This is a genomic window from Pseudomonas sp. Irchel s3f7 (assembly GCF_900187615.1).
Classification (GTDB): domain Bacteria; phylum Pseudomonadota; class Gammaproteobacteria; order Pseudomonadales; family Pseudomonadaceae; genus Aquipseudomonas.
In genome coordinates this window covers 288,357-343,463 of the sequence record NZ_FYDO01000001.1, presented here as the reverse complement: position 1 = coordinate 343,463, position 55,107 = coordinate 288,357, and the positions used below count along the sequence as shown (strand labels likewise).

The window sequence follows — 55,107 nt, the reverse complement described above, 5'->3', positions numbered from 1 at the left end:
GGTGCTCGCGGCGGCTAAAAGCTCAGAAATAAGCGGATGATCTGATCGTTTTGGTCGATTCGCCGTTTTCAAAATCAGCGGAGGCTGAAGTCAGCCAGAAAAGCGTGACTACTTCAGACCATCCCTAGTAAAAGCTGGCTCAACGATTGAAAAGTTTTAATGGTGGTATTCATAAGGCAGAGGTTGGCTTGTGGATACCACCATTTTTTTCGCCTGATCATGCATTTATCAACTAGCTAACTTTCTGGTGAGCGTCGATACGTCACCGATTATCCGATCAAGCATCATCATTACGTTCCTAGGGATTCCAATCCCGCTCTCCGCAACCAGAGGTAATAAGCAAGATGGCCAAGGCCGCTGACGTAGTTGTGCAATGTCTAGAAAACGAAGGTGTGGAATTCGTCTTTGGTATTCCCGGTGAGGAAAACCTTGACCTGCTAGAGTCCCTTCGCAAGTCGCAGATCAAGTTGGTGCTGACGCGCCATGAACAATCTGCCGGCTTCATGGCCGCTACTTATGGTCGTCTCACGGGCAAAACCGGTGTCAGTCTGTCGACTCTTGGGCCAGGTGCAACGAATTTGGTGACTGCCAGCGCGTACGCCTATCTGGGCGGCATGCCAATGCTGATGATTACTGGCCAAAAGCCGATCAAAAAGTCCAAGCAAGGCCGTTTTCAGATCATCGACGTCTGCGGCATGATGGCTCCTATCACCAAGTACACGCACCAATTCGCCTCGGCAGACAATATCCCTGCACGGATGCGTGAAGCGTTTCGTCTAGCGGAAGAAGAGAAACCCGGAGCCGTCCATTTGGAACTTCCGGAGGATATCGCCGCTGAGCAAACCGATAGCATGCCGATCCCTCCGAGTTTGCATCGTCGTCCATTGGCGGAGCACAAAGCTGTCGAGGCAGCTGTCGAGAAGCTGCAGAAAGCGCGCAGCCCAATCCTGGTCATTGGCGCTGGTGCCAACCGCAAGATGACTGCAAAGGTTTTGAAGCAACTGATCGACAATACCGGCATCCCATTTATCACCACCCAGATGGGCAAAGGCGTGGTTGATGAACGCCACCCTCGTTTCCTCGGCAACGCCGCATTGTCGTCGGGAGACTTTGTTCACCGCGCCATCGAGGCTGCCGATCTCATCGTCAATATCGGCCACGATGTGATCGAGAAGCCGCCTTTCTTCATGGTTCGTGGCGGCACCGAAGTCATCCACATCAACTTCCGCTCCGCTGAAGTTGATGCCGTGTACTTCCCACAGATTGAAGTGATTGGTGACATCGCCAATGCCGTCTGGCAGATCGGAGAAGCCCTGAACGACACCAGCCATTGGGATTTCACTCGCTTGATGGCCATTCGAGAAGCAAACGAAGCCCAGATCATTGAAGGTGCAGACGACGACCGATTCCCGGTCTATCCCCAGCGTTTGGTAGCGGACATTCGACGCGTGTTGCCGTCCGAAGGCATCGTTGCTTTGGATAATGGCATCTACAAAATCTGGTTTGCCCGCAATTACAAGGCTCATAAGCCCAATACCGTCCTCTTGGATAATGCATTGGCGACTATGGGGGCGGGATTACCATCGGCTATGGCCGCACACTTGGTGTATCCAGATCGCCCGGTGATTTCGGTATGCGGGGACGGTGGATTCATGATGAACAGCCAGGAGTTGGAGACAGCAGTTCGCCTGAATATGAACTTGATTGTTGTAATCCTGCGCGACGATGGCTACGGCATGATCCGCTGGAAACAGGCCAACATGGGCTTCACCGACTTCGGCCTGGACTATGGCAACCCGGACTTCGTTAAGTACGCAGAGGCTTATGGCGCCAAGGGCCATCGCGTTGAGAGTGCGGAAGGCTTCCTACCGCTGCTGGAGCACTGCATTAAAACGCCGGGCGTACACGTGATTGATTGCCCGGTCGATTACAGCGAAAACGACCGCATCCTGAACACGGAGTTGCGCGAGCGTAGCGCTGCCATTTGATGAATGGCGGGCAACCCAATGCCCGCCGTACTTTTATGAGTGAGTACAGGAGCTGCTCCATGCAATTCAATGATTCGAACCTTTTCCGCCAGCAAGCCTTCATCGATGGTGCTTGGGTTGATGCGGACAATGGTCAGACGATCAAGGTCAATAACCCGGCAACGGGCGAAACTCTGGGCACCGTGCCGAAAATGGGCGCTGCCGAAACCCGCCGTGCCATCGAAGCCGCTGACAAAGCGCTGCCGGCCTGGCGTGCACTGACTGCCAAAGAACGTGCGAACAAGCTGCGTCTTTGGTACGAGCTGATGATCGAGCACCAGGACGACCTCGCTCGCCTGATGACCCTGGAGCAGGGCAAGCCATTGGCCGAAGCCAAGGGCGAAATCGTTTACGCGGCTTCCTTCATCGAGTGGTTCGCCGAAGAAGCCAAGCGCATCTACGGTGACGTAATTCCGGGCCACCAGCCAGACAAGCGCCTGATCGTGATCAAGCAGCCAATCGGCGTGACCGCTGCAATCACGCCGTGGAACTTCCCGGCTGCCATGATCACCCGTAAAGCCGGCCCGGCCCTGGCCGCCGGTTGCACCATGGTGCTCAAGCCTGCATCGCAGACTCCGTTCTCGGCTTTCGCCCTGGCTGAACTGGCCCAGCGTGCCGGCATCCCGGCTGGCGTGTTCAGCGTGGTCACCGGCAGCGCTGGCGACATCGGCACCGAGCTGACCAGCAACCCGATCGTGCGCAAGCTGTCCTTCACCGGTTCGACCGAAATCGGTCGTCAACTGATGTCGGAATGCGCCAAGGACATCAAGAAAGTGTCCCTGGAACTGGGCGGCAACGCGCCGTTTATCGTGTTTGACGACGCCGACCTGGATAAGGCCGTCGAAGGCGCGATCATTTCCAAGTACCGCAACAACGGCCAGACCTGCGTTTGCGCCAACCGTCTGTACATCCAGGATTCGGTCTACGACGCGTTCGCCGAGAAGCTGAAAGTGGCTGTGGCCAAGCTGAAGATCGGCAACGGTCTGGAGGAGGGCACCACCACTGGCCCGCTGATCGACGAAAAAGCTGTGGCCAAGGTGCAAGAACACATTGCCGACGCCGTTGCCAAAGGCGCCACCGTACTGTCCGGCGGCAAATCGATGGAAGGCAACTTCTTCGAGCCGACCATCCTGACCAACGTGCCGAACAACGCGGCCGTGGCCAAGGAAGAAACCTTCGGCCCACTGGCTCCACTGTTCCGCTTCAAAGACGAAGCTGACGTGATCGCGATGTCCAACGACACCGAGTTCGGTCTGGCCTCGTACTTCTATGCTCGTGACCTGGGTCGTGTGTTCCGAGTGGCTGAAGCCCTGGAATACGGTATGGTCGGCGTCAACACCGGGCTGATCTCCAACGAAGTCGCTCCGTTCGGTGGCATCAAGAGCTCGGGCCTGGGCCGTGAAGGTTCCAAGTACGGCATCGAAGATTATCTGGAAATCAAATATCTCTGCTTGGGGATCTAGCTGCGTCCTAGGGTTAACAAATCTGGACTCTTCTAGCGCTTGCATCCGAATGTGTGACGTTGAATATCCCCGTTCTTCAGCCACACCTGTGGGGTGGTAGCACTTCGCTTTTACCCCGCATTCCGCTACCAGATGCTTTGAGAGTTCATATCCCTTTTGTTTATAGGCATCTAGGTAGCGACTTGGACAATGCATCGCTCCTCTTCGTCTACCGGTCTCAGCAATTCGAGAGATTATCGGGGCACGGATGGATGCGCGCTCAATGTTCGTGAAGAGGATACTCGTGGCAGAAATCCATTGGTCGAGATTTGTGACGACCCCGCTTATAGGGATCATTGGAGGGGTTCTTGCGAGTTACGTGCACTGGCCCTTGCCATGGATGGTGGGCTCGCTTGTCGCTGTGATACTGGTTAAGTGCTGTGCCCCTTGGCAGATCGCCCCTCTACCTGGTGGGCGTAAGGCTGGCCAGTGGGTGGTGGGGTTGGGTATCGGGCTGCATTTCAATGCGGCAGTCATCGAGCAAATCCTAAACTATTCCATCCCTATAGTTGCCGGCGCACTAATTACCACCATGGTGAGTGTCATTGCTGTTTGGTTAATGCGTTCCAGTGGGCACGACAGAGCGACCGCATTCTTTTCTTCCATGCCCGGAGGGGCTGCGGAGATGGTGAATCTGGGGCAGCGCAACGGTGCGCTGCTAAGCCAAGTGGCGGCAGCTCAAAGCTTGCGTGTAGTGATCGTCGTATTGACCGTTCCCGCTGCTTTCAAATTCTTCATGGGCGAAGGGGTGGCCGTGGCTTCCCATTCGGAAGTTAGCTATTACTGGTTATTGGTGTTGTTTCCCTTGAGCGGGGTCGCAGGTTGGCTGCTGCAATATATGCGACAGCCAAATCCATGGATGTTCGGCTCTATATTTGTAAGCGCTTGCGCGAGCGTCTGGTTTGATTTGCATTTGGCTTTACCGACGGGAGCCAGTCAGTTTGGACAGTTGATGATCGGGAGCAGTCTTGGATGCTTCTTCGAGAGATCTTTCTTTAGAGATGCGCCAGGTTTTTTAGCGCGCAGCTTTTTATCTACCTGCTTGATGATAATCATAGCGGGAGCCGCCGCCGCAGGACTTGGATGGCTTACGTGGCTCGATTTTCGTTCCTTGACGTTGGGCATGATGCCTGGAGGCATCGCGGAGATGAGCTTGACGGCGGAAACTTTGCAGCTGTCCGTACCGCTGGTGACGGCGATGCAAACCCTTCGGTTGGTACTGGTGTTGTTCTTGGCCGAACCTCTTTTTCGCTACTGGCAACGAAAGGACAAGGCGAAAACACAGTGAAGGTGTCGCCGTTCTGGGGCGAACAGTTCATTTAGCCATTGATGGTAAAACGCGCCACTAATAGCGAGTTCAGTCGCTATTAGTGGTTCGCGCATCACGGATTTTAGGACGCCGAAACTATGTCCGAAGGAACCAGTACATGCCCGATCATCAGCCGGCGAGCAGATCGACTCATCACGGCTTTCGATACCGTCCAAACACCGTCTTGCTCTATAGCTTCGGCGCCAACAGCAAGACTTCCTGATGGGTGGCCAAAATGAATCTGTCTGCCAATCGAATCTGGATTCAGTCGATTCAACACGGTTCCTGGAATGATAGAGGCGACCGCGATCGCCACTGCTCCAGTGCCTGTCATGGCATGATGCAGCTTGCCCATGGAGAAGATCCGCGCGTTCAGATCTAAAGTAGATGGATCAATTTGTTTGCCGTTCACCGCTGTATAGGCAGATGGTTCCGCGACAAAGGAAAGCTTTGGTGTATGCGGGCGTTTCAGGGTCGCTTCTGCAGCAGTCGCAGCAAGCCCCATTCGGACTGCTGCATGAGCTCGAATTGCTTCGGCCTTTGCCAGCAATTCAGGGTCACCGTTTACATCTTTCTGCAGCTCGTTTCCGTGCAATCCCAACACACTCGCCCGAATGAAAATCGCAGGGTTACCTGCGTTGATCATGGTCATTTCTACATCGCCGACTCCCGGAACTGAGAGGGTATCGATAGGGTTGCCCGTTGGGAACATGCGGCCTCCCTCTTCGTCTTCGCCCGCGCCTGGATCAAGGAATTCGATTTTGATTTCTGCAGAAGGGAACGTTACGCCGTCCAGCTCGAAGTCACCTTCCTCAACGACCTGCCCATCTCTCATTGGCACGTGGGCAATGATTTTTGAGTTGATGTTGGCCTGCCAAATTTTAACTACAGCTATGCCGTCGGTAGGTGCATCCACCAAGCCTTCCGCAATCGCAAATAAGCCGACGGCGGAAGTGAGGTTTCCGCAGTTGCCCGACCAATCGATGACAGGCTGATCAATCGCAACTTGGCCAAATCGGTAATCGACATCGCAATCCTCCCGGTCGGAGCGATTGATCAGCACCACTTTGCTCGTGCTCGAGGTAGCGCCACCCATGCCATCAATTTGTTGACCATAAGGATCTGGACTGCCAATGACCCTTAACAGGATGCGGTCGCGCTCGATGACATCAGAGGGCAGCCAATCAGTTCGAAAGAAAACGCCTTTACTGGTGCCGCCTCGCATAAATACGGCTGGATAGGCTACTTGTGGCATAGGGAAGCTCCGGTTGGGTCGTGAAATCCTATATTGCGTTTTTATGTTATAAAACACAATAATTCCGCCATCTCGATTGTCGGATGAATTTGCGCTTTTCACCACAGCGCTGGCTCACCGTGTATATTTGCTACTCCCAATGCCTTTAGATCAGCCAAGCCAACAGACATGACTCAGGATTTGACCAACAGTCAGCGCAAGGCGCTGCGGGAAATCATCAATTACGTCCGTAGAGAGCGGTTGCCCGTAGGTACCCACTTGCCGGAATGGACGCTTGCTAAGCTAATTGGTACCTCGCGCTCACCGATCAAGGTGGCTCTCGAGTGCCTGGTGACAGCCGGTTTGATGCGGTATGACAAAAATCGGGGCTTCCACATCCACGGCGACGTCGACAGCCTGACTCCGGAGGTTCTATCTCATTTAACTGAGACAGATGATCCGCTTTATTTGAAACTCGCCAATGCGAGATTCCACGGTACTGTGCCGGAGTCGGTCACCGAGGCAGATTTAACCCGTGAATTGGGTGCTTCACGGAGTGAAATCGGTAAAGTTCTCGCACGCGCGCAGAGCGAAGGATGGGTGGAGAAAGAGGTTGGTTATGGGTGGCGCTTTTTGCCGATGATTGATTCTTTGGAAGCGTATGAAGACATGTACTCGCTACGTCTGGCCATTGAACCGGCGGGTATTCTGAGCGCTAAATTCAAGCCTGACATGGATCAATTGTATGCCCTGCGAAAGGAGCAGCAGGCGATCCTGGAAGGTGGTTATTTGACCATGAGCGCCATCGAGCGTTTTGAATCCAATGCAAAATTTCATGAAACGATTGCCGAATGGTCTGGCAACCGATTCGCTTTGCAAACGTTGCGACGTCTTGATCAGGTTCGTCGATTGGCTGAGTATCGGCAGACCAAACATGACCTTCCGCGCCAGGCGCTAGCACAGGAACATTTATCGATTCTTGAAGCTATCGAGAAGGGCGACAATCTGGGGGCTGCGAGCTTCATGCGCCAGCACATTGAAGGCGCTTGGCGTAAAAAAGCTGTCTCGGCCGTCTTCGATCGAGAGCCAACCTAAAACCTACTGAAGTTGAGCTCAGCACCATCTCATCAAAGCTCAGAGGCCGCCTTTCGCGGCCTTTTTTGCGCCTTTCGTCCTTAATTGCGTTTCTGCGTTGACAAAATCAATATATCAGCTCTACTCTAATTGTGTTTCTTAATAAAAATAAACAATTAGAGCCTGAGAGAAGCCTGATGACCGACTCAACCTTTCCTGCGATTATGCGTCTGCAAACCTTTGAGACGTCCGATGGGCGAGAGCACCGTTACCATTCTCTGGCTGCTCTACAGGCAGAAGGGTATCCGCAGTTGGTTCGATTACCTGTAGTGATACGAATACTGTTGGAGTCTGTGCTGCGCAATTGCGACGGCACCAAGGTTTTGGCTTCCCATGTTGACGACCTGGCCTCATGGCAGCCGCAGGAAAGCCGTGAGCGTGAGATTCCGTTTGTGGTGGGTCGTGTATTACTTCAAGACTTCACCGGCATTCCTTTACTGACCGACCTGGCTGCTATGCGCAGTCAGGCGAAAAAACGTGGCGCGAATCCCAAGGCTATTGAGCCATTGGTACCTGTTCATTTGGTGGTGGATCACTCGGTGCAAACCGAGTTTTCCAACGTTCCCAATGCGCTACGGCAGAACATGGAGGTTGAATTCAAGCGCAACAGAGAGCGCTATGAGCTGATGAAGTGGGGCATGCAGGCATTTGAGACTTTCAAAGTTATTCCGCCGGGCATAGGTATTTGCCATCAAATCAACCTTGAATATTTGGCTCAGGGCGTAATCGAAAAAAATGGCGTGGTCTATCCGGACACCCTTGTAGGAACAGACAGCCATACCACCATGATTAATGGTATAGGCGTGCTCGGTTGGGGCGTTGGTGGCATCGAGGCTGAAGCGGGCATGCTCGGTCAGCCGGTATACATGCTGATGCCCGATGTGATCGGTGTCGAACTCAAAGGCGCGCTGCGTGCAGGCGTTACCGCAACCGACGCAGTTCTGCAGATCACTCAAACGCTGCGTGCGGCGAAAGTGGTCGGTAAATTAGTCGAATTTTTTGGTGAGGGTGCTAGCTCCCTCAGCGCTACTGACCGCGCAACCATAGCAAACATGGCGCCAGAATATGGTGCCACCAGCGGTTTCTTTCCGGTTGACGAACAAACTCTCGATTACTACACGCAGACGGGACGTAGTGCTCAGCAGGTAGAGCTGATCCGTAAATACTTCGAGGTACAAGAACTGTTTGGTTCACCTGCGCCGGGCAGTATTGACTACTCATCGGTCATTACTGTTGATCTTGATCGCATAGTTCCCAGTGTTTCGGGCCCAAAGCGTCCACAGGATCGTGTCGATCTGGTGGCTTTGGGACGTCGATTTGATGAGGTGATGCTGCAGGATGCCAAAAGTGGCGGCTACGCCAAATCGCCAGCGCAACTGGAAGAACACTACACCGTTCACGCGTTGCCTGCGGGTGCCCCTGGCCCTGCTCAAGACTATGAGGTCGGGCATGGCCATGTCTTGGTTGCTGCGATTACATCTTGCACTAATACCTCGAACCCTGAGTTGCTAATTGCAGCTGGCCTCTTGGCCCAGAAGGCTGTTCAGAAAGGACTCGTTGCCAAGCCATGGGTCAAGACGCTGTTCACACCAGGCTCCCGCGTAGTAACGGCGTACCTGCAAGATGCAGGTCTGATCGAGCCACTGAGTCAGCTGGGATTCGATATTGCAGCCTATGGCTGTGGTGCGTGTGTCGGCAACATTGGCCCACTTGATTCTGCGCTGGAAAAAGTCGTCGTAGGCCAGGATTTGGTATGCAGCGCTGTGTTGTCTGGCAATCGCAATTTCGAAGCTCGGATTCACGGGAATTTGCGTGCAAACTTTCTCGCCAGTCCACCACTCGTTGTCGCGTTTGCCTTGGCAGGAACCACACGTTGTGATTTGACCACTGAGCCTCTAGGCCACGACGCTAATGGACAGCCGATCCTGCTTGCCGATATCTGGCCTACCAACGACGAAATCAAAGCGTTGAGCGTCAAAGCGGCCAATGCAGAGCTCTACAAGAGTCTCTATGCAGACCTGACGCGTGACCACGATCTATGGAATGCCATCAAGACCACGGAGGGTGAGGTGTACGATTGGCCAGAGTCCACCTACGCAGCGGAACCTGATTTTTTCGACACTGAGCAAGCCGCTCGCCCGATCATTGCCGCCCGCGCGTTAGCAATTTTGGGTGACTCCATCACCACTGATCACATCAGCCCAGCAGGTTCTATTGCTGCTGATTCTAGTGCTGGTCAATGGCTTACCGAGCATGGCGTAGATCCGAAGGACTTCAACACTTACGGTGCTCGTCGTGGGCATTTCGAAGTGATGGTGCGCGGAACATTTGCCAACGTCCGATTGAAGAATCTGATGCTACCGACACGTGCTGACGGATCCGCTGATGAAGGCCCCTATACCGTGTTGCAACCGACGGGGGAAAGAGCGTCGTTGTTTGATGCCTCCCGGACATATTTGGCAAACGCAACTCCTGTCCTCATTTTCGCCGGTGAAGAATACGGTACGGGTTCGAGTCGTGATTGGGCTGCGAAAGGCACGCGACTTCTAGGTGTACGAGCTGTAATTGCGAAAAGCTTCGAGCGTATACACCGCAGTAATTTGGCAGGCTTAGGTGTTTTGCCTTTGCAATTCAAAAATGGAGAGGATGCGGCTTCGCTCAGACTAAATGGCACAGAGTTTTTCGACATATTGGGCGTGGAGTCTGGCGTCCAGCCAACCCAGGACGTGACCCTGCGAATCCATCGAAAGGATGGCAGTCAGCAGGATGTCACTCTGTTAGCGCGCATCGATACGGCTATCGAAGCTACCTACTTCGCTAATGGCGGCATTCTCCCTTACGTATTGTCGAGCCTGCTGGAGCCTTCCTCTAACGATCAAGAGCGCGAGAGTTGCGCGATCAACGCTTGAGTAAATGAAGCAGGTGGGATTCATCTTCACCCGTCACCACTAGGCGTGAAAAAGCATTGGGCCAAGTTCACTTTGGCGATCCTAGAAAACTCAACCGTTGAATCAAGGAGAATGTCTTGATTGAGCTTTTGAATACACCTGGTATCTGGGTATCGATTCTACAAATCATCGCGATAGATATTCTACTGGGCGGTGACAACGCAGTAGTCATCGCGTTGGCATGTCGGAAATTGCCGGAGGCACAGCGCAATCGAGCCATTTTGGGCGGCGCAATGGGTGCGATTTTGCTGCGGATTGCGATGATATTTTTCGCCTTGCAGCTTCTCGAATTGCCCTACCTTAAACTTGTTGGCGCAGCTCTATTGTTGTGGGTCGGCGTCAAATTGCTCATTCCAGAACAAGAGGATGCCCACGACAATTTGACCGCAAGCCCTCAGCTTTTCGGCGCGATCAAAACAATCATTGTCGCCGATGCGGTGATGAGTTTGGACAACGTCGTTGCCGTGGCAGGTGCCTCTGGTGGCAGCCTTGAGTTGGTTATTTTCGGCATCGTAATAAGCATCCCAATCATTATTTGGGGCAGCAAACTTGTGTTGCATTTCATGGATCGGTTCCCTGTAGTGATAACGCTAGGTGCAGCTTTGCTCGGATGGATTGCGGGCAGCATGGCTGTCACTGATATCAGCCTACCCGCACTTCCAGAATGGTCGCGCTATGTTGCCGGCTTGGCTGGCGCGCTGATGATTTTGCTTGTTGGGAAAATCATCGCGCGTGTTCGAGAGGCTACGCCCCAGCAAATACCAAATTGCGAGAGGAACGAATGAATATGTCTTTCGATATGTCGGATGTTAAAAACACCCTGGCGCCCTTGGGCCATCTCCGCGTAGCAATAAACCTGGGCAATCCAGTGCTGGCACAGAGAGATGGCGATGGTGAGTTGAAAGGCGTCTCCGTCGATTTAGCCAGAGCGTTCGCATCGGAGTTGGACGTGCCCGCAAAGCTTCATGCATATGATGCAGCGGGTAAGGTGTTTGAAGCACTTGAGGTGGGTGAATGGGATCTTGCTTTCCTTGCCATCGAACCTGTAAGGGCCGAAAAAATTGCCTTTTCAAAACCCTACGTCATCATCGAAGGAACCTATTTAGTCAAAACCGACAGTGGGTTTCAGGAAGTAGCTGATCTAGATAAATCTGGCGTCACTATTGGCGTTGGAAAAGGTGCTGCTTACGACCTTTATCTGTCCCGCACCTTGAGCAATGCCACACTCGTTCGCGCTCCTACCTCTGCAGGCGCCGTTGATATTTTTCTTGCCGAACGTCTTGATGCAGCTGCCGGTGTGAGGCAACCACTTGAGCAATTCGCCCTTCAGAATGATGAAGTGCGAGTGCTGCCCGATAGCTTCACGCAAATCCGGCAAGCCATGGCAATCCCTATTGAAAGAACGCATGCAGCGGCATATGTGCAGGATTTTATTCAGCGCCACATAGGGAGTGGATTTGTTGCGGAGTCGTTATCGAAAAGCGGCCAAGGAGAAGTGCACGTACCACCTCATTGATAGCTTTTGGCCAAGTAAAATATCCTCAAGTAAACGATTGTAAAAAAGCTTTCTGTTGTTAAAGCAGGGGTCACTCCCTGGACGAAATTCAACCGGCACCAACAAAAACAATAGTATCGGGAGAAACAGCATGTGCAATCCAATCCGTCGTTACAGTCGCTCTATGACGCTTCTTGCAGCCATTGCTGCTGCAACGCTCACAACCTCCGCTATGGCCTTGGATACCGTGAAATTCATGGCTCCAGGTTCAGTTGGAGGCGGGTACGACCAGACAGGTCGGATCTTGGGTAAAGCCTTAATAGAATCCAGCGCGGCGAAGTCCATCTCCTTCGAAAATAAGGGTGGGGCCGGGGGCACTTTGGGGCTTGCGCAATTTGCCAACAGCACCAAAGGTGATCCAAATGCACTGCTCGTGGTTGGAGCGATCATGGTCACTGCGGAAGAGCAGAACAAGCCTCAGATCACCATGAAAGATGTGACCCCCATCGCCCGTCTGTTCACGGAGTACAACGTCTTCGCAGTTCGTGCGGAGTCGCCTTACAAAACTCTCGAAGACTTGCTGAAGGACTTCAAAGCCAATCCATCCAACATTAAATGGGGTGGTGGTTCCAAGGGGTCGATTGACCACATAGGCATCGCTGAGTTGGCAGGCAAAATGGACATTCCGATCAACAAAGTGAATTACGTTGCCTACGCAGGTGGCGGCGAAGTCGTTGCCGCGACGTTAGGTGGTCACATCACGGTGATTACTGGCGGCTACGCGGAGCTCGCCAAATACGTTCAGTCCAAGCAGTTCCGTCTGCTCGCCGTTGGTGCTCCAGAGCGCGTTGCCGGTATCGATGCTCCAACGTTAAAAGAAAAAGGCTACGACGTGATCATCGGTAACTGGCGTGGAGTATATGGCGCGGCGAACCTGAGTCCAGAGCAGCGTAAAGAAGTAACCGACGCGGTTTTAACCTCGGTTGATAGCAGCGTCTGGCAAGACAATGTCAAAGCGAATGCATGGACACCTAGCGTCCTGACTGGCGATGAGTTCGGCAAGTTTGTCGATGATGAACATACTCGTCTTCGTGCCATGTTGGTTACTGTTGGGCTGCTTTGATATGGCCTGGTCAAGACAAGTATCGCCGGCTCAGCTGGCAATCGGAGCAGGTCTAATTGCAATCTGTTTGATATTGGCCGTCGGTGCCTTTCGATTTCCTCCTGAGCGAGGCTTTGTGATCCTGAGCGCTTATGTCTACCCCTATGCCGTTTCGTTGTTTCTTGGAAGCGTTGGATTACTGCTTTGTCGCCAGGCGGCTTTTGGTGGCTTTCAAGAGCTGCCCGGCGGTAGCGATAAAACAAGACAAGCGCTGTCAGGCGGCAAAGCTGGTGCGGCTTGGGTGACCGGAGGATTGGTGTCGATCGCCTTGCTCATCAACATCATCGGATTTGTATTGGCTGCTGCTCTTCTTTTCGTTTGTTCTGCTCGGGGATTTGGTAGCGGACGTCCGGTTCGAGATCTCGCTATCGGAATCGCTCTAACGCTGCCGATTTATTGGCTTTTCAATGCTGGGCTAGGGGTTTCCCTTCCGCCCCTAATCAACGCCTGGATTTGACTTAGGCAGAAGGAGATTATGAGGTGGAAATTCTCTTAAGCTTGGCATCAGGCTTTGCATCCGCGTTTGATCCAATCAATTTGGTGTGGGGCTTTATTGGCTGCCTACTCGGTACTGCCATCGGAGTGCTGCCAGGTATCGGCCCTGCATTGACCGTGGCATTACTGCTGCCAATTACAGCGAAGGTCGACCCTACGGGTGCCTTAATCATGTTTGGGGGTATCTACTACGGCGCTCAATTCGGAGGATCTACTACTTCGATTCTGCTCAATACGCCGGGCGAGTCATCCTCCATGGTTACGGCGTTGGAAGGCAATCTCATGGCCCGCAATGGACGCGCGGGCCCTGCGTTGGCGACGGCGGCTATAGGGTCTTTTGTCGCTGGCACAATCGCAACGTTACTGCTGACCCTTTTTGCGCCAATAGTCGCGACACTGGCGCTGAAATTTGGCCCTGCCGAGTATTTTGCGATTCTGGTGTTGTCCTTCACTACTGTATCAGCGGTGCTAGGTGCCTCAATGCTGCGAGGATTCGCATCACTAGGTATTGGACTGACCATCGGGTTAATTGGGTTGGATTCCACTTCGGGGATTGCGCGATACACCATGAGTGTGCCGGAGATGGTCGATGGCATTGAAGTGGTGCTGGTGGCTGTTGGTTTGTTTGCTGTGGGAGAGGCGTTATACAGTCTTCTTTATCAAAAAGAGGAGGACGCTGGTCGGCATCGTATGACGTCGTTATGGATGACGCGTTCTGACTGGAAGCGATCTATTCCTGCCTGGATTCGAGGAACCATGATCGGCTTCCCTTTCGGTTCCATCCCTGCCGGCGGTGCTGAGATTCCAACTTTTCTCTCATACTCTGCAGAAAGGAAACTGAGCAAGTACCCCGAAGAATTTGCAGCCAGTAAAGGCAAGGGTGCAATCGAAGGGGTCGCAGGCCCTGAGGCTGCAAACAATGCGAGCGCTACTGGTTCCTTGGTTCCATTGCTGACGCTAGGCATTCCTACCTCGGCTACGGCGGCGATTTTGTTGGCAGCTTTTCAGAACTACAACTTACAGCCTGGCCCAATGCTATTTCAGACCTCGGGAGACCTGGTCTGGACGCTCATCGCCTCTCTGTATATTGGTAACCTGATACTGCTCGTTTTGAACCTTCCCCTGGTCGGCCTGTGGGTGAAATTGCTTCAGATCCCTCGTCCGTATTTGAACGCTGGGATCCTTGTCTTTGCCACCATCGGTGTGTATGGCATGCGCCACTCTTCATTCGATCTGATGCTGATGTTATTGATCGGCTGGATTGGGGTTTTGATGCGACGGTTCGATTTTCCTATAGCTCCTGTCATCGTAGGCATGCTGCTGGGCCCAATGGCGGAAAAACAACTTCGGAATGCACTGTCCATCAGTCAGGGGGATTGGACGATATTTATCACACAGCCGATTTCTGCAGCTGTTCTCGTGCTTACGCTATTTGTACTGCTCGTTCCTTACGTGCTTCATTCTCGAGGAATCAGGCTACAGGAAGACGATTAAGCACAAGTTTGGGGCTGCCGAAAGGCGGCCTGCTTTTACAGAACGTAGCCGACTATTTCTGGAAACTCCCTCATGCCATGAGGGTTGTTTATGAAGTTCTTGGCTGACCAAGTGATCTTGGCTTGAGTACAAAAGAGCTCGAGAGGGCCCTTTTTTGTGCGCCACTGTTTCTTCAACCGATGCATTTCAGGATTACTCGAACAGCGGTTTGCATAACCGAAGGTAACGTTCAGAAAATACAAATGCGAATACGTATCAAACGCTGGCGATGTGGTATACCATGCGCCGCGATTTGTTGGCACGTATGCCATTCCATTTGGCTATTTTCTCAAGGTTTCCTCGATGCGTCGTACTCTGGTTTCGATCTGTGTGCTTCAGGCGATTTCCGTTTCCTCCTGGGCGGAGCAAGCGGCAACCGATAAATCCAGTTTGGAGTTGCAAGCGACCGACATCGTCGGCACATCCGACTTTGAAACTGCCCTGGGGCCAGTGGACGGCTATCGCGCAACCCGTTCAGCCAGTGCGACCCGCACCGATACGTCGATCCATGAAACGCCGCAGTCAATCAGCGTGGTGAGCAAGGATGTCGTGGAGGACATCAGTGCCACTCGATTGCAGGATGCGCTCGATTATGCCGGCGGGGTGGGGCGAGCCAACAACTTCGGCGGTCAAGGCCTGACCACGTTCACGGTGCGAGGGTTTACCACAGGCGAGTTTTATCGCAACGGCTTCCCAATCAACCGTGGCTATCCGAACATGCCGGATGCGAACACCATCGAGCGGCTCGAAGTGCTGCGAGGGCCAGCGACCATGCTGTATGGCCGAGGCGATCCTGGAGGCACATTCAATGTCATCTCCAAACAACCTCTGGCCGTACCTACGGTCACGCTGGGCAGCCAACTCGACGACCAGGGTATGCAACGAGGCACCCTGGATGCTTCCGGCCCGCTTGATGAAGAAGGGCGCCTCGCCTATCGCCTGAACGTCGTTGGTGAGGGCGGTGATACTTTCCGCGATCATGTCGAAACCGAACGCTACGGAGTAACGCCGGTACTAGCCTGGCAGGTTAACGACGACACCAAGGTGATTTTCGAAGGCGACTTCATGCGCAACAATCACCCGCTCGATCGCGGCGTGACGCGCTATCCGAATCAGATCCGCACCGCGTCCCGCGATACCTTCTTCGGCGAAAAAGACGTTGGCAAATTGCACAACGACAACAACATGGCGCAGCTGCGGTTCGAGCATGTGCTGAGCGATAACTGGACGTTGGGCGGTGGTTTTCAATGGCTCGATGGCACCCTTAAAGGCAATGCCGTTGAGGCCAATGGTGTCGCGTCCGATGGACGCACCCTGGGCCGCAACTTCAATTACCGCAAGCTGGAGTGGACGGACAAGGACACCCAGCTCAACCTCACCGGACATTTCACCGCAGGCGGTTTCGATCACACGTTGTTGACCGGTGTCGAGTACGAGGATTACGACTACAAGTCGATCATTCAGCGTTCCAGTGGCGCGGTGAGTGCCTATCCGATTGACATCTTCGACCCGGTGTATGGTCAACCTCGGCCAGCTTTGACTCGAACTCCGACCAACGACAAAGAAAACCTCAAGACCTATGCCGCTTTCGTCCAGGATCAGGTGGCATTGACCGAGCGTTTGAAACTATTGGCCGGCGCGCGTTTCGAGCGCTTCGAGCAGGACTACGAAACCTTTGTGCCAGGCAGTAGAAGCTGGGAGGCCAGCGACAATGCCGTGACACCGCGTGTAGGGTTGACCTATAACCTGACCGACACCGTGGCGCTCTACGCCAATACGGCTCGCTCGTTCAAACCCAATACCGGTGCCAGTCGCCAGGGCGGAGGGTTTGACCCGGAAAAGGGCAAGTCGTATGAGCTCGGCGTCAAGTGGGATGCACTGGACAATCAGTTGAGTGTCGAGGCGGCGATCTACCAGATTGAAAAGCGCAATGTGCTCACCACCGATCCTGTGGACTCGACCTTCAGCGTGGCAGCAGGCGAGGTGCGCAGCCGAGGTTTCGACCTGAACATCGCCGGCAACCTGACCCCGCAATGGCGAGTGATTGGCGGCTACGCTTATGTCGATGCCGAAGTGACCAAGGATAACGTCATCCAGTCCGGCACTCGTCTAATGAACATCCCACAAAACAGCTTCAGCCTGCTCAACGTTTACGAGTTTCAGGATGGCGCACTCAAGGGATTGGGTCTAGGGACGGGCCTCAAGTACGTCGATGAGCGTGCGGGGCAGACGGCCAACACGGCGTTTTCGATGGGCAGCTACACCGTTGTCGATCTACTGAGCTACTACAAGGTCAACGACAAAATCAGGCTTAATCTAGATGTGAAAAATCTGACTGACGAAGACTATGAGGAAGGGGCATTTGGCAACGTTTACGCCTATCCAGGGGCGCCGAGAACCGTGCAGGTCGGTATTTCATATACGTTGTAATTCGCTTGTGTGGGGAGTATTTCATGTTGTGAAAGCTCAACGCGGCTCCGCAACTGTCGAGTCTTGGCTGATCAAGTAATGTTGTGTTGAGTACAAAGGGCCCTGTGGGGCCCTTTTGCCATCCGGGTTTTAATCGGAGCCAGCCTTTACTTGGTCAGTTATCAGTTGGGCCAGTATCCGCACAGGTTCGGTAAAGCTGTGCCGAGACCGATGTACTAGCCCTATGTCACGATGAAAGGTGTGCTGTCCGAGATCAAGCGCACGTACACCTGCGGGCCATTCCTCATGGGGGGCTGTCTGCGGCACTAGAGCTACACCGACACCATTCTCGACCAGCTTGATAATGGCCTCCAGTTCATCCAGCTCGCAAACCTCCCTTAGTGTGAAATGCATCTGCCGAAGGAAGCGATCCACCTGCCTACCCCCGAATGATGATCTGTCGTACCGAATGAACGGTTGGCTGGAAAGAAGTTTCGACCAATCTTCTCCGGGCATTTCACGCGGCACAATCAGTCGATAAGACTCAAGCGCCAAGGTCGTCCAACGTAGATCGCTTTGAAGTGAGAAGGGTGGTACTACCGCCATGTCGATCTCGCCCGCATCCACGAGGTTGACGTCGCATCCCAAACAATCCTTGATAATCGCCAAGGCCTTATCGACGAGCGTGACGGGTTTAATCAGGCCCGTAACCGATACGCCCCGCCGAGATGTTAGGAAAACCAGGGCGGTATCTCTCGTAGTTTGACGCGTCGGAACGCTGAATGGCGCTCAAACCGTTGAGTCCTGGCTGACCAAGTGATTTTGGTTTGAGTACAAAAAGAGCCCAATCGGGCTCTTTTTTGTAGTTATTCCTAGGGTAGCGACCAAGCGCGGACTCTCCAGGAGTCCCCTCGTAAATTGAGTGCGGATTTGGGGATTCGGGAGCCTCTCCAGCCAAAGATGATCCAACACGAGCACTGGCTGCGCAACCGCCCCCTGTCGTGAGCTGTTGTCCATACGGATTCACAACGCGTTTGTCCTGACGATTTGAACGTCGCATGGACACGCTTTCTGATGGCAGGCAGCGTATCCAGCGTCCAGGCTTCTGCACCAGGAGTCAAAAAGCTTCGGAACGCTGGATCAAGCAGTTCATGTGGTTTCAACGTCCCGCCCCTTTTTTCTCATGTAAGGAGGCGCCTCAAATCGACGCGCCTTTCACGAGGGACTACAACAAAATGGCGCTACAACCAGGCTTTGATTTGCGCACAAACGGCCGGTGTTGAGATGCCATACCGGTCATGCAGCGTCGGCAATGCGCCCGCATCCAGAAATGCGTCGGGCAAAGCGATTTGCCGGAAGGTAGGCGTCACTCCGTTACGCAGAAGTAACCCGGCAACAGCCTCGCCGAGTCCACCGATAATTGAGCTGTTTTCGGCGGTTACTACCAAGCGTCCGGACTTGCGGGCTTCGGCCAGAATGGTCTGTTCATCCAGCGGCTTGATGGTTGGCACGTGCAGCACTGCGACATCGATCCCGTCCGCCTGAAGCTGCTTTGCTGCTTCCAATGAACGCATGGTCATCAGCCCCGTAGAGATGATCAGGACATCATTACCGGTGCGCAGGGTCTTAGCTTTACCGATCTCGAACTTGTAGCCGTACTCATCCAACACCAACGGCACATTGCCCCGTAGCAAGCGCATATAGACCGGGCCTTGGTGAGCGGCGATTGCAGGCACGGCCTGCTCTATTTCCAGCGCGTCGCACGGATCGACGATCATGAGGTTTGGCATTGCGCGGAAGATCGCCAGGTCGTCCGTGGCCTGGTGGCTCGGGCCGTACCCGGTGGTTAGGCCGGGCAAGCCGCAGACAATCTTGACGTTGAGGTTTTCCTCGGCAATCGCCATGCAGATGAAGTCATAGGCGCGACGGGAGGCAAACACGGCATAGGTAGTAGCGAAGGGCACGAAACCTTCCCGGGCCATACCTGCAGCCGCGCTCATCAGCAACTGCTCGGCCATGCCCATTTGATAGAAGCGATCCGGATGAGCTTTGGCGAAGATGTGCAGGTCGGTGTACTTGGACAAGTCGGCGGACAGGCCGACGATATCCGGGCGTTGATCCGCCAGCGCAGCTAATGCATGCCCAAAAGGTGCCGACTTGGTGGCTTGGCCTTCGGAGGCAATGGAAGCGATCATCGCCGAGGTAGTCAGGCGCTTTTTGATCGGCTCGGCATTCGAAGTCGGCGTGTTAGCGGCGTTGCTCATTGGTCTTTTCCTTCTTCAAGGTTGCTCAGTGCCAGATCCCACTCGTGTTCTTCCACGCGAATGAAATGCGTCTTCTCGCGGGTTTCCAGGAAGGGGACGCCTTTGCCCATTTTGGTGTCGCAGATGATCACGCGGGGTTGGGCGCCGGGATGATTGCGTGCGGCATCGAAGGCGGTGACGAGTGCATCAAGGTCATTGCCATCGACGCGCTGAGTGAACCAACCAAATGCTTGCCAGCGATCGACGATGGGTTCGAACGACAGGATTTCACTGGAGTAACCATCGGCTTGTTGGTTGTTGACGTCGACGATGGCGATCAAGTTGTCGAGTTTCCAATGCGAGGCCGACATCACCGCTTCCCAGGTCGAGCCTTCATTCAACTCGCCGTCCGACAGCAGGTTGTAAACGAAGGAGGGCGAGCCCTTGCGCTTGAGGCCCAGGCAGGCACCGACCGCGATACCCAGGCCCTGGCCCAAGGAGCCACCGGTGATTTCCATGCCCGGGGTGTAGGCGGCCATGCCCGACATCGGCAGACGGCTGTCATCCGAACCGTAAGTTTCCAGCTCGTCGAGCGGGATGATTTCGGCTTCGATCAAGGCCGCGTACAGCGCAATGGCGTAGTGACCGATGGAGAGATAGAAGCGATCACGCTCTTCCCATTCAGGATCTGCAGGCCGATGGTTCATGGCATGGAAGTAGGAGACTGCCAGCAGGTCGGCAGCACCGAGGGCCTGGCCAACATAGCCCTGTCCCTGTACTTGGCCCATTCGCAGCGCATGGCGGCGAATGTTGTGCGCGCGTTCAACCAGGGTCGTAGATGAAGCGAGTGAAGGATTAGTAGTCATGGTGAAACTCCATTAACTCAACGATTGACCAAGGCGGCAGGGATGCGCAGTACCAGAGCGGCCCCCGCGAACAGCACACCAGTGATCAGGTACATGCCGATGGCGCTTGAGCCGGTGATTGTGGTGATCCAGCCGATCAGATAAGGCGAGCAGAACCCTGCGAGGTTGGCGAAGCTGTTGACCGCTGCGATGCCGGCGGCGGCAGAAACGCCCCCAAGCAGCGTGGTCGGTAACATCCAGAACAATGAGGTCGCAGACAAAATGCCGGATGCGGCCAGGCAAAGACTGAGGATCGACAGGGTTGGATTTCCCCCCATTAGCGCCGCTAGGCTAAGGCCGATAGCGCCAGCAATCATCGGTACGATGAGGTGCCAGCGGCGCTCGCGATGCTTGTCACCACTGCGTCCAACCAGCAGCATGGCGGCAATGGCGCAGAGGTAAGGCAGGCTGGTCAGAAAGCCGATGTGTAGTGGATCGGAAACGCCTGAATTGCGTACTAGAGTGGGCAGCCAGAAGGTGATTGCGTACTGTCCCATCACCACACAGAAGTAGATGGCAGCCAGCAACCACAGACGACGATCGCGAATGAATTCACCGACTGAGGCATGGGTGACTTTCTGCTGATCGTCTTCAGCCAACTCCCGAGTGATCAGGGCTTTTTCTTCGTCATTGAGCCAGGTGGCCTGATGCACGCCGTCTTTGAGGTAGCTCAGTACCAGAAGACCGACAACGACCGTGGGTACAGCCTCCAACACGAACATCCATTGCCAGCCTGCCCAGCCATGCATGCCGGCGAAGTGATTCATGATCCAGCCGGAGAGGGGGCCACCCACCATCCCCGACAGAGGAATGGCGATGAACCACAACACGGTCATGCGTGCGCGACGATAGGATGGAAACCAGTAGGTCAGGTAGAGCAACAGACCAGGCGCGAGACCGGCTTCGGCAATGCCTAAAAGAAAGCGAAGGGAGTAGAACTGCCAGGCGGTTTCGACGAAGGCGAACAGAGCGGAAACGATGCCCCAGGTGATCATGATGCGCGCGATCCAAACACGCGCGCCGACCTTGTGCAGGATCATGTTGCTGGGCACTTCGCACAGGAAGTAACCGATGAAGAACATGCCAGCGCCAAGCCCGTAGACCGTTTCGCTGAGCGCCAGATCGTTCATCATCTGCAGCTTGGCAAAGCCAACGTTGACGCGATCAAGGTAAGCGCACAGGTAGCACAGCATCAGGAAGGGCATCAAACGCCAGGCTGTTTTCCGGTAGGCGTTGGAACGCACGGTCGAAACCGCTTCGAGCGACAGGGTAGTCATGATGGTCTGATCTCTTGTTTTTATTGACTGCCAGGCCATGAGGCCCGGCTACGTCATCGATCCAGAACCGCACGAGCCGCACAGGCCCGCCCAGGTGTACTCAATGAATCAGCATGCCGCCGTTCACATCCAGAGTGATGCCTGTGAGGTAAGAGGATAGGTCGCTGGCCAGGAACAGGGCGGCGTTGGCGACATCCTGTGCTGCACCGAGTCGGCCCAACGGAATGCCGTCAATGATCGCGTGGCGGCGATCGTCCTGCATCAGGCCGCCGGTGATGTCGGTGTGAATCAAACCAGGGGCGATGGAGTTGACGCGAATGTTGTCCGGCCCCAGTTCACGTGCCATGGCTTTGCCCAGGCCCAGCACTCCGGCTTTGGCCGCACTGTAATGAGGGCCACCAAAGATGCCGCCGCCCCGCTGAGCAGAAACGGAAGACATGCACACAATGCTGCCGGAAGATTGTTGGCGCATGTGCGGAATCACGGCCTGCGACATCAGCAGGGTGCCGCGCAGACTGACGTCAAGCACCTTGTCGTAGTCAGAAGGGCGGATGTCCAGGGTCTTGAGTGGCTGAGTAATGCCGGCATTGTTGACGAGGACGTCAATGCGGCCGAAGTGCTCGATGATTTTGGCAACGGCCTGCTGAACCTGCGATTCGTCAGCAACGTTGGCCGCCAGACCGAGATGACCTTCGCCTAAGGAAGCAGCGGCATCACGGGCAGCGGACTCATCCAGGTCAAGGATCACGACGTGAGCGCCTTGTTGCGCGAAAGTGGTCGCTGTAGCGCGGCCAATGCCACGGGCAGATGCGGCACCGGTGATGATTGCGACTTTGCCTTGGAGAAGCATGGAGGAGCACCTCAAATTGTTTTTATTGGGTCGATCCGTCAAGAACCGATGACTCAGCTTGTTCTCCAGGGATGGTCTGAGCAATAACGCGAATGTCATTCGATGCTGAAAAAAATTCAGCACTCGTCAAGGCAGTTGTCAGGTGATTGAATGAAAGACAAATCCAATAATCGTAAAAAATGCAGTGGGGGTGCCATGCGCACAGATGCTGATACACCAATCATCCTGCCACCGCTGAGAGCAATTCAGGCCTTCGAGCAAACGGCGCGCTTCGGGAATGTTGCCAGGGCGGCGGAAGTATTGGATTTAACGCCATCAGCTGTGAGTCACCAACTGGCCAAGCTTGAGGGGATGATAGGCAGGCAATTATTCGTTCGAGCGGCCCGTGGTGTCTCACTCACTCCGGTGGGGGAGCAGTACCTGAAAGAAGTCTCCGGGATCCTACATAGCCTTGCAGTGGCAACCGAACGCGCGGCCAGCGATGTCAGTCTCGATTGTCTGCGGCTGCACTCATCGCCGAGCTTTGGCCTGCTCTGGTTAATGCCGCGATTGGAAGCGTTTCGTGCAAGTCACCCCGACATCCAGCTCAACTTGTCATGCTCGTACGAGTCACTCCACTTCAGCCGGGACAAGATTGATGTGGATATCCGCCATGGCATGCCCAACTGGCCAAGTTATGAGGTTCGCACAGTACAAAATGAAAAGTTCGCCGTACTCACCTCACCGAAATTGCTTGCGCAACGACCTATCCGAGTTGCGTCGGATCTACTCGACTGTGATTTGGTGTTGTCTGAAGCCACATTGCTAAAGTGGCCACAATGGTTCGCCCAACATGGTTTGGCTCGCCCGGAAAGACCCTACGCATTGAGCTTTGATCGATCCTATATGTCATTGGAAGCAGCCAGCCATGGACTCGGATTCGCATTGGAGAGCACGTTGCTCGCGCAGAAGTACTTGGCGTCCGGCACGTTGGTCGAAGTTGCGCCCGAATCACTCAGCGCCCCTGTGGCCGCTCACCATTTAGTGTTCCCAAAGGCGCATTCCGGCTTTCCGCGTGTACGGCGCTTTTTGGAGTGGATGGAAAGTGAGTTGGGACATGAGTTCGCGTACTGAGCGGTGCCGAGATGGAACGCTAGAGAGGGATACTTCTTCGTCTTGGAGTGAGCGTGGAAAGAGCATCAATTGTTGATCTCTCAGAGAGCCACACCATTCAGCAAAAGGTGTATTCAGCACTTTTCGCCTATGCGCGACCTGGCCTCACGTAGTGCCGCCTTCAGCTCGCCGACGAGGCATTCCCGCGCCTCTTCACGTATTGGCTGCTGCTTAGCCTGATTGCGTAGTTGAACCGCGATTAGCTAAACCATTAGCGCGGGGTGGGCTGAGTACCCTTGTCCTGTAATGTGGGACTGGTACTGCGAACTCCGGCCTTGATGTAAAAATCATCTCCCATATTATGATATTCCTCCTAAGAAACTATGAGGGGTTTCCGATGGACGCAGGCAAAGGCACCGCATCATTAGAAAAAGCCTTTGATCTACTCGAAGCTATCGGGCTAGCACCTGAGGGGCTCGATAGTCAGCTGCTTGCTGCCCGAGTAAATCTTCCGCGCTCAACGCTTTACAGATTACTTGGCCTACTGGTCGATCGCGGGATGGTTCGGCGCGATCCAACAAGTAAACGCTACCGTTTGGGTTTCCGTTATTTGGAGATGGTTCGGGGTGCTTGGTTGGAACCAGATTTGGTAGCCGCCGCTAGCTTCGAACTGAGATCGTTGCGAGACCTTACTGGCGAGACCGCATATCTTGCTATCCGAGAGGGAGATCAAGTTCTCTCCCTTGAACGTTGTGATGGTGCTCATACTCACCGCTCCGCCGCTGCCATGGGCCAGAGCAAGCCGATGTATTGCACAGGCCAGGGCAAGGCCATCCTGAGCGCCATGGGTGGCCGAACAAGCTGAAAATCTATTCAGTCGGGCGTCATAAGTACCGATAGTGTCATGTCGATGAATTCTTCGTTCCGGTTGATCGTCGTCAGGGCGCCGCGAACATTGTTTCCAACCTCACCTGCGCCACGCTGTTCGAGATACGTTCCTTCCCACCTATCTTCAAGCGCAAGGAAAGCGGCGCCGGGCGGTCTGTTACAAAATATATTTTGTGCCCCCCCCCTTGAAAATGAAAAAACGAAACGGAGTTATTATATTTGATACCAAAAAAAAGCAGGGATCTGCGCTCACACGGTTTTTTCAGATTTCCAGAGGCTTTGGGCCGCGTGGTGTGCGGTAGAAATCGTAGAACTCACGCTGGATGGGATGAGTATTCTCATCTAGCTGATGTACCGTACCGCTGGTGTAGAGAGTTTTACCGCCAGTGAATTCTACATCACGCTGCTGCGCTGCTTGCGCGATGATGTCCTTCCGTTGCTCAAGCGTCTGCGAATGCTTCAACCCATTACGATTGGCTGCGCCCATGTCATACATGCTGACTGTTGCGATGGCTTTCATGCGCGGGTCGATCTTGGCCGCGCTGATGACGAAGCTGCCGCTGCCACAGATGCCGATCGCGCCAATCCGCTCTTTGTCGATGAAAGGCTGTGCACCGAGAAAGTCTATTGCTGCACTGAAGTCCTCGACATAGATGTCCGGCGAAACTGCGTTTCGCCTTTGCCCCTCGCTTTCACCCCAGAATGAAAGATCCAGGGACAGTGTCACGAAGCCTTTCTCCGCCATTTTCGTGGCATAGAGGTTAGCGCTCTGCTCCTTGACCGCTCCCATCGGATGGCCAACCACAATCGCAGGGCTCTTCGTTTTACCGTCTAGGTTTTTCGGGATGAACAGATTCCCTGCCACATTCATTTGATATTGGTTTTTGAAGTTGACCTTCTGCACGGTCACTTTTTCGCTGGTATAAAAATTATCCGCGCCGTTGGACATATCGGCTCCTACTGCTGAGAGTGAACTGACAAGAAGCGTTAATAGAACAATGAGCTTTTTCATTGGAATCCTTGTTGATGCGGAGTCATCAGTCTTTAGAGAACAGCACTTGCACATCCCCGCGCCCTAGCGCCTGAGCCAGGTCAGCGGTGTCATCCACTCGCCCAAGGCGCGTGTAGGAGTACGTCGAGTCGAACGTTGAATAGAAGACGACCAAGGTGTCCCCGCCATACAACATCAAGTCGCCGTTGCGGATCGTTCCCGGTTTGCTTGCATCGGCAGGCAGGTTTTCTGGAAGACTGGCGTGTTTTTCATTGCGGTTCAGATCGCTCATGTCGAGCGTTAGCGGTAGTCGCTTGGCAAATGCACGAGCGGCGGCGTTGTCGACCAAGGTAATGGCGAAGCGTTGTTCCCCGATGGTCATCCACATGCGAAATTTCTCCGGTATCGACGACGCCGACGCGGCATCATTCACAGATACATAACTACCCAACACGAGCATTGCAGACAGCAAACCAAGCCAACGAAGTGTCCTCATGACCCGTCTCCCCTAAAGTTGCATAGCTCAAGCGGATTGAGGTGTTGTTGAACGGAATGTCAGCACCGTCACAAATGCGGCAAGCAGCAGCACGGCTGCGCTCACGACGAAAGTGCTCTGGTAGCCGCGACTATCGAACAGCAGTCCGCCAACGGTGGAGCCCAGGGCGATGGCCAGTTGAATCACCGCCACCATCAAGCCACCTCCGGCCTCGGCATTTTTTGGTAAGGCCTGTGCGATCCAGCTCCACCAGCCCACAGGGGCCGCAGTTGCCAGCAACCCCCAAAATCCAAGCAGTGCGCCAACGACAACGACGGAGGTTCCAAAAGGGATCAGTGCCAAAGCAATCAACGCCATCAGCACCGGTATGACTATCAATGTCCGGAATAGACCGCGTCTTATGAAAAGGCCGATGATCAAAGTCCCGATAAAGCCCGCTATACCGATCACCAGCAGGACTAGCGACAGCGTGGATACGTCGACGCGCGTCACCGTTTCGAGGAAAGGCCGCAGGTAGGTAAACAGGGCGAACTGCCCCATGAAGAAGGCGCCGCATCCGGCCATGCCGAGCGCAACGGAACGGTTCCTGAGCAACTTCAAGACGTTGCCGGTTCCCGGTGTGCGCGGCTCTACCTTCATGGTTGGCAGGCTGATCCACAGCCAGATGAACGCACCCGCCGCTATTGGCACGAGGCAAAAGAAAGCGCCGCGCCAACCGATGATCGAGCCCAGATAGCTGCCCAGCGGGGCGGCGATTACGGTAGCCAATGCATTGCCACCGTTGAAGATGGCCAAGGCCTTGGGCACCTGCGTGGCAGACACCAGCCGCATGGCCGTCGCAGCGGACATCGACCAAAAACCTCCGATGACCACACCGATAAGCGCACGACCGACCATGTACGTCAGATAATTGGGTGCCAGCCCGACAATCGCGCCGGAGACAGCCATCAGCCCAGCAAGTGCCAGCAAGAGTGTCTTGCGGTTGAGGGTTCCGGCTATCCAAGAGATCGACAGGCTGGTCAGCACAGCGAATGCCCCGGAGATCGCAATGCCTTGACCTGCCATCCCTTCGGTAACATGAAGATCAACGGCCATCGGCGTCAGCAGGCTGACAGGCATGAACTCCGAAGCGATCAGCGCGAATACACAAAGCGTCATTGCAAAGACGCCGCTCCAGCAAGCAGGAACATCGTTTGTTGAGGAAATAGTGCCCATCGGGGCCTCAGGTACATTCGTATTCATGCCGGCAATGGTGACGAATGAACACTCGGGCGACTAGCTAATGAATGCTTAACATGGTTATAAGTACAGCTAATCAATAGACTAAATAGACGGTTGCACAATGGCCAGAAGGAATCTCAACGATTTGCTGTCTTTCGTGACAGTAGCGCGAGAAGGCAGCTTTACGCGCGCAGCTGGAGTACTGGGCGTTACGCAGTCTGCAATAAGTCAGGCCATCACCGGTCTGGAAGCACGTCTGCAAATCAGATTATTGACGCGCACCACGCGTAGCGTTTCGCCGACAGTAGCGGGGGAGCGACTGCTGCAAGCGATCGGCCATCGCTTCGATGAAATCGAAGCGGAACTTGATGTCTTAACGGAAATGCGCGACAAGCCAGCCGGCACGGTACGCATTACCTGCGGTGATCACGTTCTGCGGACAACGTTGCTGCCCAAGCTCACCGCATTGCTACACGAATACCCGGATATCAAGGTCGAATTCGACGTCAATTACGGATTCAGAGACATCGTAGCGGATCGTTTTGATGCGGGTGTGCGCCTGGGTGACACCATCGACAAAGACATGATCGCAGTCCGAATTGGGCCGCCGTTACGTATGGCCGCTGTTGCCTCCCCAACATACTTTGCCGCTCATGCCATTCCCAAAAGTCCGCGTGACCTTATGAGCCATATCTGTATCAACCAGCGGATGCAGACATCGGGTGGACTCTATGTATGGGACTTTGAACGGCGCGGAAAACAATTGAACGTACGAGTAGATGGCCAGCTCATTTTCAACACGTCGACCCACATTGTGGATGCTGCACTGGCCGGGCTGGGCATTGCCTACCTTCCGGAAGAGGAGTTTGAACCTCATCTCCAGGAAGGCCGGCTGGTGCGGATGCTGGAAGATTGGTGCCCACCATTTTCTGGATACTATTTGTACTACCCTAACCGTCGGCAGCCCTCTCCGGCGTTTTCGCTAGTTGCCAACGCGCTGCGCGAAGCAATCTAGATAACGCGATTTACTGATTCAGATTATCTTTGCCACAAGCAAATTCGCGCCATCCCCTACGCTTCGTAGTAGATAGTAATCGGCAGAACATAGATCGCGATGTATGAAACGACTAGCATTTGAATCGCTAGACCCATATAGCTTGAACATAGCCTGTTATTCCTAAAATCTAGTACAAAGCAATTTTATAGTGCGTTTTAATCTATTCGGATTTTCTGAATTGATTGGAGCACTTGTCTTTGAAAACTACGGCGCTTTTACCTTTTGGCTTTGCGTTACTGGCTACATTCTCGACGGCTTTCGCGGGCGCCACGCTGGATCGCGTAACCAGCAGCGGGGAGCTGAGCGGCGTACTGATGGAAAGCTATCCGCCATTCTCCTTTCTCAATGAACAGAACCAACTGGACGGGTTTGATGTGGATGTCGCCAAGGCCGTTGCGCAACGGCTAGGGGTGAAGCTGAAGCTACAAACACCGTCCTGGGATGTCATCGCAGCCGGACACTGGAACGGACGATATGACATCTGCGTCTGCTCGATGACCCCGAGTAAGGCGCGGGCCGAAGTGTTCGACTTCCCGGTGGAGTATTACCAGTCACCGGCTGTGATCGTGATAAACGCCAAAGACAAGGGCATTGTCACTGGCAAGGATCTTTCAGGTAAAAAAGTCGGTGTGATCAGTGCGTCGACCTATGAAGCCTATTTGAACAAGGATCTGGTGATTGAGGGCGCCGAGGACAAGCCGTTGAGCTATCCATTCGAAAGCGTCCAGGTCGCGCCATACGACAACGAAACGGTGGCCTTCCAGGATCTGGCCTTGGGCACGGGCGTGCGCCTGGATGCCATGGTCACCAACCTCATCACTGCTCGTGAACGCATCGCACAGGATCCTCGCTTTAAAATTGCGGGCGACACGCTGTATGCAGAACCTAACGTGGTGGCGATTGAAAAGGGCGATCCGCAATGGAATGCCAAAGTCACTGAGGTCGTCACCCAGCTCAAGGCCGACGGCACATTAAGCAAGATTTCACAGAAGTGGATCGGTGCCGATATCAGCCAATGACAGCCCTCAATCCACACCCCGCCAAGGCGGCTGTCGCCTCCGAAACCGAGGAGCCTCGTTTAAGCCAGCTACTTGGTTTTCGCACTCGTTTGTATTTGACCTGGGCAGCGCTGTTCGGCTTGTGCGTTATGTTTTTCATGAGCTTCGACCTGAAGTTCTCGATCATTCTGCAGAAGTTGCCCAACCTGGTCGGCGTACATTTGGGGCCTGACGGTTTTTTGCAAGGCGCCGCGCTGACGCTGTTTTTGTGCTTCTGCTCGATCTGGCTTTCGTTGCTCCTTGGCTTCGTGACGGCGCTGGCTCGCCTGTCTCGCAGTGCGGTGGCTTTCGGTATTGCCAGTTTCTATGCGTCTTTTTTTCGCGGTACTCCGCTGCTGATCCAGATCCTGCTGATCTACCTGGGGTTGCCGCAGTTGGGTGTTGTTCCAGGCGCCATCAGCGCCGGGATCATTGCGCTCTCGCTCAATTATGGTGCCTACCTCAGCGAGATTTTTCGTGCCGGCATCATGGCTGTGGCACCTGGACAGCGCGAAGCGGCGATGGCCTTGGGGCTGAGACCGGCGGCAATGTTCCTGCACATCGTCCTGCCGCAAGCCATGCGCACGATTATTCCCCCGACAACCAGTCAGTTCATTTCAATGCTCAAGGACTCATCGTTGATATCGGTGATGGGCGTCTGGGAGGTGATGTTCCTGGCGCAGTCGTACGGTCGCTCGTCCTACCGCTACATCGAAATGCTCACCACCGCAGCCGTGATCTATTGGCTCCTGTCCATTGGACTGGAGTTGATACAGAACCGTCTTGAACGCCACTACGGCAAAGGTTTCAAGAATCAGCGGTGACCCGCCAAATTCAATGATTTGTACAGGTACCAAGATGTCCGATCCAAAACCCCTGTTGTTTGCGCTGTATGAACAAGCGAGCGTTGGCTGTGGCGGCGCGCCAAGTCTCTGGACGCACCCAGCTGATGAGCGACTGTCCATCAACTCTCTGGGCTACTGGTCTAACCTGGCACGTGTCGCCGACCAGGCTAATCTCGATATGTTGTTTTTTGGTGATGTGCTGGGCTTCTACGATGTGTTTGGCGGAAATGCCGACGCGGCCATGAAGTGGGCGGTGGAAGCACCTGCCAACGATCCGTTGATGATCATCCCGGCATTGGCCGCCGTGACGGAAAACCTGGCCTTCGGTGTCACTGTTACCACCAGTTATGAGCATCCTTTCACCCATGCCCGGCGCTTCAGCACGCTGGATCACCTGACCAATGGCCGGGTCGGTTGGAACATCGTCACCTCCTACCTGAACAGTGCCGCTCGCAACTTCGGCCTTGAGCAGATGATCAAGCACGATGATCGTTATGAACGCGCCGAGGAGTTTCTCGATGTCGTTTACAAACTTTGGGAAGGCAGTTGGGCAAACGATGCTGTGGTTGCCGACAAGTCTCGCCAGGTCTATGCCAAGGGCGATCGCGTGCGACCGATCGATCATGTTGGCGAACATTACAGGGTGGCCGGGCCGCATTTGACGTCGCCGTCACCGCAACGCACACCCTTGCTGATCCAGGCCGGCTGGTCAGGCCGTGGTCGTGAGTTTGCGGCGAAGCACGCCGAGCTGATTTTTATCGCCAAGTCCAACCCGCTGGAAATTCGCCAGGGATTGGAAGATATATGGACACAGGCCAGGGCACGGGGTCGTCACGCTGAGGATGTTAAATCACTGACAGTACTTCGGATCGTCACGGCTAAGACCGAGATCGAAGCCCAACGCAAATATGATGAACTGCAAAGCAACTATCACTTGCAGGCGCAACTGGTGAGTTATGCCGGCGATACCGGTATCGACATCAGCCGCTACGCGGACGGCGACGCGTTGTCGACTCACACCGAAGGCATGACCTCCTATGTGATGCGCCCCGATGGCAGTGGCACGCCTTTGACCGCCGGTGATGTCAAACAGCGCTTTGCCAACGTCACCCGTGGCAGCGATCTGATTCTGGTGGGTACGCCGCAGCAGGTGGCCGATCGCATCGAAGAGCATGCACGGATCTCCGGCACCAACGGCTACATGCTCAACCCGCTGATTAGCCCGGGTAGCCTGGAGGATTTCGTTGAACTGGTCATCCCTGAACTGCAAAAACGTGGCTTGTATCGTACCCAGCCACAGAGCGGTACTTTCCGTTCCCGGTTACGGATCGATGGCGCCAACCATTTACCGGATACAGCCTACGGAGCCTCGTTCCGCTTTGATGAAGGTTTCTAGGATAGATGCGCCTGTCCCGCTGAGTAGAGTCAACACATTATTCTTGAACTCGTTGGGAGTGAAATCATGAGTCAGGGAAATCAGACCGGTTTGGTTAGCGGCCAACAGAACTAGGGCATCGTCTTTGTTCAAAGCGGTTGTAGGTGGCGTTGCTCATGATGAAGTCCTTTTGAGGTCGGCGATGTTGTTGTTCAACATGGGCTCAGATTTAGGGGGGCGGTGAGGAGGAGAAAAGATGGAGGAAATGGGTTCACTGTCAACCATGGCGGAACAATTCAAGGTTTTTTTTACTTTCGAATTGATTGCGCCTGGTTTAAATCCAGACTGAACAATGTCTGTAGACACCGACGCCGAATTGACTGCTGAAGCAAGATTGACCCACCTATAAATCTGTAAAAATCTCGCGTAGGCAATTGGTTCGAGAGGAACAGACTGGGTCAGTGACATCTCGGCAATTGGCTCAATTCGACGTTGGCGCCAACATACTCGACCTTCACTGACATGATCATGTCTCCTAGGTGTGAGCCAAGGGTTAAAAGTGGATTTCAGCGGTTTTGAGGCCTAGGTCTCGAAGCTCGGCAATCAAGTCATCCAGATGCCCAAAAGACTCGACCTCCTCGTTGTCATCAACCAAGAAAAAACTCCTGCCAGCGTCCTTCTTGAAGAACACAATCCACTCCTTGGGGTTGGTCGGGTTCGCGATCACATGGGAGTCGAAGGTCACGCCTTCGGCATGTTTGGTTTTCACAGTTTTACGATTCATATCGTCACCACGCTACGCGCGCTCTCAAAATTATCTATTTTCAGTGTATGCCCGCCAGCTCCATCTGAGCTTTCACTTTAAACGTCTCCAGCCGCACGACGCAGTGGTTCAAAGGCTTTTCAATTATAACTGCATGTTAATACTATGCACATACACTCATTGAGGAGCGAGCCATGATTGCGATAGGTGAGGCATGGAAGGCGGGACTGTTGGGTCGAAAGCACTGGCTCAGCAATATGGTGTCTGGCGTGATAGTCGGGGTCGTGGCGCTCCCCCTGGCAATGGCTTTTGCCATTGCATCTGGCGTCAAGCCTGAGCAAGGCATCTACACCGCAATCATCGGCGGCCTGCTGGTTTCACTCTTTGGCGGAAGCCGCTTGCAGATTGCCGGCCCGACAGGTGCGTTCATTGTGATTCTGGCGGGAGTCACGGCCAAGCATGGCGTTGACGGTCTTCAAATCGCTACGATGATGGCGGGCGCCATGTTGTTCTTGCTGGGTTTTGCCCGGCTTGGGGCAATTATTAAGTTTATCCCCGATCCGGTGATCGTCGGATTCACCGCAGGAATCGGCGTGATCATCTGGGTTGGACAGTGGAAGGATTTTTTCGGTTTACCGACGATCAGTGGAGAACACTTCCATGTAAAGTTCTGGCATTTGCTCCAGGCCTTCCCTGATCTTCATATAGCCACCACCCTGCTGGCTGCACTCAGTCTTTTCCTGGTAATCACCACCTCCAAAATCCCCGGTCTCAAACGGGTGCCTGGCCCGCTAGTCGCAATGGCGGTTGCTACGGCAATACAGTCAGCTTTTCATTTCCAAGGGGTAGCCACGATTGGCAGCGCATTTGGTGGCATTCCTCAAGGTCTTCCAGCGTTAAGCCCGCCTGAAATCACGCTGTCTCGCGTCATCGATTTGATTGGCCCAGCGTTCACTATCGCCATGCTTGGAGCTATCGAATCGCTGCTGTCGGCAATGGTGGCCGATGGCATGGCGGGCACTAAGCATGATTCCAATCAAGAGCTGATCGGGCAGGGGGTGGCTAATCTGGTCACGCCATTGTTTGGTGGTTTCGCCGCTACCGGAGCCATTGCCCGTACTGCAACCAATATCCGTAACGGCGGCACAAGCCCGCTGGCCGGCATTACGCATGCGGTCACCTTGTTGCTGATTATTCTGTTTCTGGCACCTCTAGCCTCAAACATCCCACTGTGTGCCCTGGCCGCCATTCTTTTCGTGGTCGCCTACAACATGAGCGAGTTAAAACACTTCAAGCGCATGCTCCAGCGAGCCCCACGCGCAGACGTGTCTATCCTGCTCATCACCTTCAGCCTCACCGTGTTCAGTGACTTGGTGATCGCCGTGAATATCGGCGTCATTCTGGCGATGCTGCAGTTCATGCGCCGCATGGCCTCATCTGTCGAGGTGCAGCAGATAGTCGAGCACGAACTTGAAGAAGAGTTAAGAGCCAACGGCCATGTTCGCTTGCCGCCAGGGATACTGATTTATACGATAGAAGGGCCACTGTTCTTTGGTGCAGCTGAGACCTTCGAGCGTGTGTTAACACAGACCCACACAGACCCACGTCTGCTGATTATCCGTCTGAAGCGCGTACCGTTTATGGATATCACGGGCTTGCAAGTGTTGGAGGAGGTCATTCAGCAGCTACACCAGCGCAATATCGTGGTGAAACTCTGCGAAGCGAACACGAAGGTGCTCAACAAGCTCGATAGGGTGGGTATCCTGCAAGAAATCAGCCCGGAGCACTATCACGCCGACTTCAATACCGCGCTGGCTAAAGCTGTCAGTCACGTTGAGGGTACGTCGACCCTCTAGAGAACAACTGCCAGTGTTGGGTTATGACTTGGTACTGGCGGCATGCTTGCTCTTGGTCGAATAGCTGGCGCCGTGAGTATCCAGGTAGTCACGAATCAACTGGCGGACTACCTGCGAAGACGTCAGGTCTTGTGCTGCACAGAGTTCCTCGAAAGCTTTTTTCTTGATGGGGTCAATGAGCACGGTGAGGCGCGCAGTCTTGCTTTCCATGGGGTATTTAATCGCTCAAGTCGCTGGATGTTAATCAAATTGTAATTGCCTTGTTCTGTGCTGTCACTGCACAGGCGGATTGCCGCTCAGCACCCGTTGTTCTTGCTGATTGTGTCCAAAGCACCACGATCGTTGCCGGCGACCTCCGCTGACCCGCGCGGCTCGACCCAGAGTGTCAGCTCCATGATCGCGGCTTCGAGGGCGAGCTGGTTTTGATTGATCTTGAAGAGTAGGGAAGGGAGTAGGTCTGCGTTCGACATTGTGATTCCTCCGTGGAGTAGGTCAGCGTAGCAGGAGGGTGTTATTTCCGTTCAAGCAGCCTGGCGTCTGCGGTCACCGCTTCCATTATCGAAACCAGTTCTGCAGCGGTGGTTCACTACGTCATCCCATTTCCGACAGCTAGCTTTGCCATAAGCTGTCCGGCGGCGTGAGCCGTACGGATTTTCAGGGGCGGGCAAGCAGTAGCTTGAATCCAGCGGCTCCAAAGACTGTCGCGAGTGTACCCTCGATCCAGCGGCGAGCCTTCCGGTACCCCCGTACCATGGGGGCGGTAGAGAAGACGATGGCGTAACCACAGAAGATCGTGATGCTGAGCATGGCGCACCCCGAAAGAATGACTGCGACTGTCACGGGAGATGCCTCAGGCCCCAGGCCGAGGGTCATCGTAGCCACCCATCCCAGCAATGCTTTTGGGTTTGTGATATGCATCAGAAGACCCCGCTGATAGAGCTTGAAGCCCGTAACGCTAGGGACAGCCGCCACCTGCTGCGCAAGACGCTCGTCGGTAGTCAGTGCGGATCGACCTGCTTTTATGGCCAGGAAGAGGAGGTAGATGCCTCCTGCCACTTTGAGGACGACAAGTGCCTGCGCATACTGCGTTAGCACGGCAGAGACGCCGGTGGCCGCCAATATTCCCCAGAAGAACGACCCACTTATAACACCTGCCGCGAGCGACAACGCCGACCGCCGGCCTTGGTTCATGGCAACGCCCATGATCCGCATATTGCTAGGGCCAGGACTTGCCGCTCCGATGATGTACGCGGTAAAGACAATCAGCAGGTTGTGGACATCGATCACGTTCATGTTCTCCCTTATAAATCTGCGCGAGGTTTCAAACCCCAGAAGCCATGCGATAGCGCAGGATGTGGGCCGGGCGCTACTGAACCTCCTGCAAACCACTGAGTGTTAGAGTTCCCGTGTGGGACGGTGTAGCTCCGTTACCGACATGGTGAACACCAGTTTGGACTTCCCATTATTCGAATAGCTATGGGGTACATCTGTCTTGGCTACTGCTGCGCTGCCCTTTGTAATGATCAGTTCGGTTTCGCCTACCTCAAGATGAAGCGTCCCTGACTCCACATGGAATAGCTCAGTTGTGCCCTGAGGGTGTCCTGAGGAGGCAAACGTTTCACCGGGATACAGCTCCCATCGCCAAAGCTCCAGCATGTTTGGGCCGCTGGTTCCTGCAAGGAGGCGGGCGGATCCCCCGGATGGCCCTGTCCAGAGTGTAGGAATGTCTTGGCTCTTGATCAGGTGAGCCGATGGAGTGTCGGCCACATTCACCACGTCCGCTACTGACAGCCCAAGTGCAGCCGCGATTTTGCACAGGATGGCTATGCTCGGATTGGCGGTGCATTTCTCTATTTCAACCACCATCCCCTTGCTCACGCCGGAACGGCGAGATAGTTCGTCCAACGTGATTTTTTGCTTCTGCCGCTCTTGTTTGAGCCTGCGGGAAACAGCCTCACTGACCGTCTGAACGTCGGCACCTGGGTCGGTCGATATATTGACTTTATTGGTCATTGTTAGCTAGCATGATTTTCAATTTATGGACTTGGGGATTCTCTGATGCTGTCCGTACTGCCGTCAATCAGCGAAGACGTAGCCAATCTGGCTCCCGGCTTCAGAGCGTTGAGCATTGTGGTTGAAGCTGCGCCAATAACCAATCCTGACATCGCCTCAAAGGCGCTGGCGCAGGCATGTAAATCAGTCCAATCGGGCGATGTAGGCTGGGCAGAAGCTCACCTCACAGCTTGGGCAGACGTCTTCCGTAAATTCGGCGCTAAGCCGCAACGTACTCCATGCTCCGCCGAGGCACTGCGCAAGCGCGTATTACGCGACGGCAACTTAGCCAGCATTGATCCCGTAGTGGATCTCTACAACGCCATCAGTATCGAATATGCAATCCCTGTTGGAGGGGAGAATGCAGAGGCCTATGTGGGCTCTCCGCGTCTAGTAGCTGCTGACGGTACTGAAGTGTTCGACACCATGAAAGAAGGCGTGCCGGCACAGGAGTTTGCCGACCCTGGCGAAGTCGTTTGGCGGGATGATCAGGGCATCACTTGTCGTCGGTGGAATTGGCGTCAGGGTGTTCGTACCAGGCTCAATGCTGATGCAAAGCACATGTGGTTCATCCTGGAAAGCCTGCCGGCGATGCCATTAGAAGCCGTAACAGAAGCTGGAGATAAGCTGATAGAGGGACTGGAGCTGATGATGCCCGGCGCCCGAATTGAGAGCACCCTGATCGAGGCGACTCCCTCTTAAATCTTGGACAGAGAGATGAATAATGTTCGACGGACTTAGCGCATTCCCTTTAACCCCTATGAATGAATCAGGGGTAGACGAGCAAGCCTTCGCCCGTCTCGTAGAAAACCTCGTGGCAGCAGGTGTGTCTTCGATAGGCGCCCTAGGGTCGACAGGCAGTTATGCATACCTGTCCCGAACAGAACGTCAGCGTGTTGCTCAACTAGCAGTCGAGACTGCGGGCGATATCCCCGTCATGGTGAGCATTGGGGCCTTGCGAACGCGCGACGTGCTATTGCTGGCGGAGGATGCGCAGAAGTCAGGCGTTAAAGCATTATTGCTTCCGCCGGTTTCCTATCAAAAGCTGACGGACGACGACGTTTACTCGCTATATGAGGCCGTCAGCTCCAACATCTCTGTTCCTTTGTGCGTGTACGACAATCCAGGTACGACTCACTTTGAGTTCAACGACGAGCTTCATGGACGAATCGCCCATCTACCAAATGTCCGTTCTATAAAGATCCCTGGTGTCCCTCACGCTCCCGAGGAGGCTAAGGCTCGGGTTGACCGTCTTCGAGCAGTCATTCCAAGTCACGTGACCATTGGCGTGAGTGGGGATGCATTCGCCGCTACAGGCCTGAATGCAGGATGTGAGGTCTGGTATTCCGTCATAGCTGGCCTTTTTCCCATCACTGCAAAAGCTATCACTGACGCTGCCCTTGCTGGGGATGCCGCAGAAGCAACCCGCCTTTCTGAGCGGCTGCAACCTTTATGGTCGTTGTTCGGTGAATTCGGTGGCAGTTACCGAGTCATTGCGACAGCGGCTGAGCTCCGTCACTTCACCACCATGCCGAGCGTCCCCTTACCGCTGAGAACTATCAGCGGAGAAGGGCGGCAAAAAATTGCACGGGTAATTGACGAGCTTGAGTTGAGCTAAAAAATTGGCGTGTTGAGTCCCTCTGAGGGGAGGCCGACTCGGTAGGGGCGACGACCTCTTAGCGGTAGTGAAAATTTCGGCACTAGGAGCAACGTCAATGTACATCCCTCCCCAGTTTGAAGAGTCTCGCATCGAAGTGCTGCAAGAAGTGATCATGCGAAATCCATTTGGGTCGCTCGTCACTCACTCTGCCGACGGGATTGACGCAAATCATCTCCCCTTTGTACTCGAGCTTCGCAGCGGAACTCTCGGGATGCTGTATGCGCATGTAGCGCGCAATAATCCTCTGTGGCATGAAATCCCACAGGGCAGTGAAGTGTTGGTGATATTCCGAGCCCAGGATGCATACGTATCGCCGCAATGGTACCCCAGCAAACATGATTTCCATCAACAAGTCCCCACGTGGAACTATCGGGTCGTGCACGCGTTTGGTCGAGTTGCGTTTCGCGATGATGCTCGGTATGTGCGTGGTGTCGTCGCAAAGTTGACCCAGGCGAACGAAGCTTCTCAGCCCACACCTTGGAAGATGACCGATAGTTCCGAAGAATACATAAGTGCGATGCTTAAACAGATCGTCGGCGTTGAGATCGAGGTCACTCGGCTCGTGGGGAAATTTAAACTCGGCCAGGACGAGGAAGTTCGTGATATTCGCGGGGCAGGCGAAGCTCTAATTCAGCGAGATGGTAGGTGTATTGGGATGGCGATGCTTGAGTGCGCTAATGATAAGGATGCTGAGGGGATTTAGGGTCGCGAATGTGGCAAATGTTGCTAACCGGTTGAGCTAGAACCGGTTGCTGATCGTCTCGAAACAGCTTCATGGGTGGCAAGGTTTCGAAACTCCAGTATCCGTTACTTCCTAAATTCGGTGATGCGTTTGCCCGATCACTCGGGTGCCATCAGCACGGTGGTGTCCAAAGCACCGCGAACATGACCAGCAGCCTCCGCTGAACTGCGCCGCCCGACCCACAGCGTCAGTTCCATGATCGCGGCTTCGAGGGCAAGCTGGTGCTGTTTGATCTTGAAGGGCAGGGAACAGGCTCGCTCTCACATTAGGGGTAGGGGGTGGAAAACAGGGTTAGTCTGTGGAAAATACAAATGCCAGACAGCGCTAAGGGGAGCCGAGGCTCCCCTTTAATTTTGTCGTTGCGCGTGCTCTTTTTTTGTTATTGAGGGGCGGTCTGTTTTTGTTTTTGGAAACCGTGACCCTTTACCGCTGTTTTTGTCGATCCCCATCCGGGATCAAGAGCAAACGTATTTTTTTGAGCGCTGATCTACTTTTTCGCTGAGCGAGTCAACCAGTTCGGGAGCTACCTGAGGGTAGTTTTATTGTTCTCTGCCCGGTTGCGGGTTACTCCGAAAAGCACCCTGAAAAGCACATCTTCTCCAAAAAAATCTGTTCGCTGCGTCTCTGCCGTGTTGTTTTTGTTATGTCAGAGTCGTTACGTCTTGTTTTTATCAGGTTTGCCGCTTTTTTTGTTTTTGTTATGCAATAGACATAGCAGGCCCCGTGCCAACTTTTTGAAACCCTTTAAAATCAACGACTTGATATGTTGTCGGGTTTTCCAGTCGGGCAAAGCCTGACAATTTGTTTCCGTGTTACTCGCTTTTGCCCACGTTTTCGGCGATGCGGTAACACCCGCAGACCTCACTGTGCGCTGCGAGCCTTGGCCACGCGCGAACCGGTCGGACGCCCCAGTACCGTAGAAATCTGCTGACCCGCCAGAATCAATGCGTCCATTGATACTGACTTCACCGGCACGACATAGAACTAGCGTGATGTCTCGACTTTCAACACTTCGATTTGGATTGCGTCCACTGTCTGTCCGACCTGAAGGTTCATCATATGGGCCTGAATTTTAGGGTTGTTAACAGTAACGACTACCTCTTTCCCATCTGGACGCAGCAAGGTCACCTCGTTTTTTTTCATATCGATATCTGTGATCTTCGAAGTCACCTTGAGCGCGGAAAACACCTCACCACCCGGAAGGCTGTCAGGTGGGGCGCGGTTGATCCAAGAATCATTGCTAACACTCGGAGCACCGTCAACGCTGGTGTTGAGTACGTAATCGACAGATCGAGTGACGCGGATGTCGACTTTATCGCCAACTTTCAGGTTGCGCATGGCCTTGGCCTGGTCGGTGAGCGGAATGGACACCGGGCGTTTATCAAGGCCTTCAATGGTGACTCGGTAGTTGGCCGGATCGACGGCCAGTACCTGCGTTTCGTAGTGATCATTCGAAGCATCGCTGCTCAACGGTACTTCGTCCGCACGGGCTGAAAAGCTGACGGAGGTCACGAGTGAAGCAAGGGCTAGAGCTTGAAGTGATTTCATAGGCATGCTTCCCATAGGATGGCTGACTGAGCAGCCCGGAGCCCGCTACCCGTGTGCCAAAGCATAGTCACCGATTACAGTTTTGCCCTCAGAAAGACCACCCATTTCCGCAACTCCGGTCTTCATTCGCCGTAATCTTCATTGGATGTTTGGTGATGTACAGAGGGTTTAACACCATAGAAAGCTACCGCCTCGTCGCATTGGAAGCTGTCTTCGACGAAGCCCTTTCCCTGTTCGAAAATGATGCCGCCACTGCTACGTAATGTATGATCACGCCCGTTCGTGGCCTTGGTTCGAAGCGTCCTCTGGATATGATGGAAACGAAGGCAGTCTTCGATCTAATTGGCCGACTGGAGAGGGGAGTTCTCGTGTGAGATTCGATAGGCGACTTGTTGGGCTGCGCAACTAAAGATACTTTGGCTATCGATCCTTCGGGCTTAAGCCCGGCTCGACCCTAAGTCTTCATACATGCCCTATGCGAGTCACTCCACGGCCTGCCATGACTGATTGAAGTAAGCGCATTTCGGCTGCCTCATTTTTCCTCGGCGTTGCCCTGGCGTCCGCTATCCCAGGCTCCAGTGAGCTCGTCTATTCGATCGGCTATTTGAGGCGTCTTTGATAGGACAAGGCAGCGCGTGTTGCCGATAAATTCTTCTATCAGGTACACCGCGTCGCCGACATCCAGTTCGAGCTCCTGCAATGCCTCATCGGGAATTCGAATCGCACCGTCACCATCCCATTCTTCGATAATGATTTTCGTAGGTGGCTTTTTCACGTGTGGTCTCCGTTACTTTGAACCGGCAAGTCGCTCCTGCCTGGAGATTCTCAGTGGCAAGTTTTACAGATCCGGATAATCGTCAAGCCTAAGGCTAGGAGCGCACGCGTCTTGCGGCTTGCTCTGGGGCGTATGTATCACTCCAGCTTTAGCATCCGCGCGCATTTGCTCAAGCTCTTTGTGAAAGGCCTTGTCTTGAACTGTGGGTTTGCTGGTGTACGGTTTGCGCTCTGGTTCAGCTTTGGCTGCATAGGTCGTTACCGCGTCTGGGTCGTGCTGCAGTTTTTCTTGGACTTGCGATTCCAGCATTGCGCGGAGCGCGTCTTTGTCGGGACGGTTCAGCAATTTGTTACTCCTATTCGGAAGCCAGGCACTAACTATTCGATTGGTACATTGAGCAGTTGGTGAGGGCAGGGCCGTATATATTTGTGGTCACATTGCAGATTGGCAGTTGCCCGGATTGCAGGTTAAAAATCCTGGTAAGCCTACCAAGCCATGGCGGCAACCGCCTGTGATGAAAATGATGTCATAGCTACAGTCTTGGATGCAGCTTTCGAGATAACTGAAGTGACCAAACCCTCACCTGCCTTTTTTTTGCATGGAGGCTCAGAGGGCAGCGAGCAGCCGCTCAAGCTGATCTCGCTCCCAGGTGCTCAATAGCTCGACAGGATCAGCTCCGTCGCGCTGCCAGAGTTCAAGTGTACCGACTCGGCCATCAGGCGACCTGCAGTACTCGCAGTAGTCCAGGGTGTCGCAGTCATTGAAAAGCGTGAGCTGCCAGCCATCAATTTCCACAGGCATGAGGCTGTGATAAATCTCGCTCCAGGACTGTGTGGAACTTCGCGTCATGATGCGTTTGCCGAGTGCGACGTCCGTCAGCACTTGGCTGACCTCGAGGGCGGTGAGAGGGGAGGTTGTGTTCAAGTTGTTTTGCCTCCGAGCCATCGCTTGCCCACAGCTAAGCTGTGGCGTGATCTGACATCAATGATAAGGTCGCTTCTAAAGCCAATTAGACCCGGCTAAGCCTTTGGCTTTCGGGCGTCGACGAGGAATGGATATGGCTCTGGCAGTGACGCTATACAACGTTTTTATCGCATCGCCTAGTGATGTCACCTGGGCTCGGGCTCAGATTAGACAGATTGTGCATGCCTGGAATGAGATTCATGCGAAACATCGAAAAGCTGTTCTTTTGCCAGTTGGATGGGAGTCAAGCTCCGCACCTAACATGGGGAAGCCAGCGCAAGAGTTGATCAATGAAAAGCTTCTCATCGAAGCAGATTTGCTGGTGGGGGTTTTCTGGACGAAGTTAGGTACACCAACGGTTGAATATGACAGTGGGACGGTCGAAGAGATAGAGAAGCATATACAAGCCGGTAAACCTACACTTCTCTACTTTTCTGACGAGCCAGTGGCGCTGAGTTCGGTTAATCGGGACGAGTACGACAGGCTCGTAAAGTTTAAAGACGCCTGCAGGACTCGGGGGCAGTACCACACGTTCGACACTCCGGCCCAATTCTCAGATGATTTCAGCCGACATTTGGCAATGCACCTGAATGACCTGACGGGCCAGGGGCTAGTCGCCTCTGAAAGCATTCCGGCAACGCCTTCCATTCCTCAGCTCTCTAGCGAAGCAAAGACTCTTCTCAACGAGGCTGCGAAAGATGCACAAGGGACTGTATTGGTCGTGCGCCACATGGCTGTAAGCGTCCGAGCTACACCGCCTTGCGGCTCAAACTTTAATCCGTTTAAACCACTGGTTCACGCGCTCGCACTCAAATGCCGCTGGATCAAAAACATCTCCATGCCATTCAACCATCGCGTCATGCTCTGGATGATCGGGGTTGGCCATCGCCTCTAGAAAGTCCTCGTAACCAGGCCCGCCACCCACGTCTTCCGGGGGACACGCATTGGCGCCGTCTATGCAATACGGAACCTGAGGACAGGCAATAGCGGGGAGTGTTTTTTCGACCTTGATACGGTGATGCCAACTGTCACCAAAGTCATAGAGATAATTGAATGTCCGCTTTCCGCTAAGTGCCTTGATCAGCGTTTTACGGGCTTCCGGGTTTACCGTCGGGCCCCAACCTTCAGGGTCGGGCATGCCGTAATTCTCACCGGCAATTTCAAACTCATGCAGATGGCTATCACCCCAACCCATCACGACCTGGATGACATGGTGCAGTTTGCCCAAGGTAATGTTTTCAGGCACCGCGAACCGACGCCAGATCGTCGGAGTGATCCACTTCAGCTCAATGTGCAGCAGCAACAGATCGGTGGCGGGTTTGGGTAAACGGACAGTTTTAACCATGGATCAGGCGGCCTCGCAGTGTTCAGTGTGGTTCAAGGAAATGTTCCAGGGCAGCAACTCGCTCACCCGATTGATCGGGTGCTCGGCAATGTGCTCAAGCACGTAGGTCAGATACGCCTGTGGGTTCAATCCGTTTAGCTTGGCAGTACCCACCAGGCTGTAAATCGCAGCCGCTCGTTCTCCGCCGGCATCGGAACCGGCGAACAGGTAATTTTTGCGGCCCAATGCGACGGCGCGCAACGCGCGCTCGGCGGCATTGTTGTCGATTTCGATACGGCCATCATTGCTGTAGCGCGTCAGCGCCTGCCACCGATTGAGGGCATAGAGGATCGCACCGCCCAATGTCGATTTTTTCGACAATTGCGTCAGCGTCTGGTTGAGCCATACGTGTAGTTGCTCCAGCAACGGACTGGCCCGACTTTGTCGAACGGCTTTTCGTTGGTCGGGCGGTTGCCCTCGAATCTCGCTCTCGATGGCATAGAGAGCCGTAATCCGTTGTAGCGCCTCGCCGGCAAGTGGCGAAGCCTGGTCTTTGTAGACATCGTAAAACTTGCGGCGGGCGTGGGCCCAGCAGGCGGCTTCCTCAATAGTGCCCGTGGCATACAACTGAGCAAAACCGGCATAGCCGTCAGCCTGCAAGATCCCGCTGAATCGCTTGAGATGAGCGCGGGGATGTTGCCCCTTGCGATCCGGCGAGTAGGCAAACCATACAGCCGCCGGCGCCGTGTAACCGGCAGGTCGGTCGTCGCGCACGTAAGTCCATAGGCGAGCCGTTTTGGTCTTGCCGTTGCCCGGCGCGAGCACGCCAATCGGCGTGTCGTCGGCATGGACTTTGTGACCGCTCATGACGTGGTGCTCAAGGGCGTTGATCAGTGGTCGCAGCAACTGGCTGCTCTGGCCGACCCAGTCGGCCAGGGTTGAGCGCTCCAGATCCACGCCCTCACGGGCGTAGATCTCGGACTGCCGATACAACGGCAAATGATCGACAAACTTCGAGACCAGCACATGGGCCAGTAGACCAGCGCCGGCAAGGCCTCGGGCAATTGGGCGACTCGGTGCTGACACCTGGGCGATGTGCTCGCAGCATCGGCAAACCCACTTCGGACGGACATGGCGAATGACTTTAAAACGTGCTGGAACGTACTCCAGCACTTCGGACACATCCTCACCCAAATGGCGAAGCGCCTCACCGCAACCAGGGCATTGCGACTCGGGCTGATGCACATGGGGTTCTCGAGGCAGGTGTTCGGGCAGTGGTTTACGGCGCGAAACTGCGCGAGGTGCCGGCTCGACTGGAGGTGTAATTTCGGCTTGGCTGACTTGCAGCTCTTCAAGGCTCAACTGGAGCTGATCGATTATTGCGTCCAGTTGCTCGGAGCTGCGACCGAACTGCGTACGACGCAGCTTGGCGATCATCATTTTCAAGCGCTCAATCTCTGCCCGCTGGGCAGAGACCAGAGCCTTCAAGGCTTGAAGATCGTTAGGCAGGGAGTCGGTCGCGAGCGTCATGACCGAATGTTACTTGGAATTTTTTCAGCGCGGCAAGTCAGACCGCAAGGACGGGTGCTGTACGAATTGGCCTGCGCCAATCAATGCCCTCCAACAGCATCGATAGCTGCGCAGCGGTCAGAGACACGCTGCCGCTGGTTGCTTGTGGCCAGACGAAGCGTCCTTGTTCCAGCCGTTTGCAAAACAGGCACAAGCCGTCGCCATCCCACCACAACAATTTGATCCGGTCACCGCGTCGTCCGCGAAAGGCGAAGATTTGACCGGAGAAGGGATCGGCTTCCAGTTGATTCTGAACCAACGCCGCCAATCCATCGAAGCCACGGCGCATGTCCGTGACGCCGGCGGCGATCCAGATACGGGTTCCAGCAGGTGGGGCAATCATCGCAATAACTGCTGCAAGACGAGTTGCAGAGTCTGCGGATCTGGTGCACCCGTGATACGCAGCTTGGCTTTTCCTACCTCAACGGCGATCTCGGAATAACACTCTGCCGGTGGCTGGATGACTTGCGGCAGATCCATTGGTGCCTCGACCACCTGGACTGGCAAAAGTGTTGCACTCTGACTCACCGGGCCGAATAGCCCTTCTTGATATTGCTGTCGCCAGCGAAATACCAGATTGGCATTGACGTCGTGTTCGCGAGCGATCAACGACACGGAGGCGCCAGGCTGGAAGGTGGCTTCGACGACTTGGCGTTTAAAGCCCAGTGGAAAGTTGGGGCGACGACCGGCTCGACGGGCTGGGGCAACTGTATCCAAGATAGTGTCCACTAAAAAATGGTGTCCACTATCTTGGCCCGTTTGGAGAGCTGTCAGGAGAGGGTGCTGGCCGGACGGTTACCATGGCTGGTACGGACATTCAAACAAATGGTAAAAACCTGACTGAGTCGAGTGAGCGCCGAGAGATTGCGATCTGGGAGGATGCATTGAATCAGCTCGTCCGCTCACAGCTTCTAATCGGGCGTGGAGCAAAAGGTGAGGTGTTCGAGGTGACCGCTTTGGGCTATGAGACTGTGGACTCGTTTTGACGTGAGGAGCGTGGTGAGTGGTGAGGTTGTGTTCAAATCCATCTGCGCTCGATTCATTGCGTGCCCATAGCTAAGCTGCGGTATGATGTGGCGTCAATGGAGGGTCGCCTCTCCGGGCCAATGGGCCCGGCTCATCAATTAGCTAAGCATTTCCCTCACGATGGAAGCCAAGTTTCTCGCATCGTCTATCCCTCTGTGGTAGGTACCCCGCCAGGCCAATCTCATGGCCTCTACTGTTTGCTTCAGTCCCTTCAGCTGATTGTCGTAGAGCCCTTTATGCCATTTCCTGGCATTGAAATGGGGCAAGCCTTCGAGTAGGGAAGGGCACGCAGCAAACCCTGCGTCTCGCTCAAACTGCCTTGCATCCTAGTCACCCCAAGATGCCCAAGCAGCGTTTGGATATCTCGCAACGAACGCTCCTAGCTCTTGGCCAACCTCCGCATAGGTAGCCCTTATGCATCTCCATTACTCGTACTCCGTCTGCGCTCGATAACCTCGTAACGTAGATAGAAGTCTTAATTTTATGGGATTTTGGGCCCGACCACACTGCCACGGGAGAAACGCTATGTTGCAATCATATTTAACAAAATTCGTTCATTACGAAAAATCATTTCTCTTCAACGTTAAAGATTGACCCAAAACCATCCGATTTGATTTTAAGAATCTTAGTTTATGGCGGTGTTTGTGGGTAAAGATGAAAGGGCGTCACGAATATTTCAAGTGGCTCGCGATTTTACATGCTGGCGCGATCGTGAGTACAACGACCAATATCCATGACAGGTTTCCAGGCAGGACGAGAATACTGTCAATCTAAACCTAGATATTGTATCAATCGTGTTCGCCAGCGCCGTAGCTGAAGAGATAGCGCGCTGTCTTTACGATGCTGTCCTCATTACCGTAGGAAATCTGGCTGGGTTTATACCAACGCCAGCCGTACGGGACAGCCTGTTTGAGCGCAAATATCATAAAAGAGTATCCGGAGATTGGAGTTACACCGCCGACGGGAAATTCAGTTGTGACGGATCCGAAAGCACGGTTTATTTTGTCGCGCTCCCAACAGATACGAATGATACAACTGAACAAGTGGGCGTCTACACAGTTGATGACGGTGGAGTAGAGCTTGTATTCGAGTTCATGTGCTACTCGTTCAGCATGCTTGATGCAGTTTGGTTAGCTAACAGTTTGATGGAGGCCGCAGGACGTGAGCCTTTGGATGTTCTGGAAACTACTAGTGAGAGCAGCTCGAGCTGCGTGCCACTGGCGGTACTAAATCACCATGGATTAATTTTAAAGCTAGAACAACCTCTGCAATCCTAGTCAAGGCTATAAACCTTATCGCCCCTCCGGGCTATTGCCCGGCTTACCGTCAAGTTCATGCTAAATGAGAATCGGGAAGGATAACCTGGGCAAACCAGGCCGGTAAGCCTACCTCCAGCCTTTGGAGGTTAGATGGCGAGCTCACCACGATACCGAGGTTGAGCAGCCGATTGAGCTGGTCGCTCGCTGCTTCACGTGGAAGACCGGTAAAAGTTACGAGTTCGGTGCGAGGTAGTGAGCCTTGGATTAACAGCGCTAGGAGCGCCGGCATCGTGTCTGGGCTGACGCCTGTTTCCGCCAATCGCGAGTTTGTTCTGTACGCATGTGTAACGGACTCACGAAGCTGGTGACGACTCAGAGCGGTAGTCAGGATTCCGGAGCCCTATGTCGATAGCCTGGTTTGTTGCACGCCGAACGGTGCTGACGGAGGGTGGGAGATAAAACCCCCGATATTCGGCTCCGGTAGGTTGCAGACCATGTGAACCGGGCCGCACGCCAAGTTCCGGTGGTTGCTTCGGCCAGGAAGCGCTCATCAATTTCCGGTCGGCGTACACAGGATTCTGGTGCCCTATGTCGATAGCTTGGTCTGTTGCACGCCGAACGGTGCTGATGGAGGGTGGGAGATAAAACCCCCGATATTCGATTCGGGTCGGCTGCGGGCCACGTAAACCGGGCGGCACACGAAATTCCGGTGGTTGCTTCGGCCAGGAAGCGCTCAGCGAATTGCGGTCGGCGTACACAGGATTCCGGTGCCCGGGGTCGATTGCACACCGAACGGTGCCAGTGCTGCTGCTGATGGCGGGTGGGAGATAAAACCCCCGATATTCGATTCAGGCCGGCTGCGGGCCACGTAAACCGGGCCGCTCACCAAATTCTGGTGCCCTGTCTCGGTATATGTTGGTTCGTTGCACGTCGAACGGGCCAGGGATGCTGATGATGGACGGTGAGAGATAAAACCCCCGATATTCGTTTCCGGTCGGCTGCAGGCCATGTAAATCGGGCCGCTCACTAAGTTCCGGTGATTGCTTTGGCTAGGAAGCGCTGACCAAATTCCGGTCTGCGTACATAGAATTCCGGTGCCCTATGTCAATTGCCCGCCGAAAGGTTAGGATGATTTCGCTACCTATCGATTCCTCGTCATCTCGGGTCTGATTTACCTAAGCGTCGGGCGATTGGAGATGTCGCTGATTCGGGCCACTTGGCCCGGCTTGGTTGTAGGTTTTTCAGATGGAGGTGAAAGTGCTGTCATCGATCAAGGAATATCAACCAGGGCCCCAAATCCCACCAAGCATTTGGATGACCCTCAGGCTGCCTTCACGCGGTACTAGGCTTCATGACCTAGTTCGCGAAGGTCTGCCTTTCGAATTCCTTGAGCGGATAGCGCGCCTTCTGCAGGTGCAGCCAGGGGTTATTGCCAAGGCTATTTGCATGTCACCCACAACGATGGCCCGTAGGGCGAAAGCAGGGAGGTTCAATACCGTAGAAAGCGACCGCCTGGTTGCATTGGTAACTCTCTTTGACGAAGCCCTTTCCCTCTTCGAAAACAATAAGGCCGCAGCTATCAAATGGATTGCTTTGCCGGTTCGAGGGCTCGGGTCGAAGCTTCCAATCGAGATGCTGGGGACGAGGGTGGAAACGAAAGCCGTATTGGATTTTATCGGTCAACTGGAGGAGGGCGTTCTGGTTTGACGTCACCAAGCAGACTGTTACCGCCTCGAGTGAATTCCATGCCCTCTCCCCGACGTTTTGCTGACCGAACACGTTACCTATAGTTGTAGTGAAATACCTGACAGCCACTGGTATTGTGCACGCCACGTTCGCTGCCATTAAGGGATGGAGGCGAAAATAGAAGCCCTGGAGCCGCGAACCTCCGGGGCTTTGTTTTTGTGATGGCCGGCGACACTTATTGCAGAGCTGGGACTTGCTCAAAACTTGCCTGACTATCCTGTCTGCTGGTGCCGGAGACGCTCTTTAGGTTTGCCGAAATAGTCTGTCTCATCCGAACTTCACTGATTTTAGAAAATGCTCGAGCAGCGTGTGCTCAGAGTCAGTGGGTACCCACGGATGCGGCAGCACTTGGTCGATCTCGCTCGCAGCGTCGGAAGCCAATTGATGACGTCCACTTTCTGTCTGAGGCGGCAGTCCATCGTTCTGCAGTGCTTTGATTTAGTCAGGCCCGAATGGAAGTCTCCAGGTGATTGAGCAGAGTTTTAAAATTAGATTTTCAGAGATCGAAACCACAGTGCCACCGGCACCCGGTCTCTATGAGATCGTAACGGACGAAGGAAAGCTGCTGAAGGTAGGTATCAGTGGCAATCTGCGCAGGCGGCTTGTTCAGCACCGGCAGTCCAAGCAGTCTCGCCTCAAGCTCAAGGAAGGAGGAAATTGGAGCAACCCTAATGACGTCCAGAGCAAGCAGTCGATACTCGCGAAGCACTTGTTTTTTCATTCGCCAACACCTGGCTACGATTTGAAAACTGAATCTGGCAGGCAGTCCTTTTTGGAGCAACGGTGCCATGTGTTAGTAATCGTAACCTCGACCAGGGAAGAGGCTCGCGAGATGGAAAAGCTAAAGGAGCAAAGCGGTGCATACCAGTTCGTGGGCGTTACGCAGGCGCAGAGGCGAGGATGATTCGCGCCCCATCGGGATCACGTCTTCACGTGGCTGATAGACCTACGCAGAGGGCGATTGAGATGTCGCTGGTTCGGGCCCACTGGCCCGGCTTAGTCTTAGGTTTTTCAGATGGGGTGGCCTCGCAGTGTGGTCGAACAATGACAAATTGTTCAGATATGACGAAGCAGTTCCTCAAGCTGACGATGCTCGTCAGGGGATAGAAGCCCGACTGGATCGAAAGCTTTTGCACTGAAGTCATACTTTCTTCCGTCCGGGGAGAAGCAGCTGTCGCAGTAATCTAAGTCACCACAATCTATGAAGAATGTGATCATCCAGCCATCAACATCTATGGTCATCAACCCGCAGTAGATCTCATCCCAATTCGCCTTGGTGATTCTCTGCATTGGGCGTGACGCCATAGAGGCATCGCGCAGTATTTGGTAGACCTCTTGAGCTGTGAGCATTTGTTCAGCCTCGCGGTTTAGGGGCGTCGAATGAGGTGATTTAGCGCATGACGATGTTGGTGCTGACGCCAAATTGACCCAGTGACCGAGATGTCACTGACCCAGTCTTATTCCTCGCGAACCATTGCCTATGCTGGATTTCTGCCTACTGGGGTAGGGCAGTCTTGCGTCGGCACGTGGGTCAATTCGGCGTCAGCGTCTACAGCCTAGGTGCAGTTATGGCGTACCACCGCAAAAAAGCATGGCAGAAATACACGCTTGTAAACGGCTGAGCGGCAGGATCAATTTCTTCAAGTCTCGCGCAAACCTCAACATTCACGGGTACAGGATAAGAATCCTCCGGCATCCAAAATTGGTAAGGCGGAAAGATGGGAAACGGGACGAATGGCGACACCGCGGCAATCCTCGGCAGCGTAAAATAAAGCGCTTGATAGACAGGTGTAGTTCACACTGATTCTAAGTCAACAATCACCGAAGCGAGCACTTAGCTGCCGGTGATAGCTGAACACAAAATTGCGGTAGATCGAGATTCCTAAGATAAGCCATTGATACATAAGGATACCGGTGAACGCTGAAATCAAGCCGGTGAATGGTGGAATTGGATAACAACAGCATGAACATCTATGACATGACCTGTCGTTTAACATAATATACATTACACGTAACAGCGTATTTCAAGATCAGCCTCGTTACACACTGCTTTTGAAGCACTCATGTGAATGTCAGCTAAAGACGGGAATGCTTTGCCGTTTAGAATCTCTAGCGAAATCAATTGGATAGGAATACACCATAAGACCACTATTTAATTGAAGACATCCGTTTCTTAGCGAAAATATGTTCTAAAGCATTGATTGTATTCAAGAATTTTGTCGATGCTTTGCGGCGGTATCGGCACCGCGGCTTATCATTTGAAAACGGAACTGGTTGCGGGAAAAATGGGTAAATTGAGACGTGTTTTCAGGATTTCGCTCCGTCCAACGCAATGCAACGCGATCGATGAAGAAATTTACTCACCAAATTTATTCCTCTTTTAACTGTTAAATAGGTACTGCCGTACATAAGTTCTCAGAAGTAATCGTATAAAAAATGGGACGTAATCGTGTAAATCGAGCCTTTCGCCTAACGTTCACGGATTTGCTTACAGATCACTTGTCCGCCAATCATCAACGCGCTACAGGCTCTGGCGCTGCCTTTGTGACCATCATCGTCCATGATTTTCGTCATGAGCTGCGAATCCAGAAATGTCGCCCTTGATGAGCGTGATCGCGCATCGTATGCGGATTCGCCTATTCGTTTGATTGAAGGAGATTTTTTTGGAACCAGCTCGCTCGTTTACTGCATTAGTTACGCGGCAAGCCCAACCGAAAGCACGTTGCTGTGTGAAATCTGAAGCGTTCAGCGTGGAGTTGGTGCGCAGATTTCAAGGGCTGCCACACGTAAAAAACGCCGCCTAATTTACCTTCAAATCTGACGGTTTGGCGGTGAACGCCTTGCGCTCGAAGGCTGTTGAGCATTCCTCCCACCAAACACCCTGGTAGCTCTCCTCAGTCTGGCCAGATAAAAATCTCAGTAAAATGCCACTCTGGTACCGTTGGTAACCACAGTTTTTGACTTATTAACTACGGTGGCTAACAAGTCAAAAAACAAATTTACGAGTAATTCTGACCCTGCGTGTTAGCCTTGATTTGCTTGGCGCACCTGGGATTTCAAAGCTCCGTAAGCTGCTCCAACTCCGGGATTTGCCGCTTGAAACGGTTACACTTATTATTACTAGCGCTGCTCTGTCAGCCGCGACCTCCAGTTTTTGGCACCGCGCAAAATTAGGTTGGACCAGATCAGAGCGGCCTGACGCCGCGTATCTGAAGAGAGATATGTACTCTTGAAGATGGTCTACCGCCAATGACAACGTAACGACCTCTACGTGGAGTCATTAGCTAGCTCAACTAAACGGCTATTTAGTTGAGTTAAGTCTAGAATGATCTCGATCATATTCTACCGTTGCTTTGTTCATGACCGAGTTAAAGATTGCATCGCGTGGGCTGAGGAACTACCGCACCTACTTAGCAATGGATTTTCCATTGATGTAGATCGTAGCCAGCAAGAGCTGACGCCCGAAGGGCTTGCTAAGGTCAGCGTTGTCGCAGCGGGCAGGCCAAAAGAATACAACGAGTTTCGCTTCCCAGGTACATTCGATGCCATGCCGAGCATGGCCTATCGCCTTACGCTTGTTGCTGCTTTTGGAGGAGCTCCAATCGTCTGCGATACACTATTAATGCGAGTTTTGCGTCCTCAAGTGACCCTGTGAAATTCGAGTGCTTTCACGAGCCCAATTTTCTCCCGATCAGCAACGAGCGGAGTTTCGAAGATAGCTGCCGAGGCATTGACTGACTTGGGAGGTATCGCCGCGCCTTAAGGCTCTCTCCCCTGCCCTCACTGCTGGAGCAAAAGCCTTCAAGTCCTACATCACATTACTCAGAGGCTTCCGCTTCGTCAGCTAGAGATTTACTGAATTGAGCAGCCGAGTAATGACGATGGATAACCACGTTTGATAGTCGACAAATTCTGAGTCGACGTTGCCACCTGCGTTAGACGTTTCGTAGAGTGATCTCCAGTCAAGAATATCCGCTGGGTCGACCTGGGCGTTGTCCCGGAACACTGCTTGTGAAGCAAGTCGATATGCGTATGTATCCAAAAAAACCTCCCCCCTCCCCTTGAGCTTTACCCGAGCGAAATCATAAACATTCTCGGCGATCCAGTGTGGAGACCCGTTGAGTTTTGGAGGTATCGCTAATAGGACACCGACGATAGCCTTTTTTGAATCTGGTCGATCGATTTCGTTGAAGAGATCAATCAATTTTCCGCCTGAGAAGCAATTGACTATCTTGATGCACTGCTCGGCCTGAGCAACGTTCGCCACCGCGACCATCAACATAGTTGAAGGGCTATCCTCGTTACCTGTCGCAGTTAACTGCCGGGCGCTAATCTTTAGTGCGAGCATAAATCTCTCCCAAAATGAACACTATAGATTGTAGCTCTATAGGGCTCAAAAAGGCTTCATCGTTCCTTTTGTGAGTGAAGCAAAATGGAACTGAGGGAAGCGTTCGCTATCGCGTTACGTAACACACGTCTTCGTCGGGGTTTGACCCAAGAAGATTTTGGAATCGTCAGCAGTAGGACATATCTAAGCACTCTTGAGCGAGGCCTTAAAAATGTCACGCTGGAGAAGGCGGCGGAGCTTGCTGGTAGAATGGGGGTACACCCGCTTACCCTCCTTCTTGACAGTTTTTTGCTCCTCGATCCTGATACAGATTTAGACTCATTGCTTGATCAGATCCGACAAGAGTCTACTTCGGTCCAGACCCGCGACAAATAGATTGAGGCTGGTAAAGGAGCTCTCGCAGGAGAATGGAATTTTGACGTAGCTAGCCGAAAAATATACATCTCCATGCTGCAGTCTTTGTCTAATGCTTTCGGCAAAGGCCGAAGCCAGAAGGTGATCCGCCGCGGCAGATATTGAGGTGATGCGTTTCCTGATGATTACAACCGCACAGGTCTCCATAGCTCTAACGGTTACCGCTCGCCGATGCCGAACTCCAAAACATCCTAGAGATTGAAGAGTATTTCAGGGGTAGTGACCGTGGGAAACCACGGTAAAGGGGGGGTATAATAGCCCCTCCCTACCGCCTCGCTCAGAAAAAAGGCCGTCAGCCATGGAAGTTCCACGGTGGAACTTTTCAAAACGAGTGCCTGGTGCGGTCGCAGAGAAACGACGATGACAGATAAGCCAAGTAGCCTCGAAGAGAACCCAGAGCATCTACCCTCCGATCCTGCCGAGATCAAAAAACCCCTCAATGCGCTGGATGCCAAACTGCTGGCAATGCTAAAGCACCCTGAAAAAAGTCTAGAACCAGCCGGTCCGCTAACAGGGTCCGCCCGCCCAAATGGCTGGTTTGACGAGGAAGAGTGAGTACCTTGATCAAAGTTCCACGGTGGAACTTCTGGTCATAAAGTCGTAAGGCGCCGCCATACCATCCGGTCTGCCTTGCGACGCGGCAGGAGCACGGGACGAAAAAACTGTCCCTGCTCCTTTGCAGAGGCTAAATAAACGAGGAAAGGTAAAGGGTACGCTTCGCCCGGGACTCCGTTCGCCGCGACGATGAAGCTATCACGACGAGCCGAGGTCGCGGCCCTTGACCTAAAGTTCCATGGTGGAACTTTTGATGGGAATGATAACGGTAGCTATCAGAAATTCCACGGTGGAACTGTTCAGCACGAGTAAGCAAACGGCATATCACAGCGGTGGCGGCAGACCGCTTTGTCAGAGCTGGCTGTCGTGATGGTGTTCAGTTGAAGAGCTAAAAACGGGGCCAAATGTACCTATTCCTAATTTCTTCGCTTGTTCTTCAATTCGGCCGGCCTGTAGAACATCCTGTTTAGTAGGAAAGTGGCGTAAAAGGAAGTGAGCGTTTTTTCTAACTCGTTCAGGTACTTCTGTGTCGCAAGCAAGTTCCATCAGGAAAGTGTGAGTTTGTACGACGGACCGGGTCCGTTCAAATGGCATCGTCATGTAATCCACCATGAGTGAGATCGTCAGTTAAATTCAAGGAAACCAGAAGCGGTCGCCAAATTTCGCAGGTCTTGATCAAAGTTCCACGGTGGAACTTTATCAAGCTCATCTCGCACCCGTAAGGAGAACATTTCTTGCCCTCAAGGCCATTTTTAGCCCTTAAAGGAAAGATTTATTTTCATTACGGCAAGCTTCATTTTTTGAATTGATGATCCTCGCATAATGGACGGTATGGATAAATTCAGCGGCGGAGCTTCGCTATTATCCCGAGGCTCGTCGATCACGAAGTCATGACTGAGATAACGCCATCGATATTTTGCGAACCTAAGATTCTCCTGGTGCGCATCTGCTCGATGCTTTTCACCATAATGTAACTTGGGGG

At 53.7% G+C, this 55,107-nt stretch carries 51 protein-coding genes and 4 pseudogenes; 28 read left to right on the top strand and 27 right to left on the bottom strand.

Features of this window, described 5'->3' with window-relative positions:
• Window positions 1-344 precede the first annotated feature (344 nt).
• The 3 genes from CKW19_RS01565 (at window position 345) to CKW19_RS01555 (ending at window position 4,817) form a co-directional block, all read left to right on the top strand.
• Window positions 345-1,988: an acetolactate synthase large subunit gene (locus CKW19_RS01565; protein ID WP_095056236.1), complete on the top strand. Its 1,644-nt coding sequence runs from the start codon at window positions 345-347 to the stop codon at window positions 1,986-1,988.
• A gap of 59 nt (window positions 1,989-2,047) precedes the next feature.
• On the top strand, window positions 2,048-3,490 hold the full coding sequence (gene gabD / locus CKW19_RS01560) for an NADP-dependent succinate-semialdehyde dehydrogenase (RefSeq protein WP_095056235.1): 1,443 nt from the start codon (window positions 2,048-2,050) through the stop codon (window positions 3,488-3,490).
• Between the two features lie 283 nt (window positions 3,491-3,773).
• Entirely contained in the window at window positions 3,774-4,817 is a 1,044-nt protein-coding gene (locus CKW19_RS01555; RefSeq protein WP_256580283.1) for an AbrB family transcriptional regulator, read from the top strand.
• Window positions 4,818-4,920: 103 nt separating this feature from the next.
• On the opposite strand, the gene prpF is transcribed toward CKW19_RS01555, so the two are convergent.
• Complete coding sequence (gene prpF, locus CKW19_RS01550) at window positions 4,921-6,093, bottom strand: 2-methylaconitate cis-trans isomerase PrpF (protein ID WP_095056233.1); 1,173 nt, start codon at window positions 6,091-6,093, stop codon at window positions 4,921-4,923.
• A gap of 168 nt (window positions 6,094-6,261) precedes the next feature.
• Here prpF and CKW19_RS01545 point away from each other — a divergent pair, with 168 nt between their 5' ends.
• The 8 genes from CKW19_RS01545 to CKW19_RS01510 all read left to right on the top strand — a co-directional run bounded on the left by CKW19_RS01545 (window position 6,262) and on the right by CKW19_RS01510 (window position 17,269).
• Entirely contained in the window at window positions 6,262-7,167 is a 906-nt protein-coding gene (locus CKW19_RS01545) for a GntR family transcriptional regulator (RefSeq protein WP_095056232.1), read from the top strand.
• Between the two features lie 176 nt (window positions 7,168-7,343).
• A complete protein-coding gene (gene acnA / locus CKW19_RS01540; RefSeq protein WP_218232037.1) occupies window positions 7,344-10,115 on the top strand; it encodes an aconitate hydratase AcnA in 2,772 nt (923 codons plus the stop codon).
• A gap of 116 nt (window positions 10,116-10,231) precedes the next feature.
• Window positions 10,232-10,939 carry a TerC family protein gene (locus CKW19_RS01535; protein WP_095056231.1) on the top strand — a complete coding sequence of 236 codons (708 nt, stop codon included), beginning with the start codon at window positions 10,232-10,234 and terminating at the stop codon, window positions 10,937-10,939.
• A 2-nt stretch (window positions 10,940-10,941) separates the two neighbouring features.
• Window positions 10,942-11,670, top strand: coding sequence for an ABC transporter substrate-binding protein (locus tag CKW19_RS01530; RefSeq protein WP_095056230.1), 729 nt, complete (start codon window positions 10,942-10,944; stop codon window positions 11,668-11,670).
• A 130-nt stretch (window positions 11,671-11,800) separates the two neighbouring features.
• Window positions 11,801-12,772, top strand: coding sequence for a tripartite tricarboxylate transporter substrate binding protein (locus tag CKW19_RS01525; RefSeq protein WP_095056229.1), 972 nt, complete (start codon window positions 11,801-11,803; stop codon window positions 12,770-12,772).
• A 1-nt stretch (window position 12,773) separates the two neighbouring features.
• The gene (locus CKW19_RS01520; RefSeq protein WP_095056228.1) at window positions 12,774-13,268 is read left to right on the top strand and encodes a tripartite tricarboxylate transporter TctB family protein; all 495 of its coding nucleotides are present in this window, start codon (window positions 12,774-12,776) and stop codon (window positions 13,266-13,268) included.
• 23 nt (window positions 13,269-13,291) lie between these two features.
• Window positions 13,292-14,800, top strand: coding sequence for a tripartite tricarboxylate transporter permease (locus tag CKW19_RS01515; protein WP_095056227.1), 1,509 nt, complete (start codon window positions 13,292-13,294; stop codon window positions 14,798-14,800).
• A 342-nt stretch (window positions 14,801-15,142) separates the two neighbouring features.
• On the top strand, window positions 15,143-17,269 hold the full coding sequence (locus tag CKW19_RS01510; protein ID WP_095056226.1) for a TonB-dependent siderophore receptor: 2,127 nt from the start codon (window positions 15,143-15,145) through the stop codon (window positions 17,267-17,269).
• 129 nt (window positions 17,270-17,398) lie between these two features.
• On the opposite strand, the pseudogene CKW19_RS01505 reads toward CKW19_RS01510, so the two are convergent.
• From CKW19_RS01505 to CKW19_RS01485, 5 genes and pseudogenes are all read right to left on the bottom strand, one after another.
• Window positions 17,399-17,884: pseudogene (locus CKW19_RS01505) on the bottom strand (LysR substrate-binding domain-containing protein); the annotation flags it as partial.
• A gap of 605 nt (window positions 17,885-18,489) precedes the next feature.
• Window positions 18,490-19,512 carry a transketolase family protein gene (locus CKW19_RS01500; protein ID WP_095056225.1) on the bottom strand — a complete coding sequence of 341 codons (1,023 nt, stop codon included), beginning with the start codon at window positions 19,510-19,512 and terminating at the stop codon, window positions 18,490-18,492.
• Window positions 19,509-20,357: a transketolase gene (locus tag CKW19_RS01495; RefSeq protein ID WP_095056224.1), complete on the bottom strand. Its 849-nt coding sequence runs from the start codon at window positions 20,355-20,357 to the stop codon at window positions 19,509-19,511. Before CKW19_RS01495 ends, CKW19_RS01500 begins: the two co-directional genes overlap by 4 nt.
• 17 nt (window positions 20,358-20,374) lie before the next feature.
• Window positions 20,375-21,673, bottom strand: a complete 1,299-nt coding sequence (locus CKW19_RS01490) for an MFS transporter (RefSeq protein WP_095056223.1) — start codon at window positions 21,671-21,673, stop codon at window positions 20,375-20,377.
• Window positions 21,674-21,773: 100 nt separating this feature from the next.
• Window positions 21,774-22,523: an SDR family NAD(P)-dependent oxidoreductase gene (locus CKW19_RS01485; RefSeq protein ID WP_090455942.1), complete on the bottom strand. Its 750-nt coding sequence runs from the start codon at window positions 22,521-22,523 to the stop codon at window positions 21,774-21,776.
• 195 nt (window positions 22,524-22,718) lie between these two features.
• On the opposite strand from CKW19_RS01485, the gene CKW19_RS01480 reads away from it, so the two are divergent.
• Both CKW19_RS01480 and CKW19_RS01475 read left to right on the top strand, forming a co-directional pair.
• Window positions 22,719-23,636 (top strand): LysR substrate-binding domain-containing protein, encoded by a 918-nt coding sequence (locus CKW19_RS01480; protein ID WP_095056257.1) that lies wholly within the window; start codon window positions 22,719-22,721, stop codon window positions 23,634-23,636.
• A gap of 376 nt (window positions 23,637-24,012) precedes the next feature.
• Window positions 24,013-24,480, top strand: coding sequence for an IclR family transcriptional regulator (locus CKW19_RS01475; protein ID WP_256580282.1), 468 nt, complete (start codon window positions 24,013-24,015; stop codon window positions 24,478-24,480).
• A gap of 306 nt (window positions 24,481-24,786) precedes the next feature.
• Here the strand turns inward: CKW19_RS01475 and CKW19_RS01465 are convergent.
• From CKW19_RS01465 to CKW19_RS01455, 3 genes and pseudogenes are all read right to left on the bottom strand, one after another.
• Window positions 24,787-25,515 (bottom strand): annotated as a pseudogene (locus CKW19_RS01465) (alpha/beta hydrolase); the annotation flags it as partial.
• A 25-nt stretch (window positions 25,516-25,540) separates the two neighbouring features.
• Window positions 25,541-25,990, bottom strand: a complete 450-nt coding sequence (locus CKW19_RS01460) for a cyclophilin-like fold protein (RefSeq protein ID WP_095056222.1) — start codon at window positions 25,988-25,990, stop codon at window positions 25,541-25,543.
• 27 nt (window positions 25,991-26,017) lie between these two features.
• Window positions 26,018-27,205 carry an MFS transporter gene (locus CKW19_RS01455; RefSeq protein ID WP_095056221.1) on the bottom strand — a complete coding sequence of 396 codons (1,188 nt, stop codon included), beginning with the start codon at window positions 27,203-27,205 and terminating at the stop codon, window positions 26,018-26,020.
• 127 nt (window positions 27,206-27,332) lie between these two features.
• Here CKW19_RS01455 and CKW19_RS01450 point away from each other — a divergent pair, with 127 nt between their 5' ends.
• From CKW19_RS01450 to CKW19_RS01435, 4 genes are all read left to right on the top strand, one after another.
• Window positions 27,333-28,226, top strand: a complete 894-nt coding sequence (locus CKW19_RS01450) for a LysR family transcriptional regulator (protein WP_095056220.1) — start codon at window positions 27,333-27,335, stop codon at window positions 28,224-28,226.
• Window positions 28,227-28,582: 356 nt separating this feature from the next.
• Window positions 28,583-29,287: a transporter substrate-binding domain-containing protein gene (locus CKW19_RS01445; RefSeq protein ID WP_256580285.1), complete on the top strand. Its 705-nt coding sequence runs from the start codon at window positions 28,583-28,585 to the stop codon at window positions 29,285-29,287.
• Complete coding sequence (locus CKW19_RS01440; protein WP_095056218.1) at window positions 29,284-30,129, top strand: amino acid ABC transporter permease; 846 nt, start codon at window positions 29,284-29,286, stop codon at window positions 30,127-30,129. The genes CKW19_RS01445 and CKW19_RS01440 overlap by 4 nt, the downstream gene beginning before the upstream one ends.
• Window positions 30,130-30,163: 34 nt before the next feature.
• Window positions 30,164-31,546 carry an LLM class flavin-dependent oxidoreductase gene (locus CKW19_RS01435; protein WP_095056217.1) on the top strand — a complete coding sequence of 461 codons (1,383 nt, stop codon included), beginning with the start codon at window positions 30,164-30,166 and terminating at the stop codon, window positions 31,544-31,546.
• A 24-nt stretch (window positions 31,547-31,570) separates the two neighbouring features.
• Here CKW19_RS01435 and CKW19_RS28955 read toward each other — a convergent pair.
• Together CKW19_RS28955 and CKW19_RS01425 are read right to left on the bottom strand one after the other, a co-directional pair.
• Window positions 31,571-31,703: pseudogene (locus CKW19_RS28955) on the bottom strand (hydrolase); the annotation flags it as partial.
• A gap of 375 nt (window positions 31,704-32,078) precedes the next feature.
• Window positions 32,079-32,309, bottom strand: a complete 231-nt coding sequence (locus tag CKW19_RS01425; protein WP_095056216.1) for a hypothetical protein — start codon at window positions 32,307-32,309, stop codon at window positions 32,079-32,081.
• Between the two features lie 173 nt (window positions 32,310-32,482).
• On the opposite strand from CKW19_RS01425, the gene CKW19_RS01420 reads away from it, so the two are divergent.
• A complete protein-coding gene (locus CKW19_RS01420) occupies window positions 32,483-34,144 on the top strand; it encodes a SulP family inorganic anion transporter (RefSeq protein ID WP_095056215.1) in 1,662 nt (553 codons plus the stop codon).
• Between the two features lie 21 nt (window positions 34,145-34,165).
• Here CKW19_RS01420 and CKW19_RS01415 read toward each other — a convergent pair whose 3' ends face one another.
• The 4 genes from CKW19_RS01415 to CKW19_RS01405 all read right to left on the bottom strand — a co-directional run bounded on the left by CKW19_RS01415 (window position 34,166) and on the right by CKW19_RS01405 (window position 36,157).
• A complete protein-coding gene (locus CKW19_RS01415) occupies window positions 34,166-34,354 on the bottom strand; it encodes a ribbon-helix-helix protein, CopG family (RefSeq protein WP_095056214.1) in 189 nt (62 codons plus the stop codon).
• 86 nt (window positions 34,355-34,440) lie between these two features.
• Window positions 34,441-34,614 (bottom strand): hypothetical protein, encoded by a 174-nt coding sequence (locus CKW19_RS28810; protein WP_177408761.1) that lies wholly within the window; start codon window positions 34,612-34,614, stop codon window positions 34,441-34,443.
• A 184-nt stretch (window positions 34,615-34,798) separates the two neighbouring features.
• On the bottom strand, window positions 34,799-35,437 hold the full coding sequence (locus CKW19_RS01410; RefSeq protein ID WP_095056213.1) for a LysE family translocator: 639 nt from the start codon (window positions 35,435-35,437) through the stop codon (window positions 34,799-34,801).
• 102 nt (window positions 35,438-35,539) lie between these two features.
• Window positions 35,540-36,157, bottom strand: a complete 618-nt coding sequence (locus tag CKW19_RS01405) for a helix-turn-helix domain-containing protein (RefSeq protein ID WP_095056212.1) — start codon at window positions 36,155-36,157, stop codon at window positions 35,540-35,542.
• Window positions 36,158-36,202: 45 nt separating this feature from the next.
• Between CKW19_RS01405 and CKW19_RS01400 the strand changes: the two genes are divergently transcribed.
• The 3 genes from CKW19_RS01400 (at window position 36,203) to CKW19_RS01390 (ending at window position 38,559) form a co-directional block, all read left to right on the top strand.
• Window positions 36,203-36,898, top strand: coding sequence for a B3/4 domain-containing protein (locus tag CKW19_RS01400; RefSeq protein ID WP_095056211.1), 696 nt, complete (start codon window positions 36,203-36,205; stop codon window positions 36,896-36,898).
• Window positions 36,899-36,920: 22 nt separating this feature from the next.
• A complete protein-coding gene (locus CKW19_RS01395) occupies window positions 36,921-37,814 on the top strand; it encodes a dihydrodipicolinate synthase family protein (protein ID WP_095056210.1) in 894 nt (297 codons plus the stop codon).
• Window positions 37,815-37,911: 97 nt separating this feature from the next.
• Window positions 37,912-38,559, top strand: a complete 648-nt coding sequence (locus CKW19_RS01390) for an FMN-binding negative transcriptional regulator (protein ID WP_095056209.1) — start codon at window positions 37,912-37,914, stop codon at window positions 38,557-38,559.
• A gap of 900 nt (window positions 38,560-39,459) precedes the next feature.
• Here the strand turns inward: CKW19_RS01390 and CKW19_RS01385 are convergent.
• From CKW19_RS01385 to CKW19_RS29390, 9 genes and pseudogenes are all read right to left on the bottom strand, one after another.
• Window positions 39,460-39,558, bottom strand: a pseudogene (locus tag CKW19_RS01385) (hydroxymethylglutaryl-CoA lyase); the annotation flags it as partial.
• Between the two features lie 24 nt (window positions 39,559-39,582).
• On the bottom strand, window positions 39,583-40,152 hold the full coding sequence (locus tag CKW19_RS01380) for a hypothetical protein (protein ID WP_371856332.1): 570 nt from the start codon (window positions 40,150-40,152) through the stop codon (window positions 39,583-39,585).
• Window positions 40,153-40,678: 526 nt separating this feature from the next.
• A complete protein-coding gene (locus CKW19_RS01370) occupies window positions 40,679-40,921 on the bottom strand; it encodes a hypothetical protein (protein WP_095056207.1) in 243 nt (80 codons plus the stop codon).
• Window positions 40,922-40,984: 63 nt separating this feature from the next.
• The gene (locus tag CKW19_RS01365) at window positions 40,985-41,266 is read right to left on the bottom strand and encodes a hypothetical protein (protein ID WP_095056206.1); all 282 of its coding nucleotides are present in this window, start codon (window positions 41,264-41,266) and stop codon (window positions 40,985-40,987) included.
• Window positions 41,267-41,527: 261 nt separating this feature from the next.
• On the bottom strand, window positions 41,528-41,866 hold the full coding sequence (locus CKW19_RS01360; protein ID WP_177408760.1) for a hypothetical protein: 339 nt from the start codon (window positions 41,864-41,866) through the stop codon (window positions 41,528-41,530).
• Between the two features lie 784 nt (window positions 41,867-42,650).
• Entirely contained in the window at window positions 42,651-43,229 is a 579-nt protein-coding gene (locus CKW19_RS01355; protein ID WP_095056205.1) for a plasmid pRiA4b ORF-3 family protein, read from the bottom strand.
• Between the two features lie 3 nt (window positions 43,230-43,232).
• Window positions 43,233-44,738: an IS66 family transposase gene (locus CKW19_RS01350; RefSeq protein ID WP_095056204.1), complete on the bottom strand. Its 1,506-nt coding sequence runs from the start codon at window positions 44,736-44,738 to the stop codon at window positions 43,233-43,235.
• A gap of 37 nt (window positions 44,739-44,775) precedes the next feature.
• Window positions 44,776-45,120, bottom strand: coding sequence for an IS66 family insertion sequence element accessory protein TnpB (tnpB, locus tag CKW19_RS01345; protein ID WP_095056203.1), 345 nt, complete (start codon window positions 45,118-45,120; stop codon window positions 44,776-44,778).
• Window positions 45,117-45,494 (bottom strand): transposase, encoded by a 378-nt coding sequence (locus tag CKW19_RS29390; protein ID WP_160012826.1) that lies wholly within the window; start codon window positions 45,492-45,494, stop codon window positions 45,117-45,119. Before CKW19_RS29390 ends, tnpB begins: the two co-directional genes overlap by 4 nt.
• An 83-nt stretch (window positions 45,495-45,577) precedes the next feature.
• On the opposite strand from CKW19_RS29390, the gene CKW19_RS01335 reads away from it, so the two are divergent.
• From CKW19_RS01335 to CKW19_RS01315, 4 genes are all read left to right on the top strand, one after another.
• Complete coding sequence (locus tag CKW19_RS01335) at window positions 45,578-45,763, top strand: hypothetical protein (RefSeq protein ID WP_095056201.1); 186 nt, start codon at window positions 45,578-45,580, stop codon at window positions 45,761-45,763.
• 834 nt (window positions 45,764-46,597) lie between these two features.
• Window positions 46,598-47,080: a hypothetical protein gene (locus tag CKW19_RS01325; RefSeq protein ID WP_177408759.1), complete on the top strand. Its 483-nt coding sequence runs from the start codon at window positions 46,598-46,600 to the stop codon at window positions 47,078-47,080.
• A 1,227-nt stretch (window positions 47,081-48,307) separates the two neighbouring features.
• Entirely contained in the window at window positions 48,308-48,769 is a 462-nt protein-coding gene (locus CKW19_RS01320) for an antitoxin Xre-like helix-turn-helix domain-containing protein (protein ID WP_095056200.1), read from the top strand.
• 505 nt (window positions 48,770-49,274) lie between these two features.
• Window positions 49,275-49,712, top strand: coding sequence for a hypothetical protein (locus CKW19_RS01315; RefSeq protein ID WP_256580281.1), 438 nt, complete (start codon window positions 49,275-49,277; stop codon window positions 49,710-49,712).
• Between the two features lie 152 nt (window positions 49,713-49,864).
• On the opposite strand, the gene CKW19_RS01310 is transcribed toward CKW19_RS01315, so the two are convergent.
• On the bottom strand, window positions 49,865-50,158 hold the full coding sequence (locus tag CKW19_RS01310) for a hypothetical protein (RefSeq protein ID WP_095056199.1): 294 nt from the start codon (window positions 50,156-50,158) through the stop codon (window positions 49,865-49,867).
• A gap of 1,975 nt (window positions 50,159-52,133) precedes the next feature.
• On the opposite strand from CKW19_RS01310, the gene CKW19_RS28220 reads away from it, so the two are divergent.
• Window positions 52,134-52,463 carry a hypothetical protein gene (locus tag CKW19_RS28220; RefSeq protein WP_095152644.1) on the top strand — a complete coding sequence of 110 codons (330 nt, stop codon included), beginning with the start codon at window positions 52,134-52,136 and terminating at the stop codon, window positions 52,461-52,463.
• Between the two features lie 189 nt (window positions 52,464-52,652).
• Here CKW19_RS28220 and CKW19_RS01305 read toward each other — a convergent pair whose 3' ends face one another.
• Complete coding sequence (locus CKW19_RS01305) at window positions 52,653-53,156, bottom strand: hypothetical protein (RefSeq protein ID WP_256580280.1); 504 nt, start codon at window positions 53,154-53,156, stop codon at window positions 52,653-52,655.
• Between the two features lie 84 nt (window positions 53,157-53,240).
• Here CKW19_RS01305 and CKW19_RS01300 point away from each other — a divergent pair, with 84 nt between their 5' ends.
• Window positions 53,241-53,531 carry a helix-turn-helix domain-containing protein gene (locus CKW19_RS01300; RefSeq protein WP_095056198.1) on the top strand — a complete coding sequence of 97 codons (291 nt, stop codon included), beginning with the start codon at window positions 53,241-53,243 and terminating at the stop codon, window positions 53,529-53,531.
• A gap of 351 nt (window positions 53,532-53,882) precedes the next feature.
• Window positions 53,883-54,125, top strand: a complete 243-nt coding sequence (locus tag CKW19_RS01295; protein ID WP_095056197.1) for a hypothetical protein — start codon at window positions 53,883-53,885, stop codon at window positions 54,123-54,125.
• Window positions 54,126-54,476: 351 nt separating this feature from the next.
• On the opposite strand, the gene CKW19_RS29335 is transcribed toward CKW19_RS01295, so the two are convergent.
• Window positions 54,477-54,719, bottom strand: a complete 243-nt coding sequence (locus tag CKW19_RS29335) for a BPSL0761 family protein (RefSeq protein WP_305883109.1) — start codon at window positions 54,717-54,719, stop codon at window positions 54,477-54,479.
• Between the last annotated feature and the right edge of the window lie 388 nt (window positions 54,720-55,107).

Bases quoted from the DNA above. Each gene is read 5' to 3' on its own strand.
- CKW19_RS01565 (WP_095056236.1), top strand. From the start codon at position 345: ATGGCCAAGGCCGCTGACGTAGTTGTGCAATGTCTAGAAAACGAAGGT.
- gabD (WP_095056235.1), top strand. From the start codon at position 2,048: ATGCAATTCAATGATTCGAACCTTTTCCGCCAGCAAGCCTTCATCGAT.
- prpF (WP_095056233.1), bottom strand. From the start codon at position 6,093: ATGCCACAAGTAGCCTATCCAGCCGTATTTATGCGAGGCGGCACCAGT.
- CKW19_RS01545 (WP_095056232.1), top strand. From the start codon at position 6,262: ATGACTCAGGATTTGACCAACAGTCAGCGCAAGGCGCTGCGGGAAATC.
- acnA (WP_218232037.1), top strand. From the start codon at position 7,344: ATGACCGACTCAACCTTTCCTGCGATTATGCGTCTGCAAACCTTTGAG.
- CKW19_RS01530 (WP_095056230.1), top strand. From the start codon at position 10,942: ATGTCTTTCGATATGTCGGATGTTAAAAACACCCTGGCGCCCTTGGGC.
- CKW19_RS01525 (WP_095056229.1), top strand. From the start codon at position 11,801: ATGTGCAATCCAATCCGTCGTTACAGTCGCTCTATGACGCTTCTTGCA.
- CKW19_RS01520 (WP_095056228.1), top strand. From the start codon at position 12,774: ATGGCCTGGTCAAGACAAGTATCGCCGGCTCAGCTGGCAATCGGAGCA.
- CKW19_RS01510 (WP_095056226.1), top strand. From the start codon at position 15,143: ATGCGTCGTACTCTGGTTTCGATCTGTGTGCTTCAGGCGATTTCCGTT.
- CKW19_RS01500 (WP_095056225.1), bottom strand. From the start codon at position 19,512: ATGAGCAACGCCGCTAACACGCCGACTTCGAATGCCGAGCCGATCAAA.
- CKW19_RS01495 (WP_095056224.1), bottom strand. From the start codon at position 20,357: ATGACTACTAATCCTTCACTCGCTTCATCTACGACCCTGGTTGAACGC.
- CKW19_RS01490 (WP_095056223.1), bottom strand. From the start codon at position 21,673: ATGACTACCCTGTCGCTCGAAGCGGTTTCGACCGTGCGTTCCAACGCC.
- CKW19_RS01485 (WP_090455942.1), bottom strand. From the start codon at position 22,523: ATGCTTCTCCAAGGCAAAGTCGCAATCATCACCGGTGCCGCATCTGCC.
- CKW19_RS01480 (WP_095056257.1), top strand. From the start codon at position 22,719: ATGCGCACAGATGCTGATACACCAATCATCCTGCCACCGCTGAGAGCA.
- CKW19_RS01475 (WP_256580282.1), top strand. From the start codon at position 24,013: ATGGACGCAGGCAAAGGCACCGCATCATTAGAAAAAGCCTTTGATCTA.
- CKW19_RS01460 (WP_095056222.1), bottom strand. From the start codon at position 25,990: ATGAGGACACTTCGTTGGCTTGGTTTGCTGTCTGCAATGCTCGTGTTG.
- CKW19_RS01455 (WP_095056221.1), bottom strand. From the start codon at position 27,205: ATGGGCACTATTTCCTCAACAAACGATGTTCCTGCTTGCTGGAGCGGC.
- CKW19_RS01450 (WP_095056220.1), top strand. From the start codon at position 27,333: ATGGCCAGAAGGAATCTCAACGATTTGCTGTCTTTCGTGACAGTAGCG.
- CKW19_RS01445 (WP_256580285.1), top strand. From the start codon at position 28,583: ATGGAAAGCTATCCGCCATTCTCCTTTCTCAATGAACAGAACCAACTG.
- CKW19_RS01440 (WP_095056218.1), top strand. From the start codon at position 29,284: ATGACAGCCCTCAATCCACACCCCGCCAAGGCGGCTGTCGCCTCCGAA.
- CKW19_RS01435 (WP_095056217.1), top strand. From the start codon at position 30,164: ATGTCCGATCCAAAACCCCTGTTGTTTGCGCTGTATGAACAAGCGAGC.
- CKW19_RS01425 (WP_095056216.1), bottom strand. From the start codon at position 32,309: ATGAATCGTAAAACTGTGAAAACCAAACATGCCGAAGGCGTGACCTTC.
- CKW19_RS01420 (WP_095056215.1), top strand. From the start codon at position 32,483: ATGATTGCGATAGGTGAGGCATGGAAGGCGGGACTGTTGGGTCGAAAG.
- CKW19_RS01415 (WP_095056214.1), bottom strand. From the start codon at position 34,354: ATGGAAAGCAAGACTGCGCGCCTCACCGTGCTCATTGACCCCATCAAG.
- CKW19_RS28810 (WP_177408761.1), bottom strand. From the start codon at position 34,614: ATGTCGAACGCAGACCTACTCCCTTCCCTACTCTTCAAGATCAATCAA.
- CKW19_RS01410 (WP_095056213.1), bottom strand. From the start codon at position 35,437: ATGAACGTGATCGATGTCCACAACCTGCTGATTGTCTTTACCGCGTAC.
- CKW19_RS01405 (WP_095056212.1), bottom strand. From the start codon at position 36,157: ATGACCAATAAAGTCAATATATCGACCGACCCAGGTGCCGACGTTCAG.
- CKW19_RS01400 (WP_095056211.1), top strand. From the start codon at position 36,203: ATGCTGTCCGTACTGCCGTCAATCAGCGAAGACGTAGCCAATCTGGCT.
- CKW19_RS01395 (WP_095056210.1), top strand. From the start codon at position 36,921: ATGTTCGACGGACTTAGCGCATTCCCTTTAACCCCTATGAATGAATCA.
- CKW19_RS01390 (WP_095056209.1), top strand. From the start codon at position 37,912: ATGTACATCCCTCCCCAGTTTGAAGAGTCTCGCATCGAAGTGCTGCAA.
- CKW19_RS01380 (WP_371856332.1), bottom strand. From the start codon at position 40,152: ATGCCTATGAAATCACTTCAAGCTCTAGCCCTTGCTTCACTCGTGACC.
- CKW19_RS01360 (WP_177408760.1), bottom strand. From the start codon at position 41,866: ATGGCTCGGAGGCAAAACAACTTGAACACAACCTCCCCTCTCACCGCC.
- CKW19_RS01355 (WP_095056205.1), bottom strand. From the start codon at position 43,229: ATGGTTAAAACTGTCCGTTTACCCAAACCCGCCACCGATCTGTTGCTG.
- CKW19_RS01350 (WP_095056204.1), bottom strand. From the start codon at position 44,738: ATGACGCTCGCGACCGACTCCCTGCCTAACGATCTTCAAGCCTTGAAG.
- tnpB (WP_095056203.1), bottom strand. From the start codon at position 45,120: ATGATTGCCCCACCTGCTGGAACCCGTATCTGGATCGCCGCCGGCGTC.
- CKW19_RS01335 (WP_095056201.1), top strand. From the start codon at position 45,578: ATGGCTGGTACGGACATTCAAACAAATGGTAAAAACCTGACTGAGTCG.
- CKW19_RS01320 (WP_095056200.1), top strand. From the start codon at position 48,308: ATGGAGGTGAAAGTGCTGTCATCGATCAAGGAATATCAACCAGGGCCC.
- CKW19_RS01310 (WP_095056199.1), bottom strand. From the start codon at position 50,158: ATGCTCACAGCTCAAGAGGTCTACCAAATACTGCGCGATGCCTCTATG.
- CKW19_RS28220 (WP_095152644.1), top strand. From the start codon at position 52,134: ATGATCTCGATCATATTCTACCGTTGCTTTGTTCATGACCGAGTTAAA.
- CKW19_RS01305 (WP_256580280.1), bottom strand. From the start codon at position 53,156: ATGCTCGCACTAAAGATTAGCGCCCGGCAGTTAACTGCGACAGGTAAC.
- CKW19_RS01300 (WP_095056198.1), top strand. From the start codon at position 53,241: ATGGAACTGAGGGAAGCGTTCGCTATCGCGTTACGTAACACACGTCTT.
- CKW19_RS29335 (WP_305883109.1), bottom strand. From the start codon at position 54,719: ATGCCATTTGAACGGACCCGGTCCGTCGTACAAACTCACACTTTCCTG.